The sequence below is a fragment of the Hungatella sp. L36 genome (assembly GCF_014288035.1).
This window is the reverse complement of the sequence record NZ_JACOPC010000009.1, coordinates 230,686-288,356: the sequence shown is the minus strand read 5'-3', so window position 1 is coordinate 288,356 and position 57,671 is coordinate 230,686. Positions and strand designations below refer to the sequence as shown.

Genomic DNA, 57,671 nt, shown 5'->3' with positions numbered 1-57,671 from the left:
ATCAGGTTATCGGAAGCTTTACGACGAAGACGACAAGCAACAAAAACCGGAATGAGAATATTCGTCTGGCGGTGGAAGCGATCGACGGCAGGATTCTGAAGCCGGGTGAGGAATTTTCCTTTAATCTCGCCACTGGAAACAGGACGAAGGAGAAGGGATACCAGCCTGCCGGAGCATACCGGAACGGCGTGCTGATTGAAGAACCGGGCGGCGGCGTGTGCCAGGTGTCTACCACGCTTTATAATGCCATTGTGAGTTCAGGGCTTTCGGCGACGGAACGCCATTCCCACAGCTTTACTCCGAGTTACATACAGCCGGGAGAGGATGCCATGGTAAGCTTTGACGGCTATGCCGGACCGGACCTTAAGTTTGTAAATTCAGAGCCGACAACGGTGGCAGTCCGTGCCTCTCTGAAGGATAACACACTGAAGATCTCCATAGTGGGCCTTCCGATTCTGGAAGATGGCGTGAAGGTTACCATGCGTTCCGAAAAGGTAAGGGACGTAGAACCACCGGCTCCGGTGTATGAGGCCAATGACGGGCTTCAGGCAGGTACGGAGAAGGTTGTGGATCAGGGCCAGAAAGGCGGAGTCTGGAAGACCTTCCGCGTAGTGACCAAAGACGGCAATGTCTTGGAAGAGACTCCGCTTCACAATACGACATACCGCGGAAAGGCATCGGTAATTCAAAAGAACGAGAACGCGGCAGAAACCGGTGAGTCTTCGGCGGAGGCGGGAGCAAACGAGAGCGCGGCCGGCGGACAGACGCAGGAGAGTGCTGGACAGGGAAATGCCGGGGAGGAAAGTGCCGGGCAGGGAAGTGCTGGACAGGAAAATGCCGGGCAGGGAAACGCAGGCCAGACGAGTGGCGCCGGAGATGCTGCAGGTGGAAACGCAGGGCAGGAGGAGGCGCAGCAGCAGCAGGCAGTTCCCCAGCAGACACCGGCGGCAGGTGCAGATGCAGATGCAGTCGTGGTACCGGCTTTTCCGGGACGTAGCGAATAGTGGATGATTAGTAGACTGGATAGGTGAGATAGGATATATGAAATATAAATTATAAAAATAGTGAATTTTCGTGTCATTCTCGGTATGCTTGGGATAGGCATAATTGTCCGCCAAGCCTTCTAAATACAGCATTTGTGCGCACTGCTTCAGGCATAAAGATTGTTATAAATCAGCCAAAATGCCGCCCGATTGCCGCCCTGATTTCCTAAACACTTGTAAAAAGCAATAAGAGCCAAAGTGAATTTATAAGAAAGCAGACTGTGTTTGACAAAGTTCTGAGCAACAATTAGACTATATGGAGAGTCTCCATTAGGCACATAAGGTATGCTGGAGATTATTTATACTGGAGGTATTTATGAACAATAAAATAATTATTGTCGAGGGTTATCTTGCTTCTGGAAAATCCACATTCGCATTAAAATTATCAGAATCATTGACAATACCGTATTTTATTAAAGATACATTTAAAATTGCACTGTGTGAAAATATATCAGTGAATGATAGGAATGAAAGTAGTCGTTTTTCTGCAGTTACTTTTGATGCAATGATGTATGCAATAGAAAGATTATTTGAAGTTGGATATCCAGTTATTATTGAGGGGAATTTTGTGCCTGAAGGCGTAAAAAGAATAGACGAGTCCAAGATTATAAGAGGAATAATAAACAAATACTCCTGCAAATCGCTTGTTTTCAAATTTTCAGGTGATACAAAAATCTTACACAGACGTTTTATTGAACGTGAAAGACTACCTGAGCGTGGACAGGTAAATAAAATGGAGTTTGAACCATCCTATACTGAGTTCGATGCATGGTGCCATAATCTAGATAAATTTGATGTTGGTGGAAAAGTCATAAAAATTGATACAACTGATTTTAGTAAGGTCAATTTTGAAAGATACATTGAAGTTGCACGATTATTTATTGATTCAAAAAGTGGCACAACATAAAGCTGATGAGCATAAGGCACAGATACGAATATGGATGATTCAATAGTGGCAAGCAGTGTATGAGTGTACGCACTCATACAGTTTGACTAATCAGATGGGGTATCTATGCATCCATTGGACGCTGGTCTATGAACGGATATTTAGACCGCCGGAGATGGAGCATACATCCCTGTTACAGTGGTCAGAAGATAGGAAGTAAGGTAACAATACCTGTAAACTAGAAAACAGGCTTCTAACGGTTTGGTCCATAAATGCAGAGAAAAATTTCCAGATTCGGAATGGTTGGTGCAAACAGAATCAGCAGAGGCTTTCTATGAAAAAATAGGGTTCAGCGTGAATAAAGATATTTTTTTGAGCATTCCATGCAAGTGGTTCTAGTGTTCCGTGTGTCCTTTTTTATCAGATGGTGAAAAATAATGTGGTACTAAGAGGGGGCTTTGCTGCGCTTAAGTACAAAGCAAAGAGGAGTAACACGATTTTAAGAGATATTTGCAGATCTTTATTTCATGTGGATTTGTGAGGGGCTTTATAAAAGATGGTAAATAATTTTAAAACACCTTTTGAGTATTGGGTAATTAGAAATAACGTATGAAATGCCATTCAAGATAAGAAGAGCCTTTTAAAGCCTGATCTTGTCCTGAATGGCTTTATTTTTGGCATTAAATATTCTGATTAAGCCTATGTAAAACTTTACAAAACTTCCTTCCTGTCGTAGAGTTAAAGAAAGACAATCATACCTGTCTCCTGCCTCCTGTTTTGGCAGGAGAGGCAGAGAAAAGGGTAGATGCTGCTTTACACGAAAGGGGAACACACATGAGAAAAGTATTTCAATCATCGGAATATCATATCGACAATACCGGAGAACATCTGGTTACAAAAGCACTTCAGACGCTGATTGATGAAACGTCGCAGGCGGGAGGTATTCTGGTTCTGGAAAGAGGCACGTATCTGACGGCACCGCTGTTTTTAAAGAGCGGAATGGAGTTCCATTTTGAGGACGGAGCGGTTCTGACGGGGACTACGGATGAATCGCAGATTCCGGTGATTCCGACCAGGGCAGCCGGTGTTGAGATGGACTGGTATCCAGGTATTTTAAATTGCAATGGGCAGAAAGATGTAATTATCAGCGGAAACGGTACCATAGACGGTCAGGGAGAATACTGGTGGCGCAAATACTGGGGAGACGACGGAAAGAGCGGAATGCGCGGTGAATACGATAAGAAAGGGCTCCGATGGGCCTGCGATTACGATTGTATGCGCGTCAGAAATGTGGTCATTATGGAGTCCTCCAATATTACACTGAGAGACATTACCTCAACGAGATCCGGCTTCTGGAATATCCATATCTGCTACAGTGACCACATTCATGTGGATGGCGTAAAGATCACATCGTGCGGGGCGGAAAGTCCCAGCACTGATGGAATTGATATTGATTCCTGCCACGATGTTCTGGTGGAAAACTGCATCACAGACTGCAACGACGACAGCATCTGTATCAAGTCGGGAAGAGATGCGGATGGCATCCGTGTGAACCGCCCCTGCCATGATATTACGGTGCAGAACTGTGAGATTCAGGCGGGCTTCGGTGTTACCATCGGCAGCGAAGTATCCGGCGGCGTCTACCGCATTACACTGAAAAATCTGCGTTACCACGGAACGGACTGTGGCTTCCGCATTAAATCCTCTGTGGCGAGACACGGTTATATCCGTGACGTAAGGGTGGACGGCCTTTCCATGATTAATGTGAAATATCCGTTCCATTTCTTCTTAAACTGGAATCCGGCATACAGTTACTGCGAGCTTCCCCTGGGCTATGAGGGAGATCTGCCGGCCCACTGGGAAAAGCTTCTGGAAGCTATTCCGGCTTCCGTTCCGAAGACAAAGGTCAGTGATATAACAATTGAGAATGTAACGGCATGGAATGAACCGGAGTATGACGGCATCAGCCGGGCGTTCCACATGGAAGGCTTTGAGGATCAGCCCATCGAGCATGTGGTATTTAAGAATGTATCGATGGCGTGCCGGGAGTTTGGGGTGATCAATCACACGAAGGATATCGAGTTCCAGAATGTTACAGTGTCCGTATCCGGGGCTCGTGATGAGAAAAATGACAGCTACGATAACCGGTAATTTGATATAGCCTTAGATCTTGCTGATCAGTTTGTGACGGTATCCGATGAGGCGATTCCTTACATGGGCAGCCATGTTCACAATATAAAGTTCCGCACAGATTCTAATGACGGCCATTATCACGAATTCTGCGTGACGTCTTCTGCCGCGATACCGGTTGGAGGCGGCAAGCATATTCATTTTTCCAAGGCGTATACGACTTCCGCAGATGGACATGTTCATGAGTTTCAGGTGGTATCTTTGATTGATAATCCAATCGAATAGTATGGAAAGCTGGCATAGGAGGAAAATCCTGTGCCAGCTTTTTTGATTTGGCAATTTTACTGGAGAGAACTGCCGAGGGGGATCGGCGGTGTTTCTGTTTTATTTATAAGTTTACTCCAATCATACAAAATGCAAAAAAACAAAGAAGGGTATTGACAATAAATTGTGCAAGGAATATAATGATCGACATAGAGTACACGTGTACGCAAATAAAAAGTGCATATACAAAAACCCCGATTACAAATAGCAGAAATAAATTTAATGAAATATAACCAAATAAATGAATGCGTATTTGGGAAATTTAACGAATGCCGGTGAAGGGAGAGAAAGGAGAGGGCAAAAAAATACCCTGAGAGTTTATCGGTCTGCCGCGAAACATACGGATAAACAGTCAGGATACCTTATTCAGTACCATTCTAAATGATTTAAGTAAAAAAGTAAAGGTTTCTTTTCATTAAAATTTATATATTACAGTTGTTAAACAACCATATTTCAGGAGGTTCTATATGAAAAGAAGATTTGTTGCTGCGATGCTGGCCGGAGTCATGGCGTGTTCACTGGCAGGATGCAATACGAAGTCACCGATGGCAGGAAAAGAAGAGACGACAACGGCCGCCGATACCCAGGCAGGCTCGGATACCCAGGCTGCTTTAGCAGAGGGAGAGACAGATAAGCAGGCGGAAACCGCAGGCCCGATCACCATTCAGTTCTGGAATGCATTTACAGGAACGGACGGCGATGTGCTGAGGGAGATTGTGGACCGCTATAATAAAGAGAATACCAGAGGAATTACGATTGAGATGGATATCATGCCGGCCAGCAGCTTAGAGGAAAAACTTCCGGCAGCCATCGCTTCCAAGACAGCGCCCGCCCTTATTATCAGAGGTAATTTTGATACGGCAACTTATACGGATAATGGAATTTTGACGCCGCTTGATGATTTCTTCGAGCAGACCGGAGCGGATGCCTCGAATTTCAGTGATGCATCTCTTCAGGCACTTCAGTACCAGAAGGTACAGATGATGATTCCGATGCAGGTTCATTCCACGTTCCTTTACTGGAATAAAGACCTGTTTGAAGCGGCGGGACTTGATCCTGAGACACCGCCGGCAACATGGGAAGAGGCGGCCGAGTACGCGCTGAAGATATCTGATCCGTCCAGAAAGCTTTATGGAATCGGTTTCCCGATCAGCGGCGCACCCTGCTATTTTGATGCAATGTTCAAGTCCAACGGAGGTGACGTCTTCTCTGCAGACGGTAAGAGTTCTGTTCTGGACAGCCCTGAGAACTTAAAGACCCTTCAGTATATTCAGAATCTCGTCAATCAGGGGGCTGCGCCGGTTGGATCTACAGGAGCCGATACGGATAACTTAATGCTTGCCGGACAGATGGGAATCTACTGCGGCGGTCCATGGCTGATCAGCGGACTGAAGGAAGCGGAGATCAATTTTGGTGTTACGGGAATGCCCGCAGGGGACAAGGAAGCTGCCGGTGTCATCGAGGTCCAGGGCTTTGGAGTCACCTCCACGGCCAGTGAAGAAGAAAAGGCGGCGGCTTACGACTTTATCGCCTACTGGAATTCAGACACGACTTGTAAAGAATGGTCCCTGCGCAACGGATATCCGCCATATTTAAAGTCTCTGGCAGAGGATGCAGACATCAAAGCGGATGCAACAGTCAATGCGCTGTCCTCTATCTCTGAGTTTGGATTTTCCTTTGCACCGGGAATTAAATCTGTAAAACAGGTCAATAACGACATTTTATTCCCCATGATCGAAAATGTAGTGGCCGGCAACGACCCGCAGGAGGAACTGAGCAAGGCGTCGGAGAGCATCAGCAAGCTGCTTTCTGAGTAGACAGCAGTACATAGAGGTGATTTCATTGAATAATATAAAAACCAGAAAGTCCCCTTCACGTTCATTCGGCAGAAAATACTGGAATAAACCGGATCGGGTAGCATATTTATTTATGCTGCCCTCTATCCTGGTACTGTTCGTATTTGCGATTATTCCGCTGATGGCATGTCTCGTAATCAGTCTGTTTGACATGAATATCTTCTTTGCGGACACCAGTTTTACAGGGGCCCACAACTTTATCACGGCATTTCAGGATACACGGTTCTGGAACGCACTGCTGAACACGGTTATATTCGTCCTGTTTGAAGTGCCTCTTCAGATTGTGATCGGACTTTTGACGGCCAATGCGCTGGTAAAGACCAGCCTCTTTAACAAGGCGGCCAGATCCATCTTCTTCCTGCCGGTAGTCTGCTCCATGGCGGCGGTAGGCATTATCTGGTCCATTCTTTTAGATACCAATATCGGATTCATACCGTACTTACTGGAACAGATCGGTATTCATAACGCCACCTTTTTCCGAAATGCGAAGACGGCCATGCCGACCGTGATCGCCATGACGGTGTGGAAAAATTTCGGCTACACCATGTCCATTCTGGTAGTGGGAATCCAGGGGATCTCCCAGAGCTACTATGAGGCGTCGGAGATCGATGGGGCAGGGAAGGCGGCACAGTTCTTTAAGATTACACTGCCGCTTTTGAAGCCCACGCTGGGGTTCTGCCTTATTACCAATACCATCGGCTCTCTTCAGGTGTTTGACCAGGTGTACGTCACGACACAGGGCGGTCCGCAGTTTAAGACCGAGACGCTGGTACAGTATATTTATAAAACCGGTTTTAATCAGCCCTACAATCTGGGATACGCCTGCGCCCTTTCTGTGCTTCTGCTGGTGGTGATACTGGCTGTCTCCCTTCCGATGTACAAGAACATGTTTATTAACCAGAATTAGGAGGCCGGGGATGAACGAAAAGAAGAGAAGACGTGTGACACTTTTAAGTGTGGTTAAGATCGTATTTACGGTGTTCCTGATTGTGATTGTCCTGTTTCCGCTTATCTGGATGGCGGTCGGGTCCTTTAAACTGGAAAAGGAGATCCTGGGATATCCGCCGACTGTTTTTGGAACGAAATATACACTGAAGTCCTTCCAGAGGATTTTTAAGACAATCCCTATGGCATCATATATTAAAAATACCGTGATATTTGCAGGCGGTTCAACGATTCTGGCAGTGCTGTTTGACTCATTAACGGGCTATGCGTTCGCGCGGCTGGATTTTAAGGGGAAAGATCTCCTGTTCATGCTGGTGCTGCTTACCATGATGGTACCGTTCCAGGTTATGATGATTCCACTGTTTCTGGAATCGAATCTGCTGGGGCTTTTGGATACCTACGGCGGACTGATTCTGCCGAAGGCCACCTCGGCATTCGGCATCTTTATGATGCGGTCCTACTTCGCGGCTCTTCCGAAGGATCTGGAGGAAGCGGCAAGAGTGGACGGCATGAGCGAATTCGGTATATTTGCAAAGATTATGTTTCCGCTGGTGATACCGGGGGTACTGACTCTGGCTATTTTCCATCTGATGCAGAACTGGAATGATTTGCTGTATCCGTTAATGATGACCAGCAGCACGAGGATGAGGACGCTCTCCGCAGGACTTGCCCTTTTTGTGGGAGAACACGCGACCACTTATTACGGGCCGCAGCTGGCCGGTGCACTTCTGTCGGTGCTGCCGCTGCTCGTCATTTATATCTTTTTCCAGAAATATTTTATTGCCAGTGTTGCGACCAGCGGAATGAAGGACTAGCACTGCGTTGCATAAGCTCCGATGAATTCTGCACTCGCTATTCACGCCAGGGCCACGCCCGCGAAGCTAGACGTAGGGTCCACTACGCCGTCGCTTCACGGACGCGCCCCTGACGCAAATATCAAGCACATAATTCACCGAAACTTACGCAATGCAGTACTGGCACTGCCAGGCTGCTGAAACAGAGGAGAGAAAAAAACAATGCAGAAAGCCAGAATTACGATCAATCGAGAGTTTAAAAAGGGTTCCGTTGACGACCGGATCTATGGAAGCTTTGTGGAACATATGGGCCGGGTGGTCTATTCCGGAATCTATGAGCCGGATCATCCGCTGGCTGATGAGGATGGATTCCGAAAGGATGTGCTGGAGGCGGTTAGAAACGCCGGCATTACCACCATCCGGTATCCGGGCGGTAATTTCGTCTCCTGCTATAACTGGGAAGACGGAATTGGCCCGAAGGAGGAGCGTCCGCGCAGGCCGGAGCTGGCCTGGAAGGCGGTCGAGACGAATGAGTTCGGAACCGATGAATTTATGAAATGGTGTGAAAAGGCCGGGGTGTCACCGATGCTGGCGGTCAATCTGGGAACCGGCAGTATCCGGGAAGCGTTGCATTACCTGGAATACTGTAATTTTAAGGAGGGCACCACATACAGCGAAAAGCGGAAAAGGAACGGGCGGGAAGAACCGTACCGGGTCCGCACCTGGTGTCTCGGCAATGAGATGGACGGGGAATGGCAGCTGGGCCACAAGGGCGCTTCTGAATATGGAAGGCTGGTGAGAGAGACCGCCAAGGCCATGAAGATCCTGGATCCCGGTGTGGAACTGGTTTCCTGCGGAAGCTCCTTAAATACCATGGCCACATTCCCGGAATGGGAGGCGCAGTCTCTGGATGAGACGTATGAGTATGTGGATTACATATCCCTGCATCAGTATTTTGACGGCCATGAAAAGCCTGTGGAAAGCTTCCTGGCACAGGCGGATGAGATGAGTGATTACATCCGGACAGTGACATCAGTCTGTGACTATATCAAAGCGAAAAAACGCTCTTCCAGACAGCTTTCTATCAGTTTTGATGAATGGGGCGTGTGGACCAGGGCGTCAAAGGAGACGGTAAGAGAGTGCGACGAGAGTCCCTGGCAGCAGGCGATGCCGATCAGCGAGATGGTTTACAGCTTTCAGGACGCGCTGCTCTTCGGAGGAATGCTTCTGGCAATCCTGAAACATGCGGACCGCGTCAAGATCGCGTGCCAGTCCCTTTTGACCAATGTCAGCGCGATGATCATGACGGAAAAGGGCGGCGGGGTGTGGCTGCAGCCGATCTATTATCCATTTGCGGATACTGCCGCCTACGGTCACGGCCACGTCATGGACTGCCGTGTAACCTCAGACTCGGTTTTATATGAGAAGAAAGAGATCCCGCTTCTGGATATGGCCGCGGTGGAGAACGGAGAGGAGATGGTTGTATTTATGATCAACCGTTCTCCTTCGGAGGAGATGGAGGTGTCACTGGATTTACAGGGATATGAGGCGGAAGCTGTGCTGGAGCACCGCGTTCTTACATCGGACGATCCGGAAGCCGTGAATTCACCGGGCCATCAGCCGGTGAGACCGGAACAAAAGGATGACGCTGCCATAAAAGACGGAAAAGTTGCGGTTATGCTTGACAGGCTGTCATGGAATGTGTTACGAATAAAAGTTAAGTGACAGCTGCCGGAACAGGAAGAGAGAATTCCGGCGCGAATAATGAAGAAACCGGAGGCATGGTGCAAAATGGGTGTTACGACGAATGATATAGCGAGAATCTGTCAGGTTTCGAGAACGACCGTGATCCGGGCCCTGAACAATCAGGGAAGGATCAGCAAAGAGACGAAAGACAGGATCGTGAAGACAGCGGAAGAACTGGGATATCGGCCGGATCTTCTGGCAAGAGGACTGGTAAAGGGAAAGACGATGTATATCGGCGTCGTGGTATTTGATGTTAAGAACCAGTATTTTGCCCAGATGTTAAGTGCAATCGAGACGGAGGCCCAGACAAGAGGCTACTGTGTAAACATCACGCTCCATGGAAAGAACAGGGAAAAAGAGGTGGATCTAATCCGAAAGCTGGTGGATTACCACGTGGATGGCCTGATTCTTTCCCCGGTAAATAAAGGAGAACATTTTAATAAGTTTCTGAAGAGTCTGGACACACCGCTCATCGTCATTGGAAACAAGGTTTCGGATGAGATTCCGTTTGTGGGAATCGATGAGCGGAGGGCGGCAAGGGAAGCGACGGATAAGATTCTGGATTCCGGCTATGAGCGGGTGGTGTTTGTCTGCCCGCCTCTGGGCGAGTCTAAGGAAGGGAACAACTATACCCATGAGCAGCGTCTGGAGGGCTTTCGGGATGCGATGGGGAGCCGGTTCACGGGGGCGCAGATCATAAGCTCGGAATCGTACGAGGAGGAAGCGGCTTCCATTCTGGAAGAGAGGGGCGGCAGGACTGCATTTTTCTGTTCCGGCGATATCTATGCGATGGATATTATGAAGTATTTGAAGGCACGCGGCAAACGGGCGCCGAAGGACTACGGAATCATGGGTTTTGATGATATTGAGCTTCTGGAATACTTATCTCCGCGCCTGTCCACCATCTATAATTCGGTGGAGGAAGTGGCGAAAAGGGCAGTGGAGCTTCTGTACGACGAGATGGAAGGCCGGGAAATTGCCATGGAAACCTATGAGCGCTACCGCCTTGTCCAGGGAGAGACTCTGTAAACGGAGAGGACAGACATGGACAGAGATCATTATGCATTAACGGAATACAACGTTCCGCTGATTGAAAACAGGGCTGATCCGTACATCTTTAAGCATGAGGATGGTACGTATTACTTTACCGCGTCGGTCCCTGAATATGACAGGATTATACTGAGAAAAGCCGCGGCCATATCCGGTTTAAAATACGCGGAGGAAAAGACACTTTGGGTCAGGCACGACAGCGGACCGATGAGCTGTCACATATGGGCGCCTGAGATTCATTATATATCCGGCGCCTGGTACATTTATTTTGCTGCCGGAGAGAAGGATGATATCTGGAAAATCCGCCCTTATGTGCTGGTAAACAGGGGAGACCCGATGGAAGATGAGTGGGAGGAACTGGGACAGATGAAGGCGGCGGAAACCCCGGAGCCTGACAAATTCTCATTTCAGGATTTTTCCCTTGATATGACGGTGTTCCCATACCGGGAAAAATGGTACTGCGTCTGGGCGGAGAAGGTGAATATCGGCAAAAAGATATCCAATTTATACATCGCTGAGATGGAGGCGCCGGACCGGCTTTTGACGGCGCAGGTGCTCTTAAGCGCCCCCGATTACGACTGGGAGCGCCGCGGATTCTGGGTGAATGAAGGAGCGGCTGTCTTAGAGAGAGACGGCAGGCTGTTTCTGACGTATTCGGCCAGCTCGACGGGAGCCGATTACTGCATGGGAATGCTGCGCTTACGGAGAGGAGGAGATCCCCTCGATCCGGCTGACTGGTCAAAATCCAGAGAACCGGTGATGAAGACCGATGCGGAAAAGGGGATATTCGGCCCCGGGCACAATTCCTTCGTGAAATCTGAGGACGGTCTCACGGATATTATGGTATTCCATGCCAGGCAGTATGACGAGATTTTGGGCGATCCTCTGTATGATGAGAATCGGCATGCCTATACACTTCCCGTGGAGTGGGATGAAAATGAGGAGCCGGTGTTTCAGTTTCGGAAGAACAGGCGTCCCAATATTTTAATGATGGTAGTGGACCATCAGGCATTTTACGGTCATTCCAGGGTGAAGACGCCGTATTTTGACCGGCTGAAGGCGGAGGGAGTGTTCTTTGAACGCGCCTACTGCTCCTCGCCTCTCAGTATGCCTTCCAGAAAAACGATGATGACGGGGCTGTATCCCCACCATCACGGCCAGACGGACAATTCCTTTGAAACGCCCTGGGACAGCCATGAAACGTATGTGGATGTCCTTAAGGAAGCCGGATACCGGAATTATTACTTTGGAAAATGGCACGCCTGCGCCGGAAAACCGTCGGATCTGGGATGCCTTGGGGTGTCCTACCCGGATTATTCCAATCCATACCATCAGCCGGAGTACGAAGAGTACCGGAGGCGGAAAGAACTTCCGCCGGCCAGAATGCGCGTGGAAATGAATATGTGCGAGAAGGGCTGGATCGACGATGTGAAGGAGGGGGATCTCTACGATTTCCCGCGGGATCTCACGAATGAGGCGCTCTCCGGCATCCTGGAGGGACCGAAAGAGTGCCATGAGGCGTACTATGTTGCGGATATGGCCTGCCGCCAGCTGGAGGAGCTGAAACGGGAGGAGGCTCCGTTCATGATGCGGGTGGATTTCTGGGGACCGCACCAGCCGTACTGCCCGACAGAAGAATTTGCGGCGCTCTATCCGCCGGAATCCATAGAAGAATACCCAAGTTTTTCCGATGATCTGGCCGGAAAGCCGAGATCCTACCTGTTCGATACGGGAAGGGAAACGAGCCGTGACAGAGAGCTGATCCGGCCGAATCCCATGGAATGGTCCCGGTGGCAGATGCTCCTTTCCAGATGCTACGGCCAGATCACTATGGTTGACGAGGCTGTGGGAAGCGTGATTGAGAAGCTGCGGGAGCTTCAGATGGATGAGAATACGCTGATTATCTGGACCGCGGATCACGGTGATGCCCTGGCCTGCCACGGCGGCCATTTTGACAAGGCCTTTTATTTGCCGGAGGAGGTGCTGCGGATTCCGCTTGCGATGGCCTGCCCCGGCGTGCTCCCGAAGAACCGGATCTGCAGGGAGCTGGTCACCAACTGTGATTTGGCTCCTACTATCGTGAGCGCTGCGGGAGGCGCCTTCCGCTCACCCGTGGATGGAGAGGATATACTCCGGCTGTTCACGGAGCAGAGGCCGGGCTGGAGGACGGCGCTCCTGGCAGAGACCTACGGACACCTTGCGCCGTGGAGGGCGGAAGCAGTCGTATGGCAGCAGTATAAATATGTGGATAATCATGGGGACGCGGAGGAGCTTTACGATCTGGAGGCCGACCCGTATGAGCTTCATAACCTGGCTAAGGAGAAAGAATATCAGGCCTTGCTTATGAAGATGCGCATGAAGTGGATGGAACTGAAGCCGCACATCTATAAGATATAGCCGCACTCTGTAAAATGATCGAGCGAGGATTGAAACAAAGTTGAAATGCCGGAAATGGCCGAGAGGCTGACTTTCCGGCATTTTTCTTTGCCGGGGGAGAGAAGTGAGGGATCTTAAGGTACTGCGGCCCCGGATTTTCCGGTTCATTCTAAAATTTACGAAGTCTGTTTACACACCGGATAATCCAGTGTATAATTAAAAAATGCTCTTACGAATGTAATAACAGGGCGTGTATACATAATTGAGGGGAACAAAGCATGAAACGTTTTTTGAAGAAATTACTCTGCTGGACACTGATCAGCAACTGTTTTCTCATGACTGCCTACGCTGCTCCGGCATGGCCGGCCGGACCAGATATACAGGCGGAGGCAGGAGTCGTCATCGACATGGATTCCGGCGCCATTTTAGGTGGAAAAGCGTATGATACGCCGTACCCGCCGGCCAGTATTACGAAGCTTCTTACGGCTCTTCTGGTGATGGAGCACAGCAAACTCGACGATGTGGTGACATTTTCAAGCAGCGCGGTCAATAACGTGGAGTCCGACAGCGGTAATAAGCTGAATGTGGCAGAAGGAGACAAGCTGTCCGTGGAGGACTGCCTCTATTCCTTGCTGGTTCATTCCTGTAATCAGGCGGCTAACGCGCTGGCAGAGCATGTGGCCGGGTCTCAGGAAGCGTTCGTGAAGATGATGAACGACAAGGCCGCGGCGCTGGGATGCAAGGACAGCCATTTCGATAATCCCTCCGGCCTCAACGGAGACACACAGTACGTGACGGCCAGAGACATGGCGGCGATCTCCAGAGCGGCATTTGCAGAGCCGGATATTATCAGAATCAGCGCGGCGCTGACACATACGTTTCCGCCTACGATCAACAATCCGGATGGCCTGACGATTTATGCGGAGAATAAGCTGATCCTGAATACGAATGACTCTTCAAGCCAGTACTATTATCCGCCGGTGAAGGGCGGCAAGACGGGATACCTCTTAAAAGCCGGCAACACGCTGGTTACCTATGCGGAGAAGGACGGAAAGCGTATGATTTCCGTGATTCTGAAGGGGAGTCCCGGACAGTATTATCTGGACAGCAAGGCGCTTCTGGAATATGGATTTGCGCATTTTACCAATTTTAATGTAGCGGAAAACGAAACTGCCTATACCGAAGGCGAGACAGCCGTGGAGGTGGCCGGAAAAAGCTATCTGCCGGCGGATCTTAAGATCGATCCGTCCGGAACGGTGACACTTCCGGAGGGCGCGGTATTTGCGGATACGGAGCACACGCTGACAACCGATTTTCCGGACGAGCATCCGGAGAGAAGCGTGGCGTTTATCCAGTATACATACGACGGACGGAAGGTGGGCGGCGCCTATTTGACGCAGAAAGAAGTGCAGGAACCGGTCACGGAGCCGGCAACACAGGAAGAGACAAAGCCGGAAGCGGATGACAAGAAAGAGGGCGTGAAGAAGAAGTTTTCCATCAATCCCTTTCTGATTATCGCACTGGTGGTGATTGCCGCCGCTGCCGGCGGTGGAGCGTATCTGTCATACTCCAGAAAGAAAGAGGAACAGCAGCGCGCGCTCCGCAGGGAGCAGAGGCGCAGACGGCTTCGGGAAGAAGGCGTGACGGAAGAGGAATTCGACCGTTTGCTGAAAGAGCGTCTGGGAGACTGTAGTAAAGGGAATAATCGAAAGAAGAGATAGAAAAAAGGCTGTACCGCTTACCTGGGAACCGGGAGACGGTACAGCCTTTTTTATGCTTAATTCCGGCGGCTGCCGCGGGAGTTTGTTCAGTGACTAACGATTCCTGGCCGCCTGTGTGATATAGTTGCCGGTAAATGCGAGGCCCGCCAGAACCAGCGCGGTTCCCAGCCCTGAGTAAAAGACTGCGATAAAGATATCCGGGCAGAGGCCGGAGGTGCGCAGGCCGATCCCAAAGGTCATCATAAAAGCCATGATGCAGAAGGACTTGCGGTCAAAAAACTTCAGAATGAACTGCATCTCTTCCTCATAGCGTACAATCCGGTCGGTGTGCCTGCGTACCAGTTTGCCAAACACCATGAACCAGAAAAGGAAAAATACTGCTGCGGAAAGGGCCAGATTGATCAGTGTCACATAGCTTTTATAGGAAATGATCCCGATACGCAGAATATTAAAGCCGGCTGCGAGCCAGACAATGCCTGCAAGCAGCAGTAGATAATTTTTTTTGATTTTCATGTGAATACCTCCTTAAATGAACAATGTTCATTATATGCCGGTTTTGGAGATATGTCAAGTGATGGCGGCGCAGTTTTTTTGAATTTTTTGTGTGGGCAGGAGCGCGGACTTATTGACAGATCTCCAAATGATTGAAAACCCCGCTTAATGGACAGAATACAGGAGAAGATATGTTACATTTTTCTTAACAATAGAAATGATGTATTGACTTTAAATCTTACATATGTAATAATTTATAAAAACTCGGTGCAGGACGCGAAGTCTGCGGGAGCGGATGTGAGATTTGACGGAATTTGTGCGTGAAATGTCATCATCAGGAAAAGGTATGAGAACGAAGCTGTAAAGAGAGGAACCATATTATGAGACGTAGAAAAAGCAAACGTGGACTGATGATCGGTGGTATTGCCGCAGGGATCCTGATTGCTGCGGTGATTGTGACAGGGATTTTCTGGTTTCAGAGAGGAGGGGAGGCGGAGAAGGAGACGACCCCGGAAGAGCTCCTGATGGAGTACACGGATTATATCAGGACCGGTAACTACGAGGCGATGTATGGAATGCTGAACGAACAGAGCCGGAAGAATATCGGTCTGGAGGACTTTACAGCGAGAAATAAAAACATCTATGAGGGAATCGGCGCCGCCGATATTCGCGTGGAGATCCAGAGTGTGGAGGAACGGACGGAAGGTTTGAAGACGGTCAGCTACCAGACTTCGCTCAACAGCTCCGCCGGCGAGATCAATTTCCTGAACCAGGTTGATTTTATTTGGGAGCAGGCGGCTGAGGACCAGGGAACGAAGAAGAAAAAGGCGGCGGGCGGCTATCGGATGATCTGGAATGATCAGGTTATTTTCCCGAATCTGGGCCGCACCGATAAAGTGCGTGTCTCCACCGACCGGTCTGTGAGAGGGGAGGTTCTGGACCGGGACGGCGGCCTGCTTGCCGGAAAAGGGAACGCTTCTCTGGTGGGCCTTGTGCCCGGGAAAATGGCCGGTTATACCGCGGGAACGGAGGGAGAGACTTCCGGCACGAGCCCTGATCTGGAGCGGCTTTCTGAGCTTCTTGGTGTCTCCGTGGAGAGTATAGAGAAGAAGCTGGCGGCAAAATGGGTGAAGGAAGACTCCCTGGTTCCGGTTAAGACGCTGAAAAAGGTAGATGAGTTTGATCTCCAGTCAGCGAGTCCAAGAGAGGATAATGTGGAGAATAAGGCGCTCCAGGACGCGCTTCTGGCCATACCGGGCGTGATGATTACCGATACACCGGTGAGATCCTATCCGCTGGGAGAGGCGGCGGCCCATCTGGTGGGATATGTCCAGAATGTGACGGCTGAGGATTTGGAGAAGCATCCGGGCGAGGGATACTTATCGGACAGCGTCATAGGGAGAAGCGGAATCGAAACTCTGTATGAAAAAGAACTGAAGGGACAGAACGGGGAGAAGATTTCCATCGTCACCTCCGAGGGCGCGGAAAAGCTGGTTCTGGCCGCCATACCGCGGGTAGACGGCAGCAATATCACGCTGACCATAGACAGCAGCCTGCAGAGGACCATCTACGAGACGTTCAAAGACGTCAAGAGCTGCACGGTCGCCATGAATCCTTACACGGGTGAGGTGCTGGCACTGGTGAATACGCCGTCGTATGACGACAATGATTTTATACTCGGCATGTCAGAGGAGAAATGGGCCTCGTTAAATGAAGACGAGAGAAAGCCGATGTTTAACCGTTTCCGCCAGCGTTTTGCGCCCGGCTCCTCGTTTAAGCCGATAACGGGAGTCATCGGGCTTTCCACGGGAGCGCTGACGCCGGGCGAAAGCTTTGGCACAGACCGCGCGGGACTTAGCTGGCAGAAGGATGCCAGCTGGGGAAAGTATCAGGTGACGACGCTTCACGACTACAGCCCGGTCAACCTGGAAAATGCCTATATTTACTCCGATAATATTTACTTTGCGAAGGCCGCGCTGAAGATCGGGTATGACGACTTTATGGCCGGGCTCGACCGCCTGGGCTTCAATCAGGACCTGCCCTTCGAGATCTCCGTCTCCCAGTCCCAGTATTCCAACACGGAACGGATCGAGACGGAAATCCAGCTGGCGGACAGCGGATACGGTCAGGGACAGGTGCTGATGAATCCGATCCACCTGGCGGCCCTTTATACCATGTTCCCCAACCGGGGAGATGTCATAAAGCCATACATTGCGTACAGGAAGGAGCCGGCATCGGAAGTATGGCTGAAGGGTGCCTGTACTCCTGAGATTGCGGAAACAATCGATACCGCTCTGAAAAAGGTAATCAGCTCGGAGCACGGAACAGGCCGCGCCGCTATGCGGGCGGATATTACGCTGGCAGGCAAGACGGGAACGGCCGAGATAAAAGCGTCGAAAGGAGACACCTCCGGAACGGAGCTGGGCTGGTTTGCAGTCTATACGGCCGACGGCCCGGACCGCACGCCGATACTCATGGTCAGTATGGTGGAGGATGTCAAGAATGCCGGAGGAAGCGGGCTGGTGGTGAGAAAGGCGAAGGCCGTGCTGGATTCTTATATTCCGCCGGTGCAGTAGTGAACTTACCGGATCCATGGTAGAAATTTCCTTGTAATGATGTACCTCTGAATTTGACAGATACACACGGATATAATAGAATTGTGAAGGCATAGCGCGTATTTGTCTGTAGTGGATATGTGCATTTTACAAATTCGATTTGAGGAGAGAATCATGGATTACAGGACAAAAGCAATAAACTGTGTAAAGGATACCGTATTACCTGTTCAGATGCAGTGGTTTCAGGACTGCGGCTTCAATATGGATACATATTGTCAGAAATATGGAGATACAGAGCATTCCTTTGCAAAAGAAATCGAAAAGGGCCATATTTATGAAATGGGTTATCCCAAATGCGTATGTGAGGAAGCACTGGCGGGAGGAAAAGACGCTTCCTTCTGCGAGTGCTCCAGACAGAGTATGATATACGTTTTGGAAAATATGATGCCGGAAAAGCACATAGAGGTGGAGATAATCGAAACGGTTTTGAGCGGAGCCGAAAAGTGTCGGTTTAAGGTTACGGTCGAATAAGCGGTTTTAAGCCGTTTTTTTCAAAATTTAAGGCAATGAAAATGTCATCTGACGGGAACGCAGTGGTTTCGTCTGATGACATTTTTATTACCCATAAAGCTGCTTCTCTTTCAGGATACGCAGTGCGATCTCTCCCGCCTTTGTACCGGTTGCCCCGTCGTCTCCGTTAATATGGACCGCAAAGGAACAGGAGCCGTTTTCAGATTCTATGAAGCCGATAAACCAGCCGTTGGTGTTTTTTCCATCGACTGTGCCGGTGCCGGTTTTTCCGTACAGTGACGATGTGCCGTCTGAGGAGAGGAAAAGCGCGTCCTTAACGGTCTCCATGTCACGCTCCGAGTACGGCAGCGTGTGGCTGGATAATGCAGCCAGCAGCTTCACCTGTTCCAGAGGAGATATTTTCAAGGAGGATTCCAGCCAGAACCGGGAGAGGCCTCCTGAAAAGTCCAGATTTCCATAGGAGAGGGCAGTAAGCTCCTGTTTGATCGAGTCCAGGCCGCTCTGGCGGTCCAGATTCATAAAATACCAGTTGACGGAGTTCGTCATGGCGGTGTTCAGGTTCTGGTCCCTGTTCCAGGAATCGAAGGGACAGGCTTCTCCGTTCCAGGCCATGGCAGAATCCTTCGCAGTGATGATACCCGCGTCGAGGGCCATCAGGGCGCTGTAGATCTTGTAGGTGGAGTTTGGCGAAATCCTTGTGCGGGCGTCGTCCTCATTGGATATCAGATAACGGTTTTCGGAACTGTCATACAGGACGAAGCTGCCGTCAAAGTCTTCGAAATAGCTGCTCAAATCTTCTAAAGACGCCTGGGGCAGAGCCGCACGATAGTGGTCTGAGGAAAATGCGAGAGCGGAGGCGGACGGCGTGGTACAGATCACCAGCGCTGCGGTTAAAAGATACAGCAGCCGGCTCTTTAACCGTCTGTTGCCGGTTTCCCGGCGGTAGGAGGCAATGTACAGAATCCGCTTCCTGATCTCTTTGCGGCTGCCGCCGATGCCGGCTGTCTGCCCAAAGGTCAGATGGGAGAGACTGGCTGCAAAATGAAGCAGGGCATTTCCATAATCACAGGACGCTTTTTCACCAAGAAGCGCCAATACCGCTGTATCGCAGGCAATTTCCCGGTCGCTGTCCATCTCCTTTAAGGCCAGCCAGACCAGAGGATGGAACCAGTAAAAAATCAGGAGGAGGCGGAAAAGAACGCCGCTCATGATATCCTTATGCTTGTAATGCAAAAGCTCGTGCAGCAGAATGCAGCGGATCTCGTCTTCCGATAGTCCGGAGAGCCGGGACGCCGGCAGCAGCACACAAGGCGCGGCAATTCCCGCCGTAACCGGGGAGCGGAGCCGGGAGGAAGAACGAAGCGGAATGTCCCTCCGGATTCCAAGCTGCCTCTTACAGTCCTCAAATATGTCCCGCAGGACTGCATCCCGAACGGGAAGGGCAGTCTTCTTTAAAAAATTGACCCGGACCGCGGAAATAATGGTGAGGACTGCAAGTAAGACCGCTCCTCCAATCCAGAGGGAGAGAAGGGCGAATGCCAGATAACCAGGCATTTCCCGGCTAACCGAAACGGAAAAATCATGGAGCAGTCCCGTGGCTGTAAAAATATTACCGGCAGCCTCCGGGCCCCCGCCCTGCCACGAATCCTCGGCCGGGGCCGTCCGCAGATCGGCAAGGCGGGAAGTCAGCCTGCCCAGCCATGGAAATGCTTCAGCCAGGAACGGCGCGGCCGCAAGGATCAGGAGAAGAAACCACAGGCGGTAACGGGTTTCCGCTGTCAAGTACCGGTCAAACGCTTTTCGTATGAACATAATGATGCCGCCGGAAACTGCAATGGCGGCACTGCTTTGCAGCAGATAAAGAAGCAGAGATTCTGCCATCTGCTATTCTCCTTCCCCGCCATGCGATAGGAGGCCGCGAAGCTCTTCCAGTTCCTCCTGGGAGATCCGTTCGTCCTTCATATAATTTGCCACCAGTGAGGTCAGATTTCCATTGTAGAACCGATTAAGAAAATGCTCACTCTCCTGGCTTAAATAGTCTTCCTTTGCTACCAGCGGGGTATATACAAAGACCCTGCTTTTCTTTTCATATGTAATGGCCCCCTTCTGCACGAGGCGCTTAAGAAGCGTCTGGATCGTCTTGGGGCTCCACTCCGTAGCCTCTGAAAGGCAGTCCGTCACCTCGTTGGTGCTTATGGGAGCTTTGTTCCAGATGACTTTCATAACTTCATATTCGGCTTCTGATATCTGCGGCAGCCTGCTCATGATAACCTCCCTGTTCTTACAAATGTAATAGACATATTATACGCGAGCGGAACGCCGCTGTAAAGGGGGCGGGATCAAATATTTGAGCGAGTTTTCTTATTTGACGGATCCGGCAGGACCATGATATACTAGTGCTGGTACTACGGACAGTTAGAAGCAAAACTGGCCCCGGCCGGAGACTGTCCGGCCAATCATACAAGAGGTGCGAGGTAAGACAACATGGTCCAAAACAGGGGAATTAACCAGGACGTGACACAGGAGATGAACCGTTCTCTCCTTTTAAAAAATTTAAGAAGAGAAGGCATGTGTTCCAGGGCATATCTGGCTTCCCTGACAGGGCTGAAGCAGGCGACCGTGACCAATATTATGAAGGATTTCTTAAACTGGGGAATCGTCACGGAGGTGGGCTTTCTGAATGGAAGCAAGGGCCGCCGTTCCATCGGCGTATCCATTAATCCGGACCGTTACCGGGTCATCGGCGTGCGCCTTGCGAGAAAGCATTACAGCGTCGGCCTGTTTGATTTGACAGGGACGCAGATAACGAAGAAGCGAGTGGATTTTAAACCGGAAGAGCAGCCGGATGCGGAAGATATTCTGAATCAGATCGCGGCCGAGATGCGCATTCTGATGAAAAAATACGGAAAAGATACCATACTGGCGGCAGGCATGGCTGTGCCAGGGCCGTTTATAGCGAAGAAAAACCGAATCGCTCTGATCACGGGAGCCGATATCTGGAAGGATGTCGATTTAAAGAAATTCTTTGACAGAGAACTGGACATCCCCGTGTTTTTAGAGCACAATGCCAACGCCGGCGCCTATGCCCATATGTGGGATTTAAAGGACGCCTACCGCGATGATATTCTGGTCTATATCGCGGCCGGTCAGGGAATCGGCGCGGGAATTGTGATGGACGGAAAGATTTATAAGGGTGCTCTGGGAACCTCGGGGGAGATCGGTCACATGACCATCGACCGGAACGGAAAGCCTTGCGCCTGCGGCAATAAAGGCTGTCTGGAGCGGTATGCCTCTTCCCTGGAATTAGTGAAGGCGGTATACGGCGGCCAGGCGGGCCGGGCAGGATGTAATTTTGAAGATGTGGAACGGCGGATCCGCGAAGGCGACCAGTTCTGTATGGACTGCTACCAGCGCGCCTGCGAGAGCCTTGGAATCGGAATTATCAATATTGTCAATGTCATCAATCCGGATATCATCATCATCGGGGATGATATGGCGAGACCGGATCCGGAACGAATGGAGGCTGTGATCCGTGAAACCGTGCGGGAAGGCATTCTGGCCGACGTGTGGGAGGGGCTGACGCTGTCGATCAGCACCTATCAGGGCGATCCGATCCTGACGGGAGCGGCAATCGTCGCCATCGACCGGATTTTCGACAGTCCGGGCCAGTTTATCCCAGCAACGAATCAGGTGGGTGCCTGCGAGCCCGTCTGACGAATGGCGCAAAGTCTACGGAGCGTAGATTGTCCCCGCAGGCTTTATGGGGTACAATGGAATACGAGGTGATAAACATGAATACAGAACGCAAAAAACAGCTTATTATGGAATACAAAAACCGCCATCCGGAGATGGGCGTGATCTCTTTGAAATGCAGGGCTACCGGCGAATCATTTCTGGGAATATCGGGAGATACGAGAACCGCATTCAACAGCGTCTGTGCCAGATTATCGGGCTCTTCCCATCCGAACCGGCATCTGCAGGAGCTGTGGAAGGAGTATGGGGAGGAAGGCTTTGAGCAGTCGGTGATTAAGGTGCTGAAGTATGAAGACCCATGCGAGGACCATACGGAGGAACTGGAGCTGCTCCGGGAGGAATGCCTGGAGGCGGATGAGAAGGCTGTCAAGATCTGGAAATAAAAGAACTGGTAAAAAAGAACTGGTAAAAGAGCCGGTTGTTGTTTAGAAGAGACCCTAAACTGCGGGGTCTCTTTTGTTTTGCCCGGAATCTCAGGCACGGGAGTTTGAGGTTGAGAATTTTTTGAGAAACGTTTATGATGGTGTAGTAGGGGGAAACAGAAAAATTGGAGGAGGTATGATATCAAATGTATCGTTTATTAATCGTAGATGATGAACGGGCAACCCTGAATGGACTGTGCAATTATATTCCATGGGATCAAATGGGGTTCATCGTGGAGGGAAGCGCGGCCAATGGAAAGGCTGCTCTTGCATATCTGGAGAATCATACGGTGGACGTGCTTTTATCCGATATCCGCATGCCGGTGATGGATGGCATAGAGCTGGTCGCAAGGGTCCGGGAGCTGGGGTATGACATGGAATGTGTGTTTTTAAGCGCGCACAGAGATTTTGAGTATGCGAAGAAGGGGCTGCAGTACGGGGTCCTGGATTATATTTTAAAACCAACCAAATTTGGAGATATCAGGGAAGTGTTCGGGCATGTCAGGGAAAAGCTGGATGAAAAGCGGAAGCGTGAAGAGTTCCGGGAAGAGAATATGGGAAAGGATGTGATCTCCCTGGTAAAGAAGTATGTGGAGTCCCATGTCCGCACCGCCAGCTTAGAGGATGCCGCGGATTACGTCAATATGAATGCCCAATATTTAAGCAGGCTGTATAAGAAAAAAAGCGGACAGAACTTCTCCGATTACGTCATGGAGGTGAAGATGAAGGAATCCCAGCGGCTTCTCAAGGACTCCCGTTATCGGATCAGAGAGGTCAGCGAGATGGTCGGATATACCAATGAAAAAAACTTTGCCCGCGCGTTCCATCTGTTCTGTCAAATGAGTCCCAGAGAGTACCGCGACAGTCAGACCGGCAGTCAGGCGAATGGAGGAAAAAATCATGAGGCAGAGATTTTATAAGCATAAATACTTTTACAATATGCTGATCAAATTCCTTCTCCCGGTTCTCCTTTCCATCACGGTAGTCGGCGGAGTGGGAACGGCTGTGGGATACTCCTATTTAAAAACCGAGCTGGATCAGACGAACCAGAAGCTTCTGCAGTCTACCCTGTACAGTACGGAGCTGATGTTAAGCGAACTGGATTCCCTGATGCTGGCCTTTGATATTAACCCGGGGATTATCAATAAATGCTATCACGTATTGAATACAGAGTCCCTCGGCTACCAGGAGCATCAGGATTTAACTACCATAGAAACGTTTATCAATGCCCCGGTCAACGCCAGGCAGTACATAGACAGTATTTATATCTATTATCCCAACCCCTATAACCGGTTTATCCGGTCTAACAACAGAGGGGGAATGCTGGGAATTGGGATAGACGAGGGATGGCTTGAAAGCTATCAGGTGCATAAGGATAAAGATAAGACCTGGAGTGAACGCCGCAGGTTGGGAACCACAGGCCGGGATTTAATTACCGTATACCAGATGATGGACTACGACGGTGTGATCATTCTCAATCTGGATGCACGGTATATGAAAGAACTGCTGGATTCCGCAAAGGTATTTTCCAACCAGTCTGTCTTTATCTGCAGCCAGAACGGAGATGTCCTCCTTCAGACAGGCCCTGTCAGTCTGGAGGAAGCACATGGAAAGGATTCTGTTGTCTATAGCATGGATTCAGAACGGTATCAGTGGTCTTACCAGTCGGCCATTCCCAAGATTGAATTTTACAGGCTTCCGCTTCTGATTGTCAGATACACCTTTGTATGTATTTTGCTGGTTACGTTTTTAGGCATTCTTCTGGCTTATGCGGCCACCCGCCTCAGCTATCGTAATTTTGAGACGCTTCAGGAGCTGATGGAGGCGGCCAGAGAAGGCAAGGATATTCACGAATATGAAGTAAAAGAGTCCTCTGACTATTTCGCATACATCACCAGACAGATGATACAGAATTTCATCGAGCAGGATTTCTTAAGGGTCCAGTTATCGGAGCGGAAATACAAGCTCCGCGCTACGGAGCTGCTGGCGATGCAGTCACAGATGAATCCTCATTTTCTGTATAATACGCTGGAAACCGTCAACTGGAAGATCATGGAACAGACGGGAAAGCGCACGGCGGCCAATGATATGCTGGAAGATCTGTCCGAGATTCTGGTTTATTCGCTGGATGAAAGAGAGCAGGCCACCCTGGAGCAGGAGATTCACGTAACGGAATGCTATATCAAGATCTTAAAGGAGCGGTATGGCGAATTATTTCTGGTGGAATGGAGCTATGAAGAGGAGGTGCTTGCAATTCCCGTCGTAAAGTTTGTCCTTCAGCCGCTTTTAGAGAATGCTGTGAATCATGGGATCAGGGAAAAAGAGGGCGGAACAGGCAGAATACGGATAAAGATATTTGTGAAGGGGGAAAAACTGCATATTCATGTGGTGGACAATGGAGCTGGTATAGAGAAAGAAAAGCTTACCCGTCTGCGAAAAGGGCTGGAAGAGGGCAGGCTGGGTGACAGCCATATCGGAATATTCAATACGAATAAAAGGCTGCAGCTTGCATATGGAGAAAGCTGCCAGATGAAGATTACCAGCAGAAAGGGCGAAGGAACTGTGGTTATGCTGGTGATACCAATGTCAAGAAATGAGGTAGAAACAGCAAAGAATGATACGTTCTCTTTAAATTAGTCAATCGATGATGTAGTTATCTCGACTTGGACAGGTTGTATAAAAAAAGAGATTTATTTATACTTTTCTTATGAACATTTCCAAGATGAAACGCTAATGAAAAGGAGGAAAAGGAATGAAACGATGGGGGAAACGGGTTACAGCGTTATGTCTGACAGCCGGAATGGTGATGCTTACCGGATGCAGCGCGGCACAGCCGGAAAAGGCCGCAGATACGACGACGACGGCGGCAACGGGGGATACGGCAGCGCCAGCCACAGAGAAAGGGTCGGCTGAAAACACGGACGCAGCAGGGCAGGAGGTGTCTTTCCGGTATGAGTGGTGGGGAGGCAGCGCTACCCATGAGGCCTATACGAATCTTCAGGCAGCTTATAAGGAGCTCCATCCGGAGGTTACGATCGAGCCGGAGTATTCCGCCTTTGACGGATACCAGGAGAAGGTAGTTACCCAGTTAGCCGGCGGCACGGTGGCGGATTTATTCCATATCGATGCGCCCTGGATGATGGAGTGGGTCGGCAGAGGAGATTACTTTACAGACCTTTACCAGCAGGATATTCTGGATTACAGCAGCATCGGTAAAGAACTCCTGGACCAGTACTGTGTTTTTGACGGGAAGCTGCTGGCTGTTCCCATGGGGGTTCAGTGTTCCGGTATGCTGCTGAATACGGTGGCTGCTGAAAAATACGGATTAAAGATAGATCATCAGCTGACATGGGAAGAGATCATTGAACTGGGAAAAGAGCTTCATGAGAAGGATCCTGACGCCTATTTCTTTTCCGCAGACCATGGACATGTGCTGAATGCTTTGCTGGCGATGATAAAGCAGCGGACCGGCGGTCAGGTGATCAATGATGACTTTACGATTGCATTTACCAAAGAAGATTTACTGTATGTGTATAATCTTATCAAACAGGCCTATGAATCGGGTGTTTTCGAGCCTATGGGGGAGGCGGATCTCTATTACGGTTCTTCCACACCTAATCCCAAGTGGATCAATGGGGAGGAGATTGCCTGCCTGGTGTGGAACAGTGAGTTTACCAAGGTCGATGATTTGCTGGAGGGAAAGGATGAGGCGACTATGATCCTCTGGCCAACCATAGGCGAAGGGGCAAAGCAGGGGTCTTCCCAGATTCGTCCCACCTATCTGGTCGGATTGAGCAATTCTTCTAAGGTACCGGATACTGCGCTGACGTATTTAAACTGGCAGCTTAATGATCCGGAAGCGGCTAAGATTCTCGGGTCTGTCCGTGCAGTCCCGACCACGGAGGCCCAGCAAAAAGCAGCTGTGGAAAATGGAGTGCTGAGACAGCCGGTTATTGATGCTCTGGATGAAGCTTACGGCAATGTCCAGGCCAGGGACAACGGTCCGTCGCAAAACAGTGAGCTAAGAGATACCCTTACCGACGAATTCTCCAAGGTTGCTTATGGGATGGCGACTCCGGAAGAAGCGGTAGAGTCGACTTTTACTGCTCTGGAAGAGGTTCTGCAGAGAATTAAAAAGTAAAGAAGAAGCTGCCGCACGGAAGAACGCAAACCGTGCGGCAGCGGCTTTACCGGCGAAAGGAGAATTGCAATGGGCAAAAAAATAAAAAGCTTAAGCCGTATTGAGGGGCTTATTTACATATCGCCATGGCTCATAGGCTTTCTGGCGCTTCAGCTCTATCCGTTTCTGGCATCACTATATTATTCCTTCACGGATTATGCCATGGTGGGGAATCCCAATTGGGTCGGATTGGAGAACTTTATAACTATTTTTAAGAAGGACAGAGAAATCTGGCATTCTCTAAAGATTACACTCATTTACGTTGCCATAGCGGTTCCGCTAAAGCTGGCGTTTGCTCTGTTTATCGCCATGCTGCTGAATCTGCGGGTAAAGGGAATCGGCATCTTCCGTACGGTATATTATCTGCCGTCGATCCTGGGAGGCAGTGTGGCAATCGCTGTACTGTGGCGCTTCCTGTTCTCAGGAAACGGTACCATCAATACCATGCTTTCCTGGTTCGGCATCAAACCGGTGGGCTGGCTCAGTAACCCCAGGATCGCACTGTTTACGCTTAGTCTGCTGGCAGTCTGGCAGTTCGGGTCTTCTATGGTGGTATTCTTATCCGCCCTTAAAAATGTGCCTGCCGAGCTTTATGAATCGGCCAGAGTGGACGGAGCAGGCAGCGTCAGGTGCTTCTGGTCTGTCACGATCCCCCTGATTACCCCTACGATCCTTTTTAATCTGGTTATGCAGCTGGTCTCCGCATTTCAGGAGTTTACGGGAGCGTTTGTCATCACTAACGGCGGCCCCATGAAGTCCACATATCTTTATATTTTGAAGGTGTATGATGAAGCCTTTAAGTATTACAAAATGGGGTATGCCTGCGCCTTGTCATGGATTCTGTTTGTGATTATGATCACAGTTACCCTGGTGATTTTCAAATCATCCAACTTATGGGTATTTTACAACGATGGAGGTGGCGCCAGATGAAAAAGAAAATAAGGCGGGGCGTGATGTATCTGTTTCTTATAACCGTGGGAATCGTCCTCATTTATCCGCTGGTATGGATGTTCTTTGCCACATTTAAAACGAATGCTGAAATCTTCGGCTCTTCCGCTCTTCTGCCTACCCATATAAGTCTGAATGCCTATATCGAGGGCTGGAAATCGGGCGGAGGCGTATACAGCATGGGACATTTTATGAAAAATACGTTCCTGCTGGTGGTCCCCAGCGTGCTGCTGACCGTCATATCCAGCACTTTGGTAGGGTATGGATTTGCCAGATTTGATTTCCCATTCAAGGGATTTTTGTTCGCCATGATGCTGTCGACCCTGATGCTTCCCGGTACTGTGACCATGATTCCCAAATATCTTATTTTCAATAAGATGGGCTGGCTCAATACCTACCTGCCTTTTATCGTACCCGCTGCCCTGGGAAGCTCGGCATTTTTAATCTATATGGTACTGCAGTTTATACGGGGAATTCCAACGGAACTGGATGAGTCGGCAAAGCTGGATGGCTGCGGTTCTTTGCGAATCCTGATCTATTTAATCGTGCCGCTGGCAAAGCCGGCGCTGGTATCCTGCGTGATTTTCCAGTCACTATGGAGCTGGAATGATTATTTCAATCCCCTTATATACATCAACAGTACGAAGAAGTTTCCGATTTCCCTGGGGCTCCGGCTGATGCTGGACAGTGCCGGAAAGAATGCCTGGGATCAGATCATGGCCATGTCGGTCGTGGCGATTCTTCCCTGTCTGATCCTGTTTGCCGTCGCGCAGAAAACATTTGTGGAAGGCGTGTCCACGGCTGGACTGAAGGGGTAGCGAAGAAGACATGTTAAGGAGCGGAGCGATGGAGGGTAAGTTCAATCAACAGGAATTAGAGAAGATCAGAGAATGGGTATACGGCCATAAAGAGGAATTAAAAGAAGATTTAAGACGGCTGGTGGCTGTCCCAAGTGTCTCCGAACCGGACAGCGGTGAGAAACCGTATGGGAAGGAATGCAAAAAGGTATTGGAGGAAATGATGGCGATCGCTGCCTCATACGGCCTTACAGCGACCAATTATGAATACCACTTTGCCGGCATGGGACTGCGCCCTTACGTCTATGGGGAAAATGCGATCTCTGTCTGGAACCATCTGGACGTAGTGGCGGCGGGAGACGGCTGGACCTTCCCGGCCTATGAGATGAGCGAGAAAGACGGTTTTCTGATCGGAAGAGGAATCCAGGACAATAAGGGACCGGCCGCCGGCGCACTGTACGCGCTGCGGTATCTGAAGGAAGAAGAGGAGCGCCTGGGACTCCGTCATAATTTTGTACTCTTTACAGGCTGCAGCGAAGAGCGGGGCATGGAGGATATGGAGTACTTTATGAGCCATTACAAGATGGACGGCTTTCAGCTGGTGGCAGACTGTGCCTTTCCGCTGGGACATGGGGAAAAGGGGATTTTAAATCTTACTTATGAAAAACAGCTGGAGCCGGACAGCCTGATACTGGGGCTGTCCGCCGGCAGCAGTGTGAATTCCATTCCGGGAGAAGCACACATCCGGCTCAAAAAGGTTCCCGGGCTTATGGAGGCCCTGCAGCATGTGGGAAAGAATGGGATCACCGTGGAGGAAGAACCGGAGAGTCTGAAGGTGGAGGCGCTTGGAATTGGGGGCCATGTCGGATTTCCGGAAGGAAGCGTCCATGCGCTGTATGTCCTGACGGAAGCGCTGCAGGATCTGGAATTCTTTCAGGAAGAAGACAGAAGGCTGTTTCAGTTTCTGTGCAGGATGAACGGTGATTTCCATGGTAAAGGTGCTGGAATCGCATGTGAGGATGAGCTTTCCGGAGCACTTTGCGGAGCGCTGAACATAGCGCGGTATCAAGAGGACGGATCGAAAAAGTACGTATGGATGCAGTCGGATCACCGTTATCCGATTACCGGGTCTGCGGGGGCAGAGATTGGAGAGCGGCTGGTGCGTCTGGCCAGTCTTTACGGCTGTAAGGCTGTCATAAAAAAGGATGAGAAGCCCTATTATCTGGACCCGGAGAGCGATACGGTGAAAACGGTGATGAGCGCTTACCGCGCGGTAACAGGAAAGGACAGCAGGCCGTTTACCATGAGCGGGGGAACCTATGCCAGAAAACTGCCGAACGCCGTATCGTATGGCATGTCATTGGAAAAGAAGAGAATTTATCAGGATCCGAAAAGACCGGGCGCATCGGGCGACTGTCACCAGCCTGACGAGTCTCTGGACTTTTCCCAGCTTTTGGAGGCTGTTGTCATTTATATTGCCACCCTGCTTGCACTGGATTAAAGAAAATCCCACGCATTGATTCGGGGATAATCAGGAGGAATTGTGATGAATAAGAGAGAACGTGTATTAGCGGCACTGAATAACGAGGAAGTGGACTATGTTCCGGGCTGTTTCTGGCGGCATTTCCCGCCGGAACAGAGCCATGGAGAGATTTTTATCAGAGAGCAGATCAAATTTTACAGGGATATGGATCTGGACTTCTTAAAAATATCCTGTGACGGATATTTTGGCTGGCCGGAAAAGACGCTTATAAACCTGGAGAGCGCCAGGCAGCTTTACGAGATGAAGCCGATCGGAAAGGATCACCCCTTTATACGGGAGCAGGTCGAGCGGGCGAAAGCCATTGTCAGGGAATTAAAGGGAGAATGCTGTATTTTTTACACCATGTTCTGTCCGTTGTCTTATCTGCGGCTGGAGGTGGGCTGGGATAAAATGATGGAATGCATGAGAGAAGATCCGGATGCGGTCCGCTACGCCTGTGATATCATAGCGGAGGATGTCTGCAGCCTGGTGGAGGGATTACTGGAGGAGGCCGGATGCGACGGCGTATTCTATAGTGTTCAGAACGCAGAGATCACCAGATTCACCTATGATGAGTACCGCAGCTGGGTAACGCCAAGCGACAAAAAAGTGCTGGCGCAGGCCAATACGCCCGGGCATTATACGATTCTCCACTGCTGTGGCTGGGACGCGGATGAGGCGGGAACCACCAACCGGATGGAGGTATGGAAGGATTATGAGTCGGCTTTAGTCAGCTGGGCCATGTATGTAGACCATCTGGATCCGGTGCAGATCCGGGAATTCTTCGGAGGAAGAGCGGCGTGGGGCGGTTTTGACAACCGCAGATGCGGAGTGCTCTACAAGGGGGACAAAGAGGCGATAGAGGAAGAGACAAGACGGATCATCGCGCTGGGCGGCAGAAAAGGTTTTATATTGGGGCCGGACTGCAGCCTGCCGGACGATATCGATCCGGAACATATCAAATGGGTGCTGGAAACAGCAAGGAGGTGTATCTGATGTATCAGGCAAACGAAAATCGTTACGGACAGATGAAGTATTTTCACTGCGGGAGCAGCGGGCTTAAGCTGCCGGCCGTATCACTGGGATTGTGGCATAATTTTGGAAGCAGGGATAATTTTGACAATATGAAGGCAATGTGTTACACTGCATTTGACCATGGAATTACCCATTTTGATCTGGCCAATAATTACGGTCCCGTGTATGGAAGCGCGGAAGAAAATTTCGGCAGAATCATGGAGCAGGAGCTGCATCCATACCGGGATGAGCTGGTAATCAGCACAAAAGCCGGGTACGATATGTGGCCGGGGCCGTATGGGGATGGAGGAAGCAGAAAATACCTGATCTCCAGCCTGGATGCCAGCCTGAAACGGATGAAGCTGGACTATGTGGATATTTTCTACCATCACCGCATGGACCCGGATACGCCTCTCGTGGAAACCATGATGGCTCTGGATCAGATCGTCAGGAGCGGAAAAGCTCTGTATGCGGGCATTTCCAATTACGATCAGGAGCATACGAAAGAGGCAATGGCGATACTGGCAGATTTAAAGTGTCCGTTTATCATCAATCAGAGCAGCTACAATATATTCGACCGCCACATCGAGACAGACGGATTAAAGACGTATGCAAAAACTCACGGCTGCGGCATTATCGCATTCAGCCCTCTGGCCCAGGGGATGCTGACTGAGAAGTATCTTCATGGAATCCCTGAGGACAGCCGGATCAGACGAGACGGACGTTTCTTAAAGGAGAGTGCGCTGACTGAAAAGCGGTTGTCCCAGATCCGTGCTCTTCATGAAATAGCGGAAGGAAGGGGGCAAAAGCTTGCCCAGATGGCACTGTCCTGGGTATTAAGAGACGGTGACGTGACGAGCGTGTTAATCGGTGCTTCGAGGCCGGAGCAGATTGTGGAGAATATAAAAATAATCGACAGGACAGAATTTTCAAAGGAGGAGCTGGAGGCAATTGAAGAAATCTGTAAATGAGAGAGTAAAAGAGGCCATGAAGGAGCAGGGCGTTGACCTGCTCCTCATAACGCCATCCTCAGATATGGTTTATCTGCTGGGAAAATGCATGATGTCGGATGAGCGTCTGAATGTTTACGTGGTGCCGGCGGAAGGGAGAGACTTCCTGTTTGTCAACGACGTATACGGACAGGAGGTGGCCGGATGGGGCATTCCGGAAACAGAAGTGGTTACGTGGAAGGACGGCGAAAATGCGGTCTCCTTACTTCTGGAGCAGTTGGAGAAAAAGAGGCTTCCTTACGGGAAAATAGGTATCGGCGCATCAATGCCGGCTGGATTCCTGGTTCCGCTGCAGGAAGCATTTGCCCGAACACGCTTTGTCCTCCATCGTGAGATCCTGGGCCGGATGAGACGATATAAAAATGAACAGGAACAGAGCCTCATGGAGGAAGCCTGCAGCAGATGCACGGAAGCGTTAAAGGCGGTTATGAAGGCCGGCAGCGGCTGGATTGGTAAAACGGAGGGAGCGTTTGCCGATGCCCTTTGCAGGGAGATGGAGCAGCGGGGGATATCAGAGGCAGGAGCCCTTGTCTGTGCGGGAGCCCATGCGGCGGTGCCTCATTATACGGGAAAAGATGGCATCATTTCAGCAGATGCGTGTCTTCTGGTGGATTTCGGAGGCAAATACAGGGGATACTGTTCAGATATGTCGAGAACCTTTTATTTCTGCGGAGAGAACGATAAGAGACGGGAGTTCGAGGCCGTGTATGGAATCGTGCTGGCGGCGCTGGAGGCCGGACAGGGTGCGGCCGTCCTGGGCGGACGGATGGAGGATGTTGACAACGCGGCGAGACGTGTGATCGCTGAAGCCGGCTACGGGAAGTATTTCACCCACAGGACAGGGCACGGGATCGGAATCGATACCCACGAGGAACCGTGCGCTGCTTCCGGTGATAAAAGTGTGATCGAGCCCGGACTCGCGTTCTCCGTGGAACCGGGCATCTACCTGCCCGGAAAATTCGGAATCCGAATCGAGGACCAGATATTTATGACGGCGGACGGCGCCAAAGTTCTCCATGACTATCCACGGAATGAGTGGCTGGTGTGCTGGTGACGGGCGGTGTTTTGCAATAAGGTGCGATATGGGAAGTATTTATATGCAGTATTTATGGCATGGAGGAAATACAATGGATTGTGCAAAAGTAGGCCGCTTGATTATGCAGTTCCGAAAAGAAAAAGGAATGACGCAGCAGCAGGTCGCAGACCTTTTAGGAATCAGCAACAAGACTGTCTCCAAGTGGGAGCGTGGTCTGGGCTGTCCGGATGTATCGCTGTGGGATGATCTGTCCACGGTGCTGGGTGCCGACATATTAAAACTGATTCAGGGAGAATTGAGTCCCAACCGTCCGGATGTGGGCAAGCTGGAAAAAACACTCTTCTATGTATGTCCCACCTGCGGCAATATTCTTGTAAGCACGGGAACCGCGTCGATTTCCTGCTGCGGGAGAAAGTTAAAACCGTTAATTCCGGTTTCGTGCTCGGAGGAACATAAGGCTGTCCTGAGGGAAATTGACTTGGAGTATTATGTGACCGTGAATCATGATATGCGCAAGGATCATTATATTTCTTTTGCTGCCCTTGTCTACCATGACCGTATCTATTTAAACCGGCTGTATCCGGAGCAGAACCCGGAATTCCGACTGCCGATGGTAAGGAAGGGCGGGTATTTATATCTTTACTGTACACAGCATGGGCTGCAGAAGTGCCCGATCGCGCAGATCACCAGGGAACATGAAAGGATCACGGACTGAAAGAGCTGTTATCAGAGACGGCGGTTTTGAGTAAAATCAAAATCGCCGTTTTTTTCTATTTTTCTGTTGACATTTTCCTAAAATGTGGTATTGTTTAACTAGAAATATTAATTAATTGAATTAATACATAAACCGAAGGAAGAAATTAATTCAAAAATAAAAAAAGAAGAGGAGAACAGCGATGAAATTTTTTGTTGACACAGCGAAAGTGGAGGATATCAGAAAGGCAAATGATATGGGAGTTATCTGTGGAGTAACCACAAACCCATCTCTGATTGCAAAAGAAGGAAGAGACTTTAACGAGGTTATCAGAGAGATCGCTTCCATCGTAGACGGACCGATCAGCGGCGAAGTGAAGGCTACCACGACAGACGCAGAAGGCATGATTAAAGAGGGACGTGAGATTGCTGCGATCCATCCGAACATGGTAGTTAAAATTCCGATGACAGTAGAAGGCTTAAAGGCCGTTAAGGTGCTGACCGCGGAAGGCATTAAGACAAACGTAACGCTCGTATTCAGCGCGAACCAGGCACTGCTGGCAGCCAGAGCCGGTGCGTCCTATGTATCTCCATTCTTAGGACGTCTCGATGATATTTCCATGCCAGGCATCGATTTAATTGAAACCATTGCAGAAATGTTCAACGTGGCGGGAATCACAACCGAGATCATCGCAGCAAGTGTCCGCAATCCGATCCATGTCATTGACTGTGCCCTTGCCGGAGCCGATATCGCCACCGTTCCTTACAGCGTAATTGAGCAGATGACAAAGCATCCGCTGACAGATCAGGGAATCGCAAAATTCCAGGCTGATTATAAGGCAGTATTCGGAGAGTAAGAGGAGGACACGGGATTGAGCGACTATCTGGAACTAGAAAAAACAGCCAATGAGATACGAAAAGGCATCGTGACGGCGGTTCACAGCGCAAAGTCCGGCCATCCGGGCGGATCACTGTCGGCAGCGGACTTATTTACCTGGCTCTATTATAAAGAAATGAACATCGATCCGGAACAGCCTTTAAAGGACGACCGTGACCGTTTTGTATTATCGAAGGGCCATGTGGCGCCCGGATACTACTCCACACTGGCACACCGTGGATTCTTTCCGGTAGAGGATTTGAAGACACTGCGTCATACCGGTTCCTATTTACAGGGACATCCGGACAGAAAGCATATTCCAGGCGTGGATATGTCCAGCGGTTCTCTGGGACAGGGAATCTCTGCTGCGGTCGGTATGGCACTCTCTGCGAAACTGCAGAAGAAAGATTACCGTGTTTATACACTCCTTGGCGACGGGGAGATCGAGGAAGGCCAGGTCTGGGAAGCTGCGATGTTCGCAGGTCACAGAAAGCTGGATAATCTGGTCGTAATTGTGGATAACAACGGACTTCAGATCGACGGCCCGGTGGATGAGGTTTGCTCCCCCTATCCAATTGACAAGAAATTTGAGGCATTTAATTTCCATGTAATCTGCATCGACGGCCATGACTTCGCCCAGATCGAGCAGGCATTTGCAGAGGCAAGAAATACAAAGGGAATGCCGACCGCCATTATCGCAAAAACCTTAAAGGGCAAGGGAGTTTCCTTCATGGAAGGAGCTGTAGCCTGGCATGGTGCCGCTCCAAACGACGAGCAGTATCAGGTGGCAATGGCAGATTTGGAGAAAGCAGGTGAAGCGTTATGCCAGAGATGAAAGAACAATCCGTAAAGAAGATCGCTACGAGAGAAAGCTATGGCAGCGCTCTTGCGGAGCTGGGAAAGCTTAATGACAAAATCGTGGTCCTGGATGCCGATCTGGCAGCCGCGACAAAGACGGGAGTTTTCAAGAAGGTATTTCCGGAACGCCATATCGACTGTGGTATTGCGGAATGCAACATGATGGGCATTGCCGCCGGCCTTGCTGCAACAGGCATGGTTCCATTTGCGAGCACCTTCGCCATGTTCGCAGCCGGCAGAGCGTTCGAACAGGTTAGAAACTCCATCGGATACCCGCATTTAAATGTAAAGATTGGTGCGACTCATGCAGGAATCTCCGTCGGTGAGGACGGCGCGACACATCAGTGCAACGAGGACATCGCTCTGATGAGAACGATCCCCGGCATGGTAGTGATCTGCCCGGCTGATGACGTGGAAGCGAGAGCCGCCGTCAAGGCCGCGGCCGAGTATGAGGGCCCGGTTTATATGAGGTTCGGCCGTCTGGCTGTGCCGGTGATCAATGATAATCCGGAGTATGAATTTAAGATCGGAAAGGGCGTAGTCTTAAAAGAAGGCAGCGACTTGACCATCGTGGCTACCGGTCTGGAAGTTGGCCACGCACTGGAAGCTGCAAAGCTTCTGGCCGTAGACGGAATTGACGCCGAAGTGATCAATATTCATACCATTAAGCCTCTGGACGAAGAGCTTATCGTTAAATCCGCGAAGAAAACTGGACGCGTGGTGACTGTGGAAGAGCACTCCATCATAGGCGGACTTGGAAGCGCTGTCTGCGACGCCCTGTCCGAGAATGCTCCGGTACCGGTCTTTAAGATCGGCGTACGTGACGTATTCGGCGAGTCCGGCCCGGCTGCGGAGCTGATTCATAAGTATGAATTAGATGCAGAGGGAATATATAAGCAGATTAAGAGTAAGTGGTATTAAAAGAAATAGCAGCAAGAGCAGCAATAGGAAATGAGCAGCAGGCCGTGATATGGAAGAGTTGGTTCCCATATCGCGGCTTTTTTGCGTGAAAGGAGAGCGAAGATTTTACGCAAAAGCGATTAGGCAAGACGGCTTTTACTGTATCGTGGATCAAGTTCATAAACTGCACATGGAGACTCGTGTCTTTAGACATGAGAGGAATTGTGCCCGTCCTGACTCTTTCGCGAGCCCCTTCTCCTTTTTGTTTTTTAGTTTTTCAAACATTTGTTTGCTTTTTTACTTCTATGTGTGGTAAAATGTACTCGGTCCATAAATCTATTATGAGGTATAAAATCTATGAAATCTATTACTATTACTGCTAAAGTCAAACTATACCCTACATCAGAACAGATGATTATTTTGAATAAGACCCTGTCCGTTATCCGGGATGTGCTGAACTTTGTCTCCGCATTCGTTTTTGGACAGGAAGGCATCCGCTATCTCGAATTAAACCATGTCTTATACTATCCGGTCAGGCAGCAGTTTGGACTCCGCTCTCAGATGACACAGAGTGTATTTAAGACCGTCCTTGCAAAATATAAATCCATGAAAAGCAATGGACACCCCTTTTCGAAAGCATCTTTTCGAAACTTCGAGTATGATCTTGTCTGGAACCGGGATTACTCCATATCGGGTCAGTCCATTAGCTTAAATACCCTTTCCGGCAGGCTGCATATCCCCTTTGAATTAAAAGGGATGGAACACTGGTTTCGTTCCGGCGGACACTTTGGCACTGCTAAACTGATTCGGAAAAACAGGAAATATTATCTGCATATTCCGGTCACCCTGGAAGTAGAAAGTATGAACATCTTAAACCATATCGTTGGAATTGATCTGGGTGTGAACCATTTGGCAGTTTCCTTTGATGAGGAAGGGAACACCAGGTTCTTTTCCGGCCGCGCAGTCAAGGAAAAGCGCGCGAAAGCACTTGCCCTGCGAAAACGCCTGCAGGCATGTGGGACAAAATCAGCAAAGCGGAAGCTGAAAAAGCTCCGTGAGAAAGAAACCCGTTACGTAACCGCGGTAAACCATGCGGTTACGAAGGCACTTATCTCACAGTATGGAGCCGGAACGCTTTTTATTATAGAAAATTTAACCGGGATACGCACTGCCACAGAACACGTCCGTTTAAAATCCCGGTACGTCATGGTCTCCTGGGCATTCGATCAGTTCCGTGAGATGCTGGAATACAAAGCCGCGCTGTCACAGTCAGAAGTACTTGCGGCAGACCCGAAGTACACCAGCCAGAGCTGTCCGGTCTGTGGTAATACGACAAAGGCTAACCGTAACAGAAAGAGGCATGAATTCTGCTGTACTGTATGCGGTTACCGAAGTAATGATGACCGTACCGGAGCCATAAACATCTACCGTAAAGGATTTAACACTCTGTTCGCAGAGGCCTGTTAGGCAGAACCGAAGCAGGCGGGCTGCCGTCAATCAGCCTATTGTAGCCAGCGTTTGAGGTAGGAGACATGAATAACATGTCGTACTACGTGTAGTTGAGTTACAAGCCCGTGCCTGGGCCTGCCCCGCTTCATCGGGCATTAGACATGGGTAATTGACAGATTTGTAAGAAAAATATAAAACAGCATGCATTGAAATTGTGAGAGTATAGTGGTATAACCTAAGTAATAAGTAATAAGTAATAAGTAATAAGTAATAAGCAATAAGCAATAAGCGATAAGTAATAAGCAATAAATAATCAGTAGTAAGCAGCAGGTATCAACCATCAAAAATCAATCAACAAGCACAGCAGACAAACATCAATTGGCGTAAGCCGAAAGGAGATATCCTATGAATGAGTATACATTATCACAACAATACGCCCTGGTTGGTCTGGATGGCCAGGATTCCATACATATAACCACAGCCAAGAGTGCGGTCTGCCGCGGAATTGCGGCTGCAAAGATTCTGGAGAGGCTTATATTATCGGATCATCTGGATTTAGAGGCTGTAAAAGAGGAACTGGAGGCAGAATTTAAAGAGATTCGCGGCATCGGCAGGAAGGAAGCCCACGGTCTGGAGACTGAGATGGCGGAAGTATTGAAGGCCAAGGGCGTCCTCGATGAGATACCGGATATTCTGGCGTGCGATATTAACTATAGCAGCATGAATATGGACCTCAGAACCTACCGCAGCGACGGAACGGAATACCAGCGTATCGTTGAAGGCGTCCGTGCTGAAGTCCTGGAGGACGGCGCGGTGACCCTGGAATGTGTATGTCTGGTGTGGCTGTTACGCGAGAGCGGATGTATCCATGATATATTTTCCGTTCAGGAGCAGGAGAGACTGTCTGCCCGTATGATCGAACTGGCAGAGCAGGATCCGGTTGTCAGAGTGGTCTGGGATTCAGACATTTACCGGTGGACGGAAAAACTGTCGCAGCAGCTGCTGAGTGCGAAAAAGAATATCTTTAAAAACCCGTATATGGAGGGAGTCAATCTCTTATTTCCATTTTTGGACAGAAGACAGGCCGTTTTTATCGATTTCGTTGTTCTTGGAACGAACGTGGCGGGCAGGCGTCTGGCAATGATGACCTATCTCTCCGAAAAGGGCCACTATGTAGAAGAAGTCAAAAATGGCTCAGAGACGCTCTTAAAGGTAGATAACTATTATTACCGGGTTTTCCCAATGACAAGGGTCTATTACAAAATACCGGTTCAGGGGGCAAATCTGGTTCCGGTTTACAGGTAGGTGATGGAATGTCAAGACAGAGAAGCATGGAAAAGATCAGCAGCTCTGAGTATGTGTCGATCGGAGAACTGTCCAGGCTTACCGGCTGCCGCTACAGTACACTGAAGTATTATACAGAAGAGGGCATGCTTCCTTTTGAGCAGGAGGAAGAGAATCTCACAAGGCGCTATCGGCGGGTCGAAACTGTGGAACGGATAGAACGTATCAGAAGGCTAAAGGAAAGTGGAAAGATGATACCGGAGATTAAAGAATTGGTAAAGAATAAATGACGAAGACGCGCAGATCCCGCACATAGACGGCTCAGGAATGCCGGTGCGGGATTTCCTGTGCGGAAAATAAGCCGGGACAGACCGGGAAGCAGAGGCCGACAGGGCTGCGAACTATAACGCAAGTCAGAAAGTTAAGGAAATAGTCATTGACATTTTTAGAAATCCGTTTTATAGTATCCATAGAATAAAGAGGGCGTACAGTCCTTTATGAGCAAAGGAGTGGTTGTTATGTTGGCAAACGAAATGAAAAGGGTGAAAACAAGATAACGATAGAATAGACAGGGACTGGCGTATAATAGCTTTATTTTGCTGCGCACGGCTTGTTGTCGTGTTTTTTTTGTACCATTTTTCGGGATTCCGGGGAAATGGGACGTATGGCCCTGTCGGCTCATAAAGGAGATTATGATTTGGAAAGAGAAAATTGCATATTGATCAGCAACGGTAAAAACTGGATTGAACAGGCGGCGATCGACCAGCTTCATGGAGTCGCGAATCTGCCGGGAGTGGTGAAGACGGTAGGGCTGCCGGATCTGCATCCGGGAAAGACTCCTGTAGGAATGGCGGTGTTAAGCAGGGAGCGGTTCTATCCCCATTTAATCGGCAACGATATCGGATGCGGGATGAGTCTGTTTTCCACAGGAGTGAAGCAGAAGAAATTCCGTATGGATAAATGGGAATCGAGGCTTAACCAGGTTCGGGAGCTGAGCGATATTCCGTGCGATAACCCTTATGAAGAAGTTTGCCCCATCAGGGATTTGGGAACCATCGGCACAGGAAACCATTTTGCAGAGTTTCAGTGTCTGGAACACGTTTACAGAGAAGAGGAGGCCAATCGCCTGGGACTGCTTCATGGGTGCCTTATGTTACTGATCCACAGCGGTTCCCGGGGATATGGGCAGGAGATTTTAAACCGGTATTATTCGCCGGAAGGGCTGGCGGAAGGCTCGAAGGAGGCGGAGGACTATTTGAAGGAACACGACTCGGCGATTCTGTGGGCCGGGAGGAATCGCATAGTGACTGCGAAAAAGCTGCTGGCCTGGCTGGGTGTGGAGAGGGAGGTAACCCCGCTTTTGGAGAGCTGTCATAACTATCTGGAACGGACGGAGGATAGCTGGCTTCACCGGAAGGGAAGTGTATCGACGAAGCAGGGAGCCGTGGTTATTCCGGGATCCAGGGGAAGTCTGACCTATGTATGTGTACCGGCTGCGGACACGTCCGTTTCCCTGGACTCTGTGTCCCATGGCGCAGGCAGAAAATGGGCCAGAAGTATCTGCAGGAGCAGGATTGACCAGAAATACGACAGGGATTCCATCAGAAGCACAAAGCTTAAGAGCCGTGTAGTCTGCCATGATACCAATTTACTGTTTGCCGAGGCGCCGGAGGCCTATAAAAATGTGGAGCAGGTGATCACTTCCCTTGAGGATTACGGACTGATTACTGTTGTTGCGACGCTGCGGCCGCTTATCACATTTAAGGGTTAGGGGGCTGCGCATGAGAATACAGATAAGTTCCGGCCAGGGGCCGGCAGAATGTGAACTGGCGGCAGGCCTGTTCTATGAGGAATTAAAGAAGGAGGCTCCCGATATCCGGCTGATTTCCTTCACACAGGGAAAGAAACGGGAGGGATTTTCCTCGATTGTGTTTGAGACAGAACACGATTTTACCGGCCTGGAGGGCAGTGTACTGTGGATTTGCAGGAGCCCGTACCGTCCGGAGCATAAACGGAAGAACTGGTATGTGGATGTGAGTATTTTAGAGGCGGTGCCGCGGGTGACAGAGGAGAAACTGGTCCGTTTTGAGACCTTTCGAAGCGGCGGAAAAGGCGGCCAGAATGTGAATAAGGTGGAGACTGGTGTCCGTGCCATCCACATTCCCACAGGAACCGCAGTGGTATCCACGGAGGCCCGGAGCCAGCATATGAATAAACAGATTGCATTGAACCGCCTGTGCGAAATTCTGGCGGAAATGAACATGGAAAGCGGACGAAGAGAAAAGAATCTGGCCTGGATGGAACATGCCAGACTGGAGCGTGGAAATCCGGTTCGGGTATACGAGGGAAGATCGTTCCGGCTTAAGACGGAGAAAAATGGGGGATAAGACAGATGGAACAGGAGACAAGATGCGGCTGGTGCCTGATCAATGAACCGATGATCCAGTATCATGACAGCGAATGGGGCGTACCGTCTCATGACGACGGAAAGCACTTTGAGTTTATGCTTATGGAGGTCATGCAGTGTGGGCTTAACTGGAACATGATGATACAGAAGAGGGAAATATTCAGAAAATGCTTCTGTGACTATGACTTTAAGCGGATTGCAGAGTTTGGTGAGGAGGAGATCGCTGAAATCCTTCTCGTCCCCGGCATGATCCGTTCCAGAAGAAAAATCATGGCAGTCATACACAATGCCAGACAATTTATGAAGGTGGAGGAGGAGTTTGGCAGCTTCGACCGGTATCTTTGGGGCTTTACGGATTATAAGACGTACGTTTACCGCAGGCACCAGGAGGGCGAGGCGGAAGCGAGGAACGAATTATCGGATCAGGTGAGCGCAGATTTGAAAAAGCGGGGCTTTAAGTATATGGGGTCCATCACGGTATTTTCTCATCTGCAGGCCTGCGGCATTATCAATGACCACCATCCGGATTGTTTTAGGTATGAAGCGCTGCTGAAAGAGACGGAATGGGAGTATCAGTAAGAGAGAGGGCAGGAGGGCATTTGAGATGCAGACCGATAGAATGAATAGAAAATGAAAATGAAAAGCGAGGTGCCGGATGGCAAAAAAGGAAACTGTAACGCAGGAAGATTTATTTGAAGTGCTTGAAATGATAGAACAGCTGGGAATCCGTTACTGGCTGGATGGCGGCTGGGGTGTGGATGCGCTTGTTGGAAGGCAGACGAGAGAACACAGGGATGTGGACATCGATTTCGATGCCGCATATACCGAGAAATTACAGCAGAAGCTGGAAGAAAAAGGGTATGAAGTAGTAACAGACTGGAGCCCTGTCCGTATAGAGCTGTACCACCCCCAATTGAGCTATATCGATATACACCCGTTCGTCTTAAAGGAAGACGGAACCGCAAAACAGGCCGGCTTAGAAGGCGGATGGTATGAGTTTGAGGCCGATTATTTTGGCTGTGCCGTTTTAGACGGAAGAGAGATACCGTGCATCTCAGTGAAGGGGCAAAAGATTTTTCATACCGGTTATGAGCCGAGGGAAGTGGATAAACATGATATGAAAAATATTGAAGAACTGATGAGCGGCGTCTTGTAAAGCGGGCTTGATGCAGCAATTTAAAGGATAAAAAACAGCAGGGAGCGACGATATCGATCGTCGTTCGCCTGCTGTTTCGTTATGATACAGATGTACGGCACAACGTACAAAATGCAACCTCCCAAGGTCTCGCCGCAGGCGGGCGGAAATTCACCTCTGTTTATTCCTGCGGCGTGATATTTGACTCTGTTCGTATTCCAGAAATTCCCTAGTCCGGCTCCAGTAACGGATGCCCCAGTTTTCAAAATTCCATTCTTCCATATAATCGTTGCACTCATAATCAATATAATACAATGCGTCGTTCTGAACCACAAAATTGGCAGGAAAGTAATCGATACTCGTGTTTGCCGGGTAGAGCCTGCCGCACATATCCTCGATCTGGCGGAAATAAGCCGGCTTCACCTGATCGCAAAGAACCAGATCGTCGTATAACGTATCATAAGTCCTTGTGCATATAGCACGCGCTATCCACACCAGAACTGTGCCTGCGAATATCAGGCACTCTATGCACAAGGACTTACAATACGTTATACTAGATAGGAGTAGCCGCCTTTTCCCTTACCCAGGAGGCGGATAACCCGGTATTCCTTCTGATTGACTGTCAATGTCTAAGGCATGCGACCGTCTTCCAGCTTCTCGATGAAGTGGACCGGATACTTGTTCCAGTATTTTTTGTAGATGCGGTCCTGGTCTCCGTCAAAATTAAGCTGATACATCCGAAATATCACCAGAATATCTTTGGGCTGCCACTGCTCCTCATAAGAGTACTGATAGATCATGCCGATCTTCTCCATGACCCGGCCGCTTCCCGGATTCTCACGGTCATGAGTGGCGGTAATGTAGGGTAAATCTGTGGTTGTTAGTTTCCGGATCAGCGCCCGGCTGGCTTCGGTCATGATTCCCATCTTCCAGAACTCTTTTTTCAGACCGTATCCCAGGTCGTGGCTGTCGTCATCGCTGACGTTGATATATCCGATGGGGATATCATCTGTTTTGAGGCAGACCGCGTAGTGGTAACCGCTGGGCTGCTCGTAAGTACTTAAATAGTGTTCTTTGAGATACTGCCCGGCCTCCTCCAGCGATGTCAGCGGGAACATGGGCAGAAACTGATTGACTTCGGGATCGCTGAGTATGGTGAACAGCGCTTCGGCGTCACGCTCTGTAAATCGGCGCAGCCGCAGGCGTTCGGTTTCAATGACAGGAGTATTATCCATGTGTGTCTCCTTTTTCTGATGATTTTTTATTCGTGTAAGGGTGAATTTTTCTTTACCCCGTCTTAACTCACTCTAATGCCCCCAGAGATTCTGCGCCACCTGTACGGCGGATTTATCTGCGATTTCCGCGATCATTTCTTTGGATTCTTTCATGCCGTTGTTGATCCAGCAGCGCAGAACTCCGGTCAGGCCGAAGGTGATGAACTCGATGAAATAGGAGAGCGTCACATCGTCGATTCCGGGATACTGTTTCTTGAAAACAGCGGTTCCGTTGTCAGAAATGAGCTGGTGGAAGCGGTTGACGAAATCACTGGATGCACTGTTTTCAAACAGAATTCTGGCAATTTTTACGTTTTCTTCAATATATTGTATAACAGGCAGCAGGATGGGCATCAGCGATCCGTTCTTTGGACTGCACAGGAAATTATCAATCATATCCTGAAAATCAGCCAGTACGTCGGATTCCATCTTCTGCAGCAGATCGTAAGTATCGGTGTAATGATTGTAGAAGGTTCCCCTGTTTAGATCCGCCCGTTCCGTGATGTCCTTGACGGAAATATTTTTAAAATCTCTCTCGGTCATCAGCTCAATCAGGCTGTCTTTTAACATTTTCTGGGTCCTGCGGATTCTCCGGTCCTCTTTCTGTGATTCCATATTCTTCTCCTCACAATCCTGTTTAAAAACAAAATTTATCAGTTTCGATTGATATTAAACACAAATACAAATAAGTGATGTTTAACGTACAAAGCAGCGAATCGTTGCTTATTGAAATATACCGACAAGTGAATTATAATACACATGTGTTCAAAAGTCAATGATTGTACAATAATCAAAAGGTGGGCAATAATGAAAAGAAACAGCGATATTTTCAATCAGGTGATTCGGTTTATTGTGTATCACGGGAAGATCATTGAGAAGGTTTTCCTGGTAACCACGATTCTCTGTGCCATTTGTTTCCCGTTTGTAGGGGTGAATTATGATCTGAGCAAATATCTGCCGGATTTTGCACCGACCAAACAGGCGCTGGATGTGATGGAAGCGGAGTTTGGCTATCCCGGCATGGCGCGGATCATGGTTAAGGACGTATCTTTACAGGAGGCGAAACGCATCCGGGAAGAAATATCCGCGGTCGATGGGGTGGATCTGGTACTGGGCTCCGACGTCTCGACCGACGTCTATATGGGAGCGCCGTTCCTTAATGAAAGCATGACGGAGTTCATCGGTGTCGATCTGCTGGCAATCGATGATTACTATAAAGATGGGAATGCCCTGATGGACATCGTCTTTGAAGATAAAGACGGAGAACCGCGCACCAATGCGGCCATCGAAGAGATCTACCGGATCGTTGGAAAGGACCGGGGCTGTTTTGCCGGAAGCGCAGTGTCCAGCAAGGAGCGTGAGGCCTCGATCACGAGGGAGATCACCATGGCGATTGCCATGTCAATCGTTATCATATGGCTGATCCTGACACTGACGACCACGTCGTGGATGGAGCCGTTCCTCTTTATCTTCGTAATGATCGTGGCGATCGTTTTGAATATGGGATCGAACATCGTCTTCGGAACGATATCCTTCTTTACCTTCTCCACGGCGGCTATTCTGCAGCTGGCGGTGTCGATGGACTACTCCATTTTCCTGCTGCATACCTTTACGGCCCTGAAAAACAGGGGCATGGAGATCCATGAGGCCATGGTGGAGGCGATCAGGGAATCCTGCAGTTCCATTCTCGCCAGCGGAGCGACGACGATCGTGGGATTCATCGTCATTGCATTTATGCGTTTTACCATTGGTAAGGACGTCGGATTCGTCCTGGCAAAGGGCATTATATGCAGCCTTCTTACCGTACTTCTGCTGATGCCGACGCTTATTCTCCGGTTTGACGACAAGATCGTGAAGACGGCGCATAAGCCGCTTATTGCCTCATTTGATGGATTTGCACGGGCCATGTACAAGATCCGGGTTCCGGTGTTCCTGTTAGCGGCCCTGTTAGCGGTTCCCTGTTATTTCGGCCAGAGTATGAATAAGTTCCTGTACGGCGACGACGCCATCGGCGCGGGGCCGGGAACGCGGGTCTATGAGGACACGCAGGAGATTAACAGCCTGTTTAAAAAGTCCAATATGACAATCTGTATCGTGCCGAACGGTTCCAGTGTGACGGAAAAAGAACTGGCGAAGGAACTGGAGAATCTGGATTTCGTCAACTATGTGATTTCCATGTCGGGCACCATGCCGAACGGAATTCCGGAAAGCTTTCTTCCCGAGGATTTAACCAGCCAGCTTCGCAATGAGGATTACGCCAGAATGCTGATCTCCATGGATACGCTGCAGGAGAGTGACTATGCATTCGAGTGCAGTGCCAGACTGGAGGAGGTCGTACATAAGTATTATCCCGATCATTCCTACGTAATTGGAATGACACCTACAACCATCGATATCAGGGATATTCTGACGGAAGATTATAATAATGTATCTCTGCTGTCTCTGGCCGGTGTGGCGCTGGTAGTATTCATTACCTTCCGGTCGATCCTGGTTCCGATCCTCGTGATCGTACCCATCGAAGTTGCCATCTATTTGAATATGACGCTGCCCTACGTGATGGGGGACAGCATGATCTATATCGGCTACATTATCGTCAGCTGCCTGCAGCTGGGGGCCACCATCGATTACTCGATTCTGATGACAAACAACTATCTGGCATTTCGTAAGGAAAAAGGCCGCCGGGAGGCTGCGGTCGCCGCTGTCAACAAGAGCACGCTGTCCATCATGACATCGGGCGGTATTCTGATGGTGGTTGGCTATCTTTTGTACTTTACTTCGTCCATACAGGCGATCTCCCAGGTAGGGCGTCTGGTAGGGCGCGGGGCATTTTTGAGCGTGACACTGGTACTGTCCCTGCTTCCGGCCCTCCTGTCCGCATTTGATAAGCAGATCAAGCGGCAGCAGGAGAAAGCGGATGCACGGAAAGAGAGAAGGCGGAAACGTCTGGCGGCGGCTAAAAATCTGACGGGGGCGAGGAATGTGGCGTCGAAGAAGAGTGAGGTGCCGGAGAAGAACCTGACACCAGCAGAGCGTCCGGCTCCCGCGGCAGGAAAAGGCAGTCCAGAGGAAAACATAACTCCAGCGCAGAACGGAGAGTCAGATCAGAAGGAAAAGGGAGATGACAGCCATGAGGAAGAGTAAACGGATTTCAGCGTTTGTTTTAGCAGCAGTGCTTGCATGCGGCCCGACTATGGAGGCGGGAGCGGCGGCAGACACCCCGGTCTGCGATGAGACGCTTTATATCACCATGGACCCCTATGGGGAGATAAAAGAGAGCAGTGTCGTAAAGAGCTACACCACGAATGGAAGCAGCCAGATTGTCGATTACGGCACGTACAACAGAATTACCAACATGACAGATCACGCCGAACCGGTGACGGACTCGGAGGGTAAGCTTACTTTCAACCTGGAAAATTCGGAGGATCGCTTTTATTTTGAAGGCGGCACGGATACCACCAGGGAAGAACTCCCCTGGAATATCCAGGTGAGCTACCGCTTAAACGGACTGGAGAAGAAAGCGGAAGAGCTTTACGGCGCGGCCGGCCTGGTGGAAGTAAATGTGGATCTGACACCGAATAAGCAGGTATCGGATTATTACCGCAATAACATGGTTCTCATGGCTGGAACCGTTGTGGATATGGATAAAAACCTGAGTCTGGAAGCGGAAGGCGCTCAGGTCCAATCGATGGGAAATTTAAACGCGGTTATATTTTTCGCGCTTCCGGGAGAAGAGCAGCACTACTCTATCCGCATTGGAACGAATGATTTCTCTTTCAGCGGTGTCGTGTTTACTATTGTTCCGCTGACCGCAGCCCAGCTCGATAAGGTGGGGGATTTGCGCGAGGCGAAGACGACCCTCGAGGACTCCGCGGATGCCATCAGCGACAGCCTGGACACACTATTTGATACATTCGACGGCATGCAGAAGAGTGTGGAAGATACGGCCGACGGCCTGCGCGGACTCGATCACAGCCGCCAGCTTTTCGCAGACTCCAAGGGTAAGGTATACGCCGACGCTGACGAGGCTCTGGCTGGCCTAAATGAATTGTCCCAGCAGTTTGAACCATTTTCCGGGCATATGAAGGAGGCAGAAAAATTCCTCGATACAATGAATTCCCATGTAAATGAGCTGACCGGCCATCTCGACGATCTGTCGCCGGATCTGGAGGACATGAAGGCCACCATGCGGGATTTAAGAGATGATTTACGGGGAATCAGTTCCATGTTAAACAGTCCCCAGGTGGATTTGGGAGCACAGGCATTTCTGCAGCTGATGGAAAAGACAAAGGCAGATTTAGAGACCTTCAAACAGTCGCAGGCAAAGCTGGATGGCGGTGTGAGTGCGCTGGCGCCTGCACTTGCCGGACTGGTCGCATCGACCGGCGGGCTGAGCGGTAAAAAAGCGGAATATTTCAGTGAGGACAGCCTGGAAGATTTAATCGGCGAGATGGAGAGCGCAGGCGTGAATCTGGGAGATGAGGATGAGGTCGCTTCCTATTTAAGAAATGAGGTTGGCATGGCCACCGATGAGATCGATGCGCTCATGAGATATGCGTCCCAGGCACTATATGAGACCGCTACTGCATCCCAGCCAAACACGGGTAATATCGCCGCTGCGGTTGGCGCGATCGTCGAAGGCTTCCATGGCACTGCGGGAAACACCGGACTGATTACGGATATACAGACCATGATCGGACAGACAGAGGTCCTTTTGCAGGCAGCCGCCTCCCAGAAGGGAAATGCGGTGGGATTGCTGCAGAATACGGCGGATATGTCCCATCTGGCAGCCAGTATGTGCAACACGCTGGACGATATCATTTCCGATGCAGACAGCCTGACCAAGACGGTCAACTACTATCACGAGGATACGCTGGATACTCTGAGGGATCTGGGGAAAATGACAGACGCCGCCGCCAGGAGCTTAAAATCCCTGACCGTGTTCTGCACCTCCTTTGAAAACCAGATGAAAACGGTGGGCGATTCCTTAAACGCCAGCACCCAGAAGACACTAAACGGTCTGGCAGGAACCCTGGATGGAATGGGAGACGGACTGGACCAGACAGACGTGCTTAAAAATGCAAAGGATACAATCAAAACGCTGATCGACGATAAATGGGATGAGTATACGACAAAGGATACCACCATTTTGAATATCGATATGGACGCAAAGCCGGTATCCCTGACATCGGAGAAGAACCCGTCTCCGCGCACCGTGCAGATCATTCTGCGCACCGGTGAAATCAAGGAAAAGGATAAGAGCACCACTGCAGAGGTGGATGAGAGCTACCACCCGGAGGGAAATGTGTTCCACCGCATCGCCAGTATCTTTACGCGGATCTGGAATATGATTACGTCGCTGTTTCATAAATAAAGAGTAGTGAGAAAAGGTTCCGGAGCTGTTAAAAGCGGCCGGGGCCTTTTCTTTATGGGATATCTAAACATCGGGCGCGATATGACATTGCATTTGACAGAGATGCAGGAAGGCATTAAAATTGATAGAATATAAAGCATACTTATATATTAACAGGAATCGACGTGAGCTGTTTCGGGAAAATACGTGATAGTTTGGAGGATCAGAGCACGTATGAAGCAGCAAGCCTGTGTGGCTGCCCGATCGGCGGCCTCGAAGTGTATTTTTAAGGAAAACATGGAATACTACCAGTAAAAACAGGGCAAAAGGACGGGAGAATCATATGTGCGGACGATATTATGTGGATGACGAGACGGCGCGGGAGATCGAAAAATTAGTGGAAACAGTCAATGACAAGCTTCGTCTGGAGCGGCTGAGAAAGGATATTCATCCCACAGATGAGGCGCCGGTTCTGGTGGCGGGAGACCGGGAAATGAAGCTGGAATGGCAGCACTGGGGCTTTCCTAATTTTCAGGGGAAGGGCGTGATCTTTAACGCAAGGTCTGAAACGGTGCTGGAAAAGAAGATGTTTCGCGAGAGCATTCTGCATCGGAGAATCATCATTCCCTGTACCTGGTTTTATGAGTGGAACCGGAAAAAAGAGAAAGTGACATTTTACCGCGAGGACGCTCCGGTGATCTTCCTGGCCGGTTTTTACAATGTATTTGGAGACGAAAAGAGATTTACGGTTTTAACGACGGAAGCCAACCAGTCGATGGTCAGCACCCATGACCGGATGCCGCTCATCGTCGAGCCGGATCAGATGAAAGACTGGGTACTGGATGACACAAAGTTCAGTGGAATGCTGAAACAGACCCCGGTGCTGCTGGAGACGAAACAGGAATACGATCAGCAGGAACTGAAATTTCTATAGCAATTTACGGCAGAAATAAGCATATCCTTTACAAAGAGTCTGAAGCGGAGGGGGATGCTGGTGAAACAGACGGGCAAATATCTGCTCCTGTTTGTAACAGGGGGCCTTCTATATAATATCATAGAGATTTTACAGCGTGGCTGGAGTCACTGGACCATGTTCATACTGGGCGGCGTCTGTTTTATCTGCCTTGGTTTGATCAATGAACTGCTTCCGTGGACGCTGCTCCTGTGGAAGCAGATGCTTCTGGGGGCGGCGATCATTACATATTTTGAATTGATTACGGGGTGTATCGTCAACATCTGGCTGGGGTGGAATATCTGGGATTACAGCGGACTGCCCGGTAACATCCTTGGGCAGATCTGCCCGCAGTTTTCCTTCTTATGGCTCTGGATCAGCCTTGCCGGGATTGTTCTGGATGACTGGCTGAGATACTGGCTTTTCGGAGAGGAGCGGCCCCGTTACAGACTTGTATGAGAAGACCGCTAACGTGAGCCGGGGCACGACTGTCCACGAACTGTCATATGATATCTTAGAAACGCTTATGTTTACGCATGGAAGGGGCGGCTTTCAGCAGTGGAAGACGTCAGCCTCCCTTCGGCCGGAAACATGAGGAAAGGAGATAATCAGATGAAAGATATCACATTGTGCCATCCCCGTCTGCAGGTATTGGCCGCCAATATGGTGGAAGAGTGCAGAAAACAGGGACTGGCAGTTAAAATAGGCGAGACGCTGCGCACCAGAGCGGAGCAGGATGCGCTTTACGCACAGGGCCGCACAAAACCGGGCAGTATAGTGACCAATGCGCCGGGAAGCTCTTACAGCTCGTTTCATCAGTGGGGAACCGCCTTTGACATCTATCGAAATGACGGGCAGGGAGCCTATAACGAGTCCGGCGGCTTTTTCGAAAAAGCCGGCGCGGTAGGTGTGTCGCTGGGCCTCATATGGGGCGGAAACTGGAAATCGATCGTGGACAAGCCGCATTTTCAGCTGGCCGATTGGGGCAGCTCCACGGAGGGGATCAAACGGCTGTACAAAGACCCTGCTGAATTTATGAAAACCTGGGTTACGGGAAAGGCAAAGACAGGCTGGATTGAAGATGTGTACGGCCGCTGGTACCGCCATGACGACGGAAGCTATACGAAAAATGACTGGGAAAAGATCGACGGTAAATGGTACTGGTTCAATGAATCGGGATATGCCTACCGCAGTCAGTGGGTGCTGAGTAAAGAGAAATGGTATTATTTAGGCGAGGACAATGCCATGGTTACAGGCCTTCAGGTGGTCGATAACAGCGCATACTATTTTGATGGAACCGGGGCAATGGCTACCGGGAAGATTACGCTGGAGACAGACGAAAAGGGAGCACTGCGCGGCTGAGAAACCGGCGGAAAGGCGGCAGGAGATTTTGAAACTGCCGCCTTTAAAAGGTAAAAGATCAGGGGACCGGAGAGGGATTGCACTCAGCTGTTCCCTGGCTTTTCCGTTTATGAAGTGTTTCCCGGTGTCATTTAAAATACTGGGAGTATGCAGACAGAAATAAATCATACTCATTTTTCTCTGTAATCCAGATAATTACGTAGTATTCTTCGATTCCAAGGCGGGAATAGGCTTCCAGTCGATGATTGCCGTCATTTAACTCGAATTCCCCCTCGGTTTTGCCGTCCTCGATCAGGTAGTGGACGATTAATGGGGGCATATCCGTTTCTTTCTTAAGAACCTCCGATAGCTCGTTTACATGCTTCTCAAACCATTCCTCATTAATCCGCCATTTCATGTTTTCTTCAGGGCCGCAGCAGCGGGTCAAGAGCGATAAGGGCATTTTGACAGGTCCAAGAAAATATCTGTCGAAAAGCTTCAAGCCGTCTGAAAAATCCTTGTTATGGCCGTCTGATAACAGATAGGTATGAACCCACTCTTCAAGCTTGCCATTCTTTGCGAAACTCTGCGCTGACGACAGTGTACATTCGTATTCCATAGTGAATACCTCCTTTTTGGAATAAATAATCTTCTTGATAGATTCACAGGAAAGATAGTATTCATCAGCTAATTGTTCAACGCTGGCGCCCGCATTAAATTTTGACTTGATGTCACGATTGCGTTCTATGAGATACTGTTTATATCCCGACGTCTCGCCCCATGCACGTTTTTTGTCACTCGATGGGATATAGACCAGCTTGCCGGATACGTACTTCTGTATTTGCTTTAATAGCCGTTCGGGAAAGATATCTCTGCCGTTTTCGTATTTCAATTCTATCATCTCCTTTCAAGAGTATTCTATCGGAGTATTGCTGTATTTGATATAGAACGAATTTGTATAGTTGTTTTTTACCTATGATTTTGCAGGGGAGGCAGCACGCAGCCGACAAAAAGAACCGGTGCGTCAGCGCGGTAGCGGTGGGGAATACAGGTACATTAGAGCATCAGCAGCATGCATAAAGGGCAGGATAAGCCACTGGAAGGTAAGTCAGGATTTCTCAGATAAAATAAACGTCTGTATATATTTATCCATATTAGAGAAAGCCTGCTTTTTCAACTGCTTCTGAAGAAAAATCAGCAGGACACAAACCGCTAGACCGCATAGCCCGCCAAAAAAGCTGGGAAGCGTAAAACTGAAGATGCCAATACATGAAATACCGGCCAGGATTATAAGGATAAGCGCGTGAATGAACGTTAAAAACCTGTCCCTTATATAGGTTAATTCAAGCAGAGAGTCGGAGCAGTCTACGCGAAATGTGCAGTGAAACCGATAGATTCCGTTTTCTATAGTTTTTATCGTTCTGATTCCGGGAATTGCATTTTTATTGTGGTAACGGCAGATTATGTACCAGGAGTCCATACGTGCTGTCTGCGAAGATGAGAAGCGTTTCAATAATTCCCATTCTTTCATGTGGCAATGGTAGGTAAGTTGTGATTTCATAAGATCTCCTTATTGGAAATTACATGCCTTCGCGAAACAAAGGCAACATTATCTTTTCCATTACATTGGTGTAAACCTAAGGCTATTAACCGTCTGCTCCATATCTATATCATGGAGACCTAACTTGTGATATACGGGACGGAATAGGGGGATGCGTTTACATCTACGAAAAATAGGGTGATATGAGTGCCTTCACTTCGAGCTGCAATGACGCTAACCAATTGTTCGCTTAAATAAGCTTCAAACATACGGAGACCCACCTTTCACTTTTATTCCAGCATATTACCGGATAAGACAGGTATTAAACTGATTAAAACGATTTTAACATACAATGAACGAAATGGATACAAAAAGTGAGGGCGGTGAGTAGAGAAGCCTGTCATATTGAAGGTGTGTTCCCCTTATTTTGTAAGAGATTTCATAAAATTTATACTTTCTCCTGCGATCACATCCGGCATTTCGTCGTGAACGTAGTGGCCGCAGTCTAAAAACATATAGTGGGCATTCTCAAAGGAAGAAAGATAATCTGTTACAGTATCCCGCCAGCCGGAAGCTACCTGGGAACCATCGGAAATGAAATAGTAAACAGGGATTTTTACGGGTTTACCCAGACTGTCAACGTTTACGGCATTATCATAACAGGATCTGGCCTCGTCAGCCATGCTGCCGGTCATAAAGCTGCGCATAACAACCGCTCTGTACATTGCCTTTTCTTCATCAGATAAGACATCCATAGTCATGGCCGGGTCCGTATTGTAGATTTCAGGCTGAAGCCGCACCAGACCGGACCGGTAAAAGAACGAAAGCAGTTTTATATGATCGGCGGTGTCCTCCAGCAATTGCTTTCCCCAGGAAAGATAAAGGGTGGGCACTGCGGCATCAAGGCCGATGATGGCTTTTACCTCATCGGGATATTTCTGTCCCCAATAGAGCGCTTCGATGCCGGACAAAGAGTGAGGAAACAGAATATAGGGACCATTTTCCCCGGACAGCGTCAGGGCCGAGCGTGTCTCCTCCAGCACGGTATCGATATCTCTGGGAACGTCAGCGGTCTCGCTGAACCCATAACCGGCTCTTTCCACGACTACGATGTGGTACTGATCGCTTAATCTGCTGTAGAGCGCCTTAAAATCCAGAGCAGGGGCAGCAGTTCCCGAGCCGGACAGAAATACAAGTGTTTCATTGCCATCGCCTTCGCCATACACATGCATCTGGTGGCCATTTACTTCCACCATTTTTCCGACAGGCGGATATTTTCTGCTTTCGGCCCATAGACTGATTTTATGAAAGCCATATAAGGCCCCGCAGAGGATTACAGGTACTGCCAGCAGAAATAGTATAATTCTTAGGATTCGTCGTCTTAAACGCATTTGTTATTACCTCCTCAACCATTTTAGTCTATCACATAAGGCCCGGTTGCTGTAACTGCCTGACGGTCAACTTTCGGTTGCATTGACTAATATATTTCCATTGCAGCGTGACATTGGGGCAATCTGCATGGTTTGCGGACTCTGAAAGCAGAGACGGCAATTTGTGATTGGCTGATTCTCATGTATAGGCTATAATAGAATCCAGAAGTGTTTAATCAATCACAGAATAAGGAGGCTCAAATGAAAAAGAAGTTTGAGAGCTGCGGACATTCTTTTGACGCAGAATTTTTTCCGGCCGAAAGCTCTTGTATGATCCGTTTCTATGACAGCAAAAATGAAGACTTTGGCGGTTCTCTCCATGATTTGGTGATTGCAGAACCGAGTTACGGTTTTTTGCTTGTACAGTATATCGGCGATGATGCTGTTATGAGCGGAGTGTTAAATGAAAAGTATTTTTCGAAAAATATGACGGAGGATATCCTCTGTTTTCTGGAGGACAGTCTGCCGCAATGCCGAAATGTCTACTTCCCGTATCATATCGATTTTGCTGCGGTTACCGGATATGATGAGTACAATGGGGAGTATTCTGCCTGAGCAATCGGGCGCGATTTGCAGTTTCCAGCATATGGTTCCCCATGTGCCGGACGAAGTCCGTTCAGAGAATCGTAAAGAATCAGAAATAGTAATTCCTTAAAAAGTATGATAGGATAGTGGTATCTGGAAGAAAGTGACAGCGATCAGAGGAGGAATGGAGTATGTGGACAAGAGCAGAGTTAAAGGACAGGGCAAAGCAGGATATGAAGCCGTTTTACTGGTACGGTGTTCTGGTTTGTTTCATTGCGGGAATACTGGGAGCGGGAAGCTCCGGCGGAGGCGGCAGTATCAGCGCAGGCAGCCGGTCGAGCCGGAATTCCTACTCGGGCAGCGGCGTATGGGATGAGCACAGCATGACAATTTTCCTGATAGTTTTAGGGGTTATTCTCGTTGTAATGGCTATTGCCATTGTGATCGGCATATTTGTAAGCAACCTCGTAGCGGTCGGTAAGCTGCGCTACTTTATGGACAGCGCCATTATGCAGCAGTCGGCCGGAGTCGGACGTATTTTCTTCGCGTTTGGCGGAGGCCACTATCTGAATGTTGTGAAGACCATGTTTTTGAGGGGACTTTTTGAAAGTCTGTGGACGCTTTTGCTTGTAATCCCCGGTATCTATAAGCACTATGAATATTACATGATACCCTATCTGCTGGCGGATAATCCGGAGATGGAATGGCACGAGGCGTTCCGGCTCAGCAAAGAGATGATGGCTGGCAATAAGTTTGATACATTTGTGCTGGAATTATCCTTTATCGGCTGGTATTTGCTGGGAATGCTGGTTTGCTGTATTGGCGGTATCTTTGTGAATCCGTACTATGAGATGACATTTGTGGAACTTTACTGGGTTCTGCGGGATCAGGTGATGGGGCCGCAGCCATCGGAGCCGACGGATCAGAATGTATATGCCGACGCGTATTACCGGGAAATATAGTATAACAGTGATTGAGTAATCGGACAGATCCATACTGTCTATCATGAGGCGGGAAGGTAGAAAATACCTTTCCCGCCTTTTTTGTATACTCCGAATGACAGCATACAGTTTTTTTAGGCCATCATAGGCTGAACAGGCGAGTTTTGGCGGGTCGGGATATGCAGCAAATAAAAGCACCCGGCTAATTCGGATGCTTAAAATTGAATTCAATTTGATTGTAATCCTCTGTTTCAGCCACAAAAGGTTTGCCGACCGACAGCTTTTCGTTGATTTCCCTCTGCGTTACGTAATATTCATTTCTAGCCTTCATTAAGATCGAGGCGCGGGAATCCTGAGATGAGTTTTGGAACCAGTAGAGCAGCAGCGACTCTTCTTCAGATAACAGCTTTTCAACTACGGTTCCTGCTTCTTCGGGTCTCAATGCAGTAATGAGAGGTTGGTTCAGTTCTGGTAAATCAAATAGATTGTAGATCGTCGTTCCCAGTGCCTTCGCGATGGTCTCCATGTAAGCGGTTTTTACATTGATGACAGTTCCGTTGATAATACGATTAAGAGTGGTAGCTGGGATACCTGTTAAAGCGGATAACTGTGTTTTATTAATATCCTTTAGCTTCATATACATTAATATTTTATTGTTTACCATTTGTGCAACCCTCCATAATGGATTATAGCAGAAATGGAAAAAAATGTAAATAAATGTCGAATGAATGGATGGGGAGAATTTCCCCAGGCTGTATATTTTTCTTCCTATTAAGTGTAATCCCGGCTCGGGATGGATTCTTTTGACGGTAAAAACGTTTCATTACATTTCCGGAGCCTATCCATTACATAATGGATTCGGAAAAATGATTTCTATGATATGATTACTAAAATTAAATTCAGAGGAAAGATGGAAGAGGTATGGCAAATAAAAAAACGTAAAGACAAAGATTGATCATGATTCAAAAACCGTCGGAGGATTCGACAGGAGACCCTGGAAATACAGGGCAAATATTTCAGTTAATTCAGGAGGAATACAGATGAGAATGAAGAAAAGAATAACAATACTGGCTGCCGTTACGGCGATCTGCCTGCTTGGCAGCGGATGCAGCGCCATAGGCGGAAAAAAACAGATTTCGGATGTGGATGTGGTAACTACGGTGCTGAATGCATATCAGCAGGGAGATTATGAGAGCATGAAGCCGTATCTTGATGAGGATAGTAAATTTCATCCGATGCTTGCCGCGGTAACGGCAGAAAATGCGACCGCAATGGATAAAGTGTATCAGGAAGCGTATGCATTGACAAAGAATTTTACTTATACGGCCGAAGCCGTGGAAGGGGAAGAAAAATGGGGCCATGTGAAGGTACATATTCAGACGAATAACATTGTTTCCGGCATTTCCGACAGCATGGCCGAAGCAATCGCAGAGCAGGTTAAAAATGGCGGCGACAGCTTCTATGATGTCCCCACATGGCTGATGGCCGGCTTAAAAAGCGGGGAAGCAGTCGACGAAGAGTTTGTCGTAACCGTTACTCTTATTAATAAGAAAAAAACGATCAGTACCCAAACTGGGGAATTAT

At 49.3% G+C, this 57,671-nt stretch carries 52 protein-coding genes (2 of these 52 only partly in view); 43 read left to right on the top strand and 9 right to left on the bottom strand.

The annotated features are described in order from the left end of the window. The 11 genes from H8S80_RS21165 to H8S80_RS21115 form a co-directional block, all read left to right on the top strand. Nucleotides 1-1,004 carry the 3' portion of a VanW family protein gene (locus H8S80_RS21165; RefSeq protein ID WP_117630970.1) on the top strand. It extends 679 nt beyond the left edge of the window, so only the last 1,004 of its 1,683 coding nucleotides appear in the window; its start codon lies off the left edge, out of view; its stop codon occupies nt 1,002-1,004. Between the two features lie 355 nt (nt 1,005-1,359). Then, complete coding sequence (locus tag H8S80_RS21160; RefSeq protein WP_117630968.1) at nt 1,360-1,950, top strand: P-loop NTPase family protein; 591 nt, start codon at nt 1,360-1,362, stop codon at nt 1,948-1,950. An 813-nt stretch (nt 1,951-2,763) separates the two neighbouring features. Next, on the top strand, nt 2,764-4,080 hold the full coding sequence (locus tag H8S80_RS21155; protein ID WP_117630966.1) for a glycoside hydrolase family 28 protein: 1,317 nt from the start codon (nt 2,764-2,766) through the stop codon (nt 4,078-4,080). Nucleotides 4,081-4,113: 33 nt separating this feature from the next. Further along, a complete protein-coding gene (locus tag H8S80_RS21150; protein WP_243007857.1) occupies nt 4,114-4,344 on the top strand; it encodes a YmaF family protein in 231 nt (76 codons plus the stop codon). 506 nt (nt 4,345-4,850) lie between these two features. After that, nucleotides 4,851-6,200: an ABC transporter substrate-binding protein gene (locus tag H8S80_RS21145; RefSeq protein ID WP_117630962.1), complete on the top strand. Its 1,350-nt coding sequence runs from the start codon at nt 4,851-4,853 to the stop codon at nt 6,198-6,200. A gap of 16 nt (nt 6,201-6,216) precedes the next feature. Beyond that, nucleotides 6,217-7,146: a carbohydrate ABC transporter permease gene (locus tag H8S80_RS21140; RefSeq protein ID WP_243008408.1), complete on the top strand. Its 930-nt coding sequence runs from the start codon at nt 6,217-6,219 to the stop codon at nt 7,144-7,146. 10 nt (nt 7,147-7,156) lie between these two features. After that, complete coding sequence (locus tag H8S80_RS21135) at nt 7,157-7,999, top strand: carbohydrate ABC transporter permease (RefSeq protein ID WP_002603220.1); 843 nt, start codon at nt 7,157-7,159, stop codon at nt 7,997-7,999. A 201-nt stretch (nt 8,000-8,200) separates the two neighbouring features. Then, nucleotides 8,201-9,703, top strand: coding sequence for an arabinosylfuranosidase ArfA (gene arfA, locus H8S80_RS21130; RefSeq protein ID WP_002603221.1), 1,503 nt, complete (start codon nt 8,201-8,203; stop codon nt 9,701-9,703). Nucleotides 9,704-9,769: 66 nt separating this feature from the next. Next, complete coding sequence (locus tag H8S80_RS21125) at nt 9,770-10,753, top strand: LacI family DNA-binding transcriptional regulator (protein ID WP_117631003.1); 984 nt, start codon at nt 9,770-9,772, stop codon at nt 10,751-10,753. 15 nt (nt 10,754-10,768) lie between these two features. Continuing rightward, a complete protein-coding gene (locus tag H8S80_RS34880) occupies nt 10,769-13,171 on the top strand; it encodes a family 43 glycosylhydrolase (protein ID WP_117630960.1) in 2,403 nt (800 codons plus the stop codon). Between the two features lie 257 nt (nt 13,172-13,428). Next, nucleotides 13,429-14,871, top strand: a complete 1,443-nt coding sequence (locus H8S80_RS21115; RefSeq protein WP_117630959.1) for a D-alanyl-D-alanine carboxypeptidase family protein — start codon at nt 13,429-13,431, stop codon at nt 14,869-14,871. Between the two features lie 93 nt (nt 14,872-14,964). Here the strand turns inward: H8S80_RS21115 and H8S80_RS21110 are convergent, their stop codons facing one another. Continuing rightward, nucleotides 14,965-15,384, bottom strand: coding sequence for a hypothetical protein (locus H8S80_RS21110; RefSeq protein WP_002603225.1), 420 nt, complete (start codon nt 15,382-15,384; stop codon nt 14,965-14,967). 359 nt (nt 15,385-15,743) lie between these two features. Here H8S80_RS21110 and H8S80_RS21105 point away from each other — a divergent pair, with 359 nt between their 5' ends. Together H8S80_RS21105 and H8S80_RS21100 are read left to right on the top strand one after the other, a co-directional pair. Further along, nucleotides 15,744-17,939, top strand: a complete 2,196-nt coding sequence (locus H8S80_RS21105) for a penicillin-binding transpeptidase domain-containing protein (protein ID WP_181987890.1) — start codon at nt 15,744-15,746, stop codon at nt 17,937-17,939. A 153-nt stretch (nt 17,940-18,092) separates the two neighbouring features. Further along, on the top strand, nt 18,093-18,449 hold the full coding sequence (locus H8S80_RS21100) for a hypothetical protein (RefSeq protein ID WP_025529922.1): 357 nt from the start codon (nt 18,093-18,095) through the stop codon (nt 18,447-18,449). 87 nt (nt 18,450-18,536) lie between these two features. On the opposite strand, the gene H8S80_RS21095 is transcribed toward H8S80_RS21100, so the two are convergent. Both H8S80_RS21095 and H8S80_RS21090 read right to left on the bottom strand, forming a co-directional pair. After that, nucleotides 18,537-20,330, bottom strand: a complete 1,794-nt coding sequence (locus H8S80_RS21095) for a BlaR1 family beta-lactam sensor/signal transducer (protein ID WP_117630958.1) — start codon at nt 20,328-20,330, stop codon at nt 18,537-18,539. 3 nt (nt 20,331-20,333) lie between these two features. Then, entirely contained in the window at nt 20,334-20,714 is a 381-nt protein-coding gene (locus H8S80_RS21090; RefSeq protein WP_117630957.1) for a BlaI/MecI/CopY family transcriptional regulator, read from the bottom strand. Between the two features lie 219 nt (nt 20,715-20,933). On the opposite strand from H8S80_RS21090, the gene H8S80_RS21085 reads away from it, so the two are divergent. The 22 genes from H8S80_RS21085 (at nt 20,934) to H8S80_RS20980 (ending at nt 42,755) form a co-directional block, all read left to right on the top strand. After that, a complete protein-coding gene (locus H8S80_RS21085; protein ID WP_002603230.1) occupies nt 20,934-22,163 on the top strand; it encodes an ROK family protein in 1,230 nt (409 codons plus the stop codon). Nucleotides 22,164-22,240: 77 nt separating this feature from the next. Next, a complete protein-coding gene (locus H8S80_RS21080; RefSeq protein ID WP_002603231.1) occupies nt 22,241-22,585 on the top strand; it encodes a GIY-YIG nuclease family protein in 345 nt (114 codons plus the stop codon). Nucleotides 22,586-22,770: 185 nt separating this feature from the next. After that, on the top strand, nt 22,771-23,544 hold the full coding sequence (locus H8S80_RS21075) for a response regulator transcription factor (protein WP_002603232.1): 774 nt from the start codon (nt 22,771-22,773) through the stop codon (nt 23,542-23,544). Continuing rightward, nucleotides 23,525-25,261 carry a sensor histidine kinase gene (locus H8S80_RS21070; protein WP_002603233.1) on the top strand — a complete coding sequence of 579 codons (1,737 nt, stop codon included), beginning with the start codon at nt 23,525-23,527 and terminating at the stop codon, nt 25,259-25,261. The genes H8S80_RS21075 and H8S80_RS21070 overlap by 20 nt, the downstream gene beginning before the upstream one ends. A 115-nt stretch (nt 25,262-25,376) precedes the next feature. Next, nucleotides 25,377-26,765, top strand: coding sequence for an ABC transporter substrate-binding protein (locus H8S80_RS21065; protein WP_117630956.1), 1,389 nt, complete (start codon nt 25,377-25,379; stop codon nt 26,763-26,765). Nucleotides 26,766-26,834: 69 nt separating this feature from the next. Further along, nucleotides 26,835-27,734 carry a carbohydrate ABC transporter permease gene (locus H8S80_RS21060; RefSeq protein WP_002603235.1) on the top strand — a complete coding sequence of 300 codons (900 nt, stop codon included), beginning with the start codon at nt 26,835-26,837 and terminating at the stop codon, nt 27,732-27,734. Next, complete coding sequence (locus H8S80_RS21055; RefSeq protein WP_002603236.1) at nt 27,731-28,570, top strand: carbohydrate ABC transporter permease; 840 nt, start codon at nt 27,731-27,733, stop codon at nt 28,568-28,570. The genes H8S80_RS21060 and H8S80_RS21055 overlap by 4 nt, the downstream gene beginning before the upstream one ends. A gap of 28 nt (nt 28,571-28,598) precedes the next feature. Next, nucleotides 28,599-30,050 carry a Sapep family Mn(2+)-dependent dipeptidase gene (locus H8S80_RS21050; RefSeq protein WP_181987889.1) on the top strand — a complete coding sequence of 484 codons (1,452 nt, stop codon included), beginning with the start codon at nt 28,599-28,601 and terminating at the stop codon, nt 30,048-30,050. Nucleotides 30,051-30,095: 45 nt separating this feature from the next. After that, nucleotides 30,096-31,067 carry a uroporphyrinogen decarboxylase family protein gene (locus H8S80_RS21045; RefSeq protein ID WP_002603238.1) on the top strand — a complete coding sequence of 324 codons (972 nt, stop codon included), beginning with the start codon at nt 30,096-30,098 and terminating at the stop codon, nt 31,065-31,067. Then, on the top strand, nt 31,067-32,056 hold the full coding sequence (gene mgrA, locus H8S80_RS21040; protein ID WP_270466844.1) for an L-glyceraldehyde 3-phosphate reductase: 990 nt from the start codon (nt 31,067-31,069) through the stop codon (nt 32,054-32,056). Before H8S80_RS21045 ends, mgrA begins: the two co-directional genes overlap by 1 nt. Then, nucleotides 32,037-33,149 (top strand): M24 family metallopeptidase, encoded by a 1,113-nt coding sequence (locus H8S80_RS21035; protein ID WP_117630954.1) that lies wholly within the window; start codon nt 32,037-32,039, stop codon nt 33,147-33,149. Before mgrA ends, H8S80_RS21035 begins: the two co-directional genes overlap by 20 nt. A 73-nt stretch (nt 33,150-33,222) precedes the next feature. Next, complete coding sequence (locus H8S80_RS21030; protein ID WP_117630997.1) at nt 33,223-33,846, top strand: helix-turn-helix domain-containing protein; 624 nt, start codon at nt 33,223-33,225, stop codon at nt 33,844-33,846. Between the two features lie 181 nt (nt 33,847-34,027). Continuing rightward, nucleotides 34,028-34,681: a fructose-6-phosphate aldolase gene (fsa, locus tag H8S80_RS21025; protein WP_002603243.1), complete on the top strand. Its 654-nt coding sequence runs from the start codon at nt 34,028-34,030 to the stop codon at nt 34,679-34,681. A 15-nt stretch (nt 34,682-34,696) separates the two neighbouring features. Beyond that, nucleotides 34,697-35,536 carry a transketolase gene (locus H8S80_RS21020; RefSeq protein WP_117623571.1) on the top strand — a complete coding sequence of 280 codons (840 nt, stop codon included), beginning with the start codon at nt 34,697-34,699 and terminating at the stop codon, nt 35,534-35,536. Next, a complete protein-coding gene (locus tag H8S80_RS21015; protein ID WP_181987888.1) occupies nt 35,524-36,480 on the top strand; it encodes a transketolase family protein in 957 nt (318 codons plus the stop codon). The genes H8S80_RS21020 and H8S80_RS21015 overlap by 13 nt, the downstream gene beginning before the upstream one ends. A gap of 336 nt (nt 36,481-36,816) precedes the next feature. Continuing rightward, nucleotides 36,817-37,926 carry an RNA-guided endonuclease InsQ/TnpB family protein gene (locus H8S80_RS21010; RefSeq protein ID WP_002603246.1) on the top strand — a complete coding sequence of 370 codons (1,110 nt, stop codon included), beginning with the start codon at nt 36,817-36,819 and terminating at the stop codon, nt 37,924-37,926. A gap of 387 nt (nt 37,927-38,313) precedes the next feature. After that, nucleotides 38,314-39,213: a hypothetical protein gene (locus H8S80_RS21005; protein ID WP_117630951.1), complete on the top strand. Its 900-nt coding sequence runs from the start codon at nt 38,314-38,316 to the stop codon at nt 39,211-39,213. Between the two features lie 8 nt (nt 39,214-39,221). Next, a complete protein-coding gene (locus H8S80_RS21000) occupies nt 39,222-39,482 on the top strand; it encodes a helix-turn-helix domain-containing protein (protein ID WP_117630950.1) in 261 nt (86 codons plus the stop codon). Between the two features lie 407 nt (nt 39,483-39,889). After that, nucleotides 39,890-40,963, top strand: coding sequence for an RNA ligase RtcB family protein (locus H8S80_RS20995; RefSeq protein ID WP_117630993.1), 1,074 nt, complete (start codon nt 39,890-39,892; stop codon nt 40,961-40,963). A 10-nt stretch (nt 40,964-40,973) separates the two neighbouring features. Next, nucleotides 40,974-41,579: a peptide chain release factor H gene (gene prfH / locus H8S80_RS20990; protein ID WP_002603250.1), complete on the top strand. Its 606-nt coding sequence runs from the start codon at nt 40,974-40,976 to the stop codon at nt 41,577-41,579. 5 nt (nt 41,580-41,584) lie between these two features. Then, nucleotides 41,585-42,178 carry a DNA-3-methyladenine glycosylase I gene (locus tag H8S80_RS20985; protein WP_117630949.1) on the top strand — a complete coding sequence of 198 codons (594 nt, stop codon included), beginning with the start codon at nt 41,585-41,587 and terminating at the stop codon, nt 42,176-42,178. A gap of 76 nt (nt 42,179-42,254) precedes the next feature. Next, complete coding sequence (locus H8S80_RS20980) at nt 42,255-42,755, top strand: nucleotidyltransferase domain-containing protein (RefSeq protein ID WP_117630948.1); 501 nt, start codon at nt 42,255-42,257, stop codon at nt 42,753-42,755. A gap of 150 nt (nt 42,756-42,905) precedes the next feature. On the opposite strand, the gene H8S80_RS34345 is transcribed toward H8S80_RS20980, so the two are convergent. The 3 genes from H8S80_RS34345 to H8S80_RS20965 all read right to left on the bottom strand — a co-directional run bounded on the left by H8S80_RS34345 (nt 42,906) and on the right by H8S80_RS20965 (nt 44,623). Next, on the bottom strand, nt 42,906-43,229 hold the full coding sequence (locus tag H8S80_RS34345) for a hypothetical protein (protein WP_243007854.1): 324 nt from the start codon (nt 43,227-43,229) through the stop codon (nt 42,906-42,908). Nucleotides 43,230-43,363: 134 nt separating this feature from the next. Beyond that, a complete protein-coding gene (locus H8S80_RS20970; protein ID WP_117630947.1) occupies nt 43,364-43,969 on the bottom strand; it encodes a GNAT family N-acetyltransferase in 606 nt (201 codons plus the stop codon). Nucleotides 43,970-44,041: 72 nt separating this feature from the next. Next, nucleotides 44,042-44,623 (bottom strand): TetR/AcrR family transcriptional regulator, encoded by a 582-nt coding sequence (locus tag H8S80_RS20965; protein WP_002603254.1) that lies wholly within the window; start codon nt 44,621-44,623, stop codon nt 44,042-44,044. 192 nt (nt 44,624-44,815) lie between these two features. Between H8S80_RS20965 and H8S80_RS20960 the strand changes: the two genes are divergently transcribed. The 5 genes from H8S80_RS20960 to H8S80_RS20940 all read left to right on the top strand — a co-directional run bounded on the left by H8S80_RS20960 (nt 44,816) and on the right by H8S80_RS20940 (nt 51,672). Further along, on the top strand, nt 44,816-47,149 hold the full coding sequence (locus tag H8S80_RS20960) for an efflux RND transporter permease subunit (protein WP_117630946.1): 2,334 nt from the start codon (nt 44,816-44,818) through the stop codon (nt 47,147-47,149). Then, complete coding sequence (locus tag H8S80_RS20955; RefSeq protein WP_243007853.1) at nt 47,136-49,379, top strand: hypothetical protein; 2,244 nt, start codon at nt 47,136-47,138, stop codon at nt 49,377-49,379. Before H8S80_RS20960 ends, H8S80_RS20955 begins: the two co-directional genes overlap by 14 nt. A 322-nt stretch (nt 49,380-49,701) precedes the next feature. Beyond that, a complete protein-coding gene (locus H8S80_RS20950; protein ID WP_117630944.1) occupies nt 49,702-50,292 on the top strand; it encodes an SOS response-associated peptidase in 591 nt (196 codons plus the stop codon). Between the two features lie 54 nt (nt 50,293-50,346). Then, nucleotides 50,347-50,769: a putative ABC transporter permease gene (locus H8S80_RS20945; RefSeq protein WP_117630943.1), complete on the top strand. Its 423-nt coding sequence runs from the start codon at nt 50,347-50,349 to the stop codon at nt 50,767-50,769. A 153-nt stretch (nt 50,770-50,922) separates the two neighbouring features. Further along, nucleotides 50,923-51,672 (top strand): M15 family metallopeptidase, encoded by a 750-nt coding sequence (locus tag H8S80_RS20940; RefSeq protein WP_002603259.1) that lies wholly within the window; start codon nt 50,923-50,925, stop codon nt 51,670-51,672. A 127-nt stretch (nt 51,673-51,799) separates the two neighbouring features. On the opposite strand, the gene H8S80_RS20935 is transcribed toward H8S80_RS20940, so the two are convergent. Together H8S80_RS20935 and H8S80_RS20930 are read right to left on the bottom strand one after the other, a co-directional pair. Continuing rightward, nucleotides 51,800-52,543, bottom strand: a complete 744-nt coding sequence (locus H8S80_RS20935; RefSeq protein WP_117630942.1) for a CD3324 family protein — start codon at nt 52,541-52,543, stop codon at nt 51,800-51,802. Between the two features lie 1,070 nt (nt 52,544-53,613). Further along, nucleotides 53,614-54,582: an alpha/beta hydrolase gene (locus tag H8S80_RS20930; RefSeq protein WP_117630940.1), complete on the bottom strand. Its 969-nt coding sequence runs from the start codon at nt 54,580-54,582 to the stop codon at nt 53,614-53,616. Nucleotides 54,583-54,822: 240 nt separating this feature from the next. Between H8S80_RS20930 and H8S80_RS20925 the strand changes: the two genes are divergently transcribed. After that, nucleotides 54,823-55,176, top strand: coding sequence for a hypothetical protein (locus H8S80_RS20925; RefSeq protein WP_117630939.1), 354 nt, complete (start codon nt 54,823-54,825; stop codon nt 55,174-55,176). 161 nt (nt 55,177-55,337) lie between these two features. Continuing rightward, the gene (locus tag H8S80_RS20920; protein ID WP_029466561.1) at nt 55,338-56,108 is read left to right on the top strand and encodes a DUF975 family protein; all 771 of its coding nucleotides are present in this window, start codon (nt 55,338-55,340) and stop codon (nt 56,106-56,108) included. Nucleotides 56,109-56,289: 181 nt separating this feature from the next. On the opposite strand, the gene H8S80_RS20915 is transcribed toward H8S80_RS20920, so the two are convergent. Beyond that, the gene (locus tag H8S80_RS20915) at nt 56,290-56,751 is read right to left on the bottom strand and encodes a helix-turn-helix domain-containing protein (RefSeq protein ID WP_002603266.1); all 462 of its coding nucleotides are present in this window, start codon (nt 56,749-56,751) and stop codon (nt 56,290-56,292) included. Nucleotides 56,752-57,127: 376 nt separating this feature from the next. Here H8S80_RS20915 and H8S80_RS20910 point away from each other — a divergent pair, with 376 nt between their 5' ends. Continuing rightward, nucleotides 57,128-57,671: the 5' portion of a hypothetical protein gene (locus H8S80_RS20910; RefSeq protein ID WP_029466559.1), read on the top strand. It continues 431 nt past the right edge of the window; only the first 544 of its 975 coding nucleotides appear in the window; its start codon is at nt 57,128-57,130; its stop codon lies off the right edge, out of view.

Coding starts and splice junctions, on each gene's coding strand:
- H8S80_RS20920 (WP_029466561.1), top strand. CDS start 55,338: ATGTGGACAAGAGCAGAGTTAAAGGACAGGGCAAAGCAGGATATGAAG.
- H8S80_RS21090 (WP_117630957.1), bottom strand. CDS start 20,714: ATGAGCAGGCTGCCGCAGATATCAGAAGCCGAATATGAAGTTATGAAA.
- H8S80_RS21050 (WP_181987889.1), top strand. CDS start 28,599: ATGGAGGGTAAGTTCAATCAACAGGAATTAGAGAAGATCAGAGAATGG.
- fsa (WP_002603243.1), top strand. CDS start 34,028: ATGAAATTTTTTGTTGACACAGCGAAAGTGGAGGATATCAGAAAGGCA.
- H8S80_RS20925 (WP_117630939.1), top strand. CDS start 54,823: ATGAAAAAGAAGTTTGAGAGCTGCGGACATTCTTTTGACGCAGAATTT.
- H8S80_RS20940 (WP_002603259.1), top strand. CDS start 50,923: ATGAAAGATATCACATTGTGCCATCCCCGTCTGCAGGTATTGGCCGCC.
- prfH (WP_002603250.1), top strand. CDS start 40,974: ATGAGAATACAGATAAGTTCCGGCCAGGGGCCGGCAGAATGTGAACTG.
- H8S80_RS21005 (WP_117630951.1), top strand. CDS start 38,314: ATGAATGAGTATACATTATCACAACAATACGCCCTGGTTGGTCTGGAT.
- H8S80_RS21095 (WP_117630958.1), bottom strand. CDS start 20,330: ATGGCAGAATCTCTGCTTCTTTATCTGCTGCAAAGCAGTGCCGCCATT.
- H8S80_RS20915 (WP_002603266.1), bottom strand. CDS start 56,751: ATGGTAAACAATAAAATATTAATGTATATGAAGCTAAAGGATATTAAT.
- arfA (WP_002603221.1), top strand. CDS start 8,201: ATGCAGAAAGCCAGAATTACGATCAATCGAGAGTTTAAAAAGGGTTCC.
- H8S80_RS21070 (WP_002603233.1), top strand. CDS start 23,525: ATGAGGCAGAGATTTTATAAGCATAAATACTTTTACAATATGCTGATC.
- H8S80_RS21030 (WP_117630997.1), top strand. CDS start 33,223: ATGGATTGTGCAAAAGTAGGCCGCTTGATTATGCAGTTCCGAAAAGAA.
- H8S80_RS21105 (WP_181987890.1), top strand. CDS start 15,744: ATGAGACGTAGAAAAAGCAAACGTGGACTGATGATCGGTGGTATTGCC.
- H8S80_RS21160 (WP_117630968.1), top strand. CDS start 1,360: ATGAACAATAAAATAATTATTGTCGAGGGTTATCTTGCTTCTGGAAAA.
- H8S80_RS21055 (WP_002603236.1), top strand. CDS start 27,731: ATGAAAAAGAAAATAAGGCGGGGCGTGATGTATCTGTTTCTTATAACC.
- H8S80_RS21080 (WP_002603231.1), top strand. CDS start 22,241: ATGAATACAGAACGCAAAAAACAGCTTATTATGGAATACAAAAACCGC.
- H8S80_RS21135 (WP_002603220.1), top strand. CDS start 7,157: ATGAACGAAAAGAAGAGAAGACGTGTGACACTTTTAAGTGTGGTTAAG.
- H8S80_RS20955 (WP_243007853.1), top strand. CDS start 47,136: ATGAGGAAGAGTAAACGGATTTCAGCGTTTGTTTTAGCAGCAGTGCTT.
- H8S80_RS21155 (WP_117630966.1), top strand. CDS start 2,764: ATGAGAAAAGTATTTCAATCATCGGAATATCATATCGACAATACCGGA.
- H8S80_RS21010 (WP_002603246.1), top strand. CDS start 36,817: ATGAAATCTATTACTATTACTGCTAAAGTCAAACTATACCCTACATCA.
- H8S80_RS21085 (WP_002603230.1), top strand. CDS start 20,934: ATGGTCCAAAACAGGGGAATTAACCAGGACGTGACACAGGAGATGAAC.
- H8S80_RS21065 (WP_117630956.1), top strand. CDS start 25,377: ATGAAACGATGGGGGAAACGGGTTACAGCGTTATGTCTGACAGCCGGA.
- H8S80_RS21060 (WP_002603235.1), top strand. CDS start 26,835: ATGGGCAAAAAAATAAAAAGCTTAAGCCGTATTGAGGGGCTTATTTAC.
- H8S80_RS20960 (WP_117630946.1), top strand. CDS start 44,816: ATGAAAAGAAACAGCGATATTTTCAATCAGGTGATTCGGTTTATTGTG.
- H8S80_RS21125 (WP_117631003.1), top strand. CDS start 9,770: ATGGGTGTTACGACGAATGATATAGCGAGAATCTGTCAGGTTTCGAGA.
- H8S80_RS20970 (WP_117630947.1), bottom strand. CDS start 43,969: ATGGATAATACTCCTGTCATTGAAACCGAACGCCTGCGGCTGCGCCGA.
- H8S80_RS34880 (WP_117630960.1), top strand. CDS start 10,769: ATGGACAGAGATCATTATGCATTAACGGAATACAACGTTCCGCTGATT.
- H8S80_RS21110 (WP_002603225.1), bottom strand. CDS start 15,384: ATGAAAATCAAAAAAAATTATCTACTGCTGCTTGCAGGCATTGTCTGG.
- H8S80_RS20930 (WP_117630940.1), bottom strand. CDS start 54,582: ATGCGTTTAAGACGACGAATCCTAAGAATTATACTATTTCTGCTGGCA.
- H8S80_RS21045 (WP_002603238.1), top strand. CDS start 30,096: ATGAATAAGAGAGAACGTGTATTAGCGGCACTGAATAACGAGGAAGTG.
- H8S80_RS20945 (WP_117630943.1), top strand. CDS start 50,347: ATGCTGGTGAAACAGACGGGCAAATATCTGCTCCTGTTTGTAACAGGG.
- H8S80_RS21145 (WP_117630962.1), top strand. CDS start 4,851: ATGAAAAGAAGATTTGTTGCTGCGATGCTGGCCGGAGTCATGGCGTGT.
- H8S80_RS21000 (WP_117630950.1), top strand. CDS start 39,222: ATGTCAAGACAGAGAAGCATGGAAAAGATCAGCAGCTCTGAGTATGTG.
- mgrA (WP_270466844.1), top strand. CDS start 31,067: ATGTATCAGGCAAACGAAAATCGTTACGGACAGATGAAGTATTTTCAC.
- H8S80_RS21115 (WP_117630959.1), top strand. CDS start 13,429: ATGAAACGTTTTTTGAAGAAATTACTCTGCTGGACACTGATCAGCAAC.
- H8S80_RS20980 (WP_117630948.1), top strand. CDS start 42,255: ATGGCAAAAAAGGAAACTGTAACGCAGGAAGATTTATTTGAAGTGCTT.
- H8S80_RS20985 (WP_117630949.1), top strand. CDS start 41,585: ATGGAACAGGAGACAAGATGCGGCTGGTGCCTGATCAATGAACCGATG.
- H8S80_RS21015 (WP_181987888.1), top strand. CDS start 35,524: ATGCCAGAGATGAAAGAACAATCCGTAAAGAAGATCGCTACGAGAGAA.
- H8S80_RS20950 (WP_117630944.1), top strand. CDS start 49,702: ATGTGCGGACGATATTATGTGGATGACGAGACGGCGCGGGAGATCGAA.
- H8S80_RS20965 (WP_002603254.1), bottom strand. CDS start 44,623: ATGGAATCACAGAAAGAGGACCGGAGAATCCGCAGGACCCAGAAAATG.
- H8S80_RS21100 (WP_025529922.1), top strand. CDS start 18,093: ATGGATTACAGGACAAAAGCAATAAACTGTGTAAAGGATACCGTATTA.
- H8S80_RS21075 (WP_002603232.1), top strand. CDS start 22,771: ATGTATCGTTTATTAATCGTAGATGATGAACGGGCAACCCTGAATGGA.